We start from the raw sequence: 56,217 nt of genomic DNA, 5'->3' as shown, positions 1-56,217 counted from the left end.
TTGAGCAACGCCCAGAGCCTCCCGTCACGGCTCCATGCCGAGGACGATCCCGACGACGTCCATCACGAGAGTCAGCGCATCAGCGTGGAGGTCCCCGAAGGGCGCTCGCCGCGTCCGTTCCCCTGGTGGATCGCCGCTGTTGTCGCCGCGGTGGTTGTGGTGGGACGGTGATCGCGATTGTCGCCAGGGACGGCCCGCTGCCCGCAGATGACACGGGTACCCCCGGGCCGACGATCGCGGAGATCAGGCCGGCGGCGGAGGACAGCCCGTTCACGGCGAACGAGTCGGACGGCGACCAGGAGTTCCTGCGCACCACCCTTGAGGTCGACGTCGAAGACGACGACCCGACAGACGCCCTCGACATCGTCTGGATCGACCTCCGCGGCAACGAGCCGATCGGGACCGGCCCATCCGCCGAGGTGCGCTTGTCGGCAGGGTGTCCGCGCTTCGCCCGGCACGATATCGAGGTCATCGTCATAGACCGTGACGACAACGTGCCCCGAGGACGCACAACAGTGACGGTGCTGCGCCGCTTCCCGAAGGACAGCATCGCCGAATGCATCCGCATCGAGGTCCCGACCGAGGCCACCATCCGACCCGTCCAGCCGCTCGATCCCGGACAGGTCCGCCGCCTTCCCGCGGAGCAGCCCTCGTGAGCTTCCTCACCGTGGATCCGGGTACACGCGCCACGACGCCAGGTCCTCTCCGATCACGGCAGACCGGGGGTCACTGCGGATGAGCAGACCGGAGAAGCGATGCCTGGGAAGGTGACCGTCCTGATCGTGCTCGTCGTCCTCTTGTTCGTCGTGCTCGTCATCGTGGGCGCGAACCGTGAGCAGGCCAGCGTTGATCCCGATGACCACGGTTGGGTGGAACGTTTCCAACTCCGGCAGGCACCTGCCGTCGAAGCTGAGCACATCGCTTCCGGCTGCTTCGACCGGACGGCCCGACGGTTCCTGATCCCTGCGCTCACGAGCTGCCAGGTCGAGATCGCACGGGCAGGCGCCCCGACCCGTCTGCTGTCCCTGACGGCGGTGCGCCCGAGCGTTCCCGCGGTGGAGATCGACCTCGCCCCGAACAATCCCGACGACGTCGTGATCGACGACTGGCGACCGGAGTCCGGGGACTTCCCGCTGAAGATCCCCGTGGGGCAGGACGGGGCAACGGCGACCATCTTCTGCCGCACCGTCGGATCTGACTGCTCGCTTGCGCTCGCTGACTAGGTCGTCAGCGGGCCAGCGCCCGGTCCACCCGCACTGCCTTGACGATTCCCGGGATCGCCCCAACCAACATCAACGCAGCCCAGACCAGCCCCAGTATCACCACGATGATGGCGCCGATCTCGTCGGCGATGCTGGTCACCGGGTTGGGAATCAGCCCGTGGAGGAAGGCCAAGATCAGGTTGGCCACGAGCGACGTCGCCACCAGCGCGACCAGCGCCTTGACCTGGAGGAATTTCGGCTGTGCCAGCACCAGGAACACCACGAACGCGAGCTTCAGGAACAGCAGCAGGCTGAGCAGGGCGGCGGCATCGCCCCGCGGGAAGAACCCCCACAGGCCAAGGTAGACCAGCGTGCCGAACGGGGCGGCGGTGAACAGCCCGACCATGAGGCTCAACTCGGTCAACAGGAACAGCAGGCCGCCGATGCCGCCCAGTAGGAACAGGAGGCTCAGGACCGCCGTGGCGATCCCTTGCACGCGACCGAGGACGCGTGCAGGGATCACCAGCGCCATGCCCATCAGTGCGATGCGAAACGCGAGTACCCCGTCCAGCAGCGCCATCGCGAAGATCCCCCGGCCGGGTGGCTCCGCGACCCGCGCTAGTGATGCGGCTTCTGCGCCGCGAAGTTCCTCCAGACCGGGAACCTGCGCGACCCTCGCGACCGGAGCAGCCCCGCCGGATGCCCAGCGGCTGCCCACCTCGACCAGCACGACGAGGACGATCATCGCCACCGCCACGAGCAGGAACGGGCGGCGCAGTTGGTCCATGGGATGTGCTCGCTTCCCAACGCCAGAACAAGTCAGGAGGGCAACGCGGCAGCGATCGTCGCACAATCTCGCCCGGATCGAAACCACCTTGGCGGCGATGTCGTCGTGGAGGCTGGCGGTCGTTGTACCTCCGTCCCAGGAACGTGGAGTGTGGCGCAGACGATCTGTCGCGGTCGTTCAGTTCAGTCGCGTAGCGGCGCTGCGACCTCCTCGATGAACCGGTCGTAGAACTCGGCGCGCTCGCCGCCGTCGTCGAGGTGGAAATCGGGGACGATGAACTCGTCGATCCCGGCGGCGCGGTAGGCGCCCATCATGTCGGTCAGCTCACCGGCCGTTCCGACGATCGAGCGGCTCGCCGGGACGCTCGCGCGCAACCGATCGCTCTCGGCCTGGTCGTGGCGGACGTGGACGAACGCGTTGGCGCTCCGCTGGATGGTCGACGGATCACGCCCGAGGTCCTCACAGTGCCCTTCGAGCACCTCGACCTTGTGGCGCATCACATCCGGGTTGCCCCAGGTGTTCCACGCGTCGGCGTGTTCCGCGGCGATGCGCAACGTCACCTTCTCCCCGCCGCCACCGACCAGGAGCGGCAGCGGGTCCTGGAGGGGCTTGGGCTCCAGCGGGGCGCCGTCGAGTCCGTAGTAGCGGCCGGAGAAGTCCGCGCGCTCACGTGTGGTGAGCAACTTGATCACCTGGCACGCTTCATCGAGCCGCTCGAGCCGTTCACGCGTCGACGGGAACGAGATGCCGTACCGGTCGTGCTCGTTGCGCTGCCACCCCGCACCGATCCCGAGGGTGAAGCGCCCACCGCAGATGACGTCGACCGCGGCGGCCTGGTTCGCCAGCACCGCAGGGTGGCGGTAGGTGTTGCCGCACACCAGCGTGCCCAGCCGGACACGCGGAACCGCGGCGGCCAGCGCCGCGATCGTCGCCCAGCACTCGAGCGTGTCCCCACGCGGGTCGTCCCTGTTGGGCATGAAGTGGTCGGCGAACCACACCCCGTCCCAGCCGGTCTCATCCGCGCGCCGGGCGAGCGCGAGGACCAACTCCCAGGACTGCGTTGGCCCCGGCCACACGCTGAACCGCATCGACCCTCTCCTGTCTTTGGGACGCACTCGATGTCCCGTTCGCGATGTCTCCGCCCCGACCGTATCCACGGCCCGGGCTGCGTCCGTTGGTCTCCACAGGATCCGAGGACGACGGCGCGGTCCAGGCGTGGGCCCGGGGTTACGCTCGACAGGTGACCAGCGACGAACTCGACCGTCTCCTCCGCCTGCTGCGCGAACATCCGGAGCGCCAGACGGAGCTCCGCGAGTTGCTCGGCGTCACCGACTGGGGACGGGTGACGCGTTCTCTCGATGCGCTGGCGGCAGCGCAGGTGCGGACCGAGGAGCGGCTGGAGGCGTTGGCGGGGCGCGTGGACGCGCTGGCGGCAGCGCAGGTGCGGACCGAGGAGCGCCTCGAGGAGCTTGGTCGGTATGTGGACCGGCTTGCGCGGATCGTCGAGGGCCTGACCGAGCAGGTCTCGGCGCTGACCGGACACGTCGACTGGCTGCGTGGTGACGCGATCGAACGCCGTTACCGGGAGCGCCCACATACCTACCTGTCCACCATCGCTCGCGGTCTGCACACCCTGTCGCCGCGGGAGCTCGACGACCTGCTCGAGGCCGCTGTGGCCGACGGGCACCTCACCGAGGACGAGACCGACGAGCTCCGCCGGGCCGACGCCGTGCTCGTGGGCCGACGTCGGGAAGACAGGACGGAGGTCTTCGTGGTCGTCGAGGCGTCGGTCGGCGTGGGCCTGAAGGACGTCGACCGGGCGCGGAGGCGGGCCGACCTGCTCGCGCGGACGGGGCGTGATGCCGTCGCCGTCGTCGGCGGGACGTGGGTCGTCCCCGAGGCGCAGGCCGCAGCCAGGGCCTACCGCGTCTGGCAGGTCACCGACGGCAGGGCGGTCGCGCCGGCTTCCTGACCTCGATCACCACATGGGCGAGGACGCGGCAGGGGCCGTCCCCAGCCCTCCTCCCGTTTCCACAATCGTGTCCGGGTCCTACTCGCGCTGCCGACCTCGGACGAGGAGCATCGCGCTTGTCGCTGTGGTGACGTGGAGGCAGGATGTCGGCGGATGACTTCGGGCGCGCGCGGTTGTGGGCGCACCTAGAGGAGAGACTCGGCGTGGACGTGGCAGAGGTCCTGCTCGGCGAGTTCGGCGGGATCCGGTCGCGTCTGGATGGTGTCGAGTCGCGTCTGGTTGGGGTCGAGTCACGTCTGGATGGGGTCGAGTCACGTCTCAACGGGGTCGAGCGAACGCTGGGCCGGATGGACGAACGCTTCGACAGCATGCGTTACGAGTTGAAGTCCACGCTGCACGAGGAACTGCGAGGGATCCAGAAGGAGATGAAGTCCGACACCCGGCTGCTGTTCTTCAGCATTCTCGGATCGAATGCGACTCTCGCGAGCCTGGCGTTCGCTGCGGCGAGGTTCGCCTAGAGATCGCCACCTCCAACGTCGAGAAGGCGCACCGTCAGCACGCCGTCGGTGAGCTGCGCTTCGACCAGGCCAGCCCGCTGCTGGGACAGTGACGCCTACGGATCCTCGCGGGGGAGGGGGGGCGTCCTCGCGTTCTGCTGCATCACTCCTCTCTCGTTCCTGCTGACGTCGTGATGTCTTCGACGGCGTCGTCGTGGTCAAACGTCTTTCAGGCGGCGTGTGCAGGGGTGCCCGGTCGCTCCGAGGGGTCCTGGCGTTCCGAGCCGTGCTGGTCCGCGGGCTGCGGCTGCTGGCGAACAGCGAGCACCGCGGCACCGACGGCGAGTCCGCCGATGATGCCGGCTGCTGCCCACACCCCCGTCAGGTCCCAGCCGGTGATCGCGTCGAGCGCGAACGCGCCGGGACCAGTCAGAGCGATGCCGGCCGACAAGGCAGCCAACACGAGCGGGTACTCGTAGCCGCCTTGCTGGACCCACAGGCCGTTGCGGGCGTGCACCACGACGGCGGCGTTGAGCATCACCGCGAGGATCGCCGCGGCGGCCAAGGGGGTCAGCAACCCGACGGCCAGCAGCACACCACCGGCGGTCTCGGCCACGCCGTGCACCCACGACAGGGTGCGGGGACGTCGGTAGCCCAGCGACCGCAGCGCCTCCGCGTGGCCGTTCACGCCCGGGCCGCCGAACCAGCCGGCGACCTTCTGCAGCCCGTGACCTGCGATGAGCGCGCCGACCACGACCCGGACCACAAGCAGGCCGATGTTCGATCATCCGTTGTCACCTCCGATCAGGTTCCGTGGCGGGGTCCGCCCCGCTGAACTCGTCGCTTCACTCGATCCTCGGAACGTCCTGTCGTAAGGTTTGTTCCGATGCAATCAGGAAAGTATCCTCATCAGAGCTAGAGTTCGACTATAATCGATGACCGATGTCCTGGGCGTGGACGCCAGCGGACGCTTCAGGCGTCAGACAGCCAGCCGGAGCGGCTCGGGGAGCATGAGTCCGCTCCATGTGGGTCGGAATGGAGAAGATCGCGATGTCCGAGGCAGGGAACTCCGAGGAGGAGGAATGGGAGAAGGCCCTGGACGCCCCCGACGAGCCGTTGTACACGGTCGGTGTCGTCGCCGATCTGATGGGCGTGGATCCGCAGGTGGTGCGCGGCTACGACAAGCGCGGTCTCGTCGAGCCGGGACGGTCTGCCTCGGGCCAGCGCCGCTACTCCCGGGATGACATCGGGCGGCTCGCGCGCGCGATGCGCCTGGCTGACGAGGGCATCCCCGCCGCTGGCATCGAGCGGATCCTCGAACTGGAGGACGAGCTACACCGCCGGGAAAAAGAAGCCGTCGATAGCGACGGGGATAGCACCGATGGATAGACAGTCTTTGCAGGAATAGGGAACCTGGATCGCTCGTTACAATTCGGTTCCGGCCTCGACGACCCTGTCCACGAGTTCCCCTCCGTCGCCGAAGACGACGCTCACCTCGATGACGCCGCCTGGGGGAAGCGCAGGCCGCCGCGGAGCCCGGCCCTGCTCCACGCGCGTCGAGATCGCGGCGTGACATTCGCGGCACAAGCCCACCGCCAACGTCGCCTCACGGTCGCAGCCCAGCCCGGTCGTGCCCGAACCCCAGCACCGGTTGTCAGTGTCGACCTCCGCGAACGTCACCCGGTGCGCGTCGTCGGTCACGGACAGGGCCCTCCTCGAACGTCGTCCGGAGCATGCATCATCGCCTGCGCAGTGACTCCGCGCATGCCGAGAACCACGCCGTTCGGCGGGTCTGGAGGCGGGAGGCCGGCCTCGCGGCCGGTCTCGGTGGGGCTCGGCTCCGCGCCTCGTTGAACGCCCCGGCCGTACACTCCCGCGCGGATCGTGAGGGAGTCCAACCGGTGACCTTCGAGGCCGGGTTCACGTTGGCCACGCTGATGGTAACGGTGGCCGTCCTCACCCGGGAGCTGATGCCACCGGCCGTGGCTGTGCTCAGCGCGGTGGTGGTGCTGCTGCTGGTCGGGGTCGTGGACGCCGCCCAGGCCTTCGCCGGGTTCTCCAACCCCGCGACCTTGACCGTGGCCGCCCTGCTGGTCGTCTCCCGAGCGGCGCAGACGACCGGGACCGTGGAGCGACTGCTCGGCCACGTGCTCGGAGCGGACCGTTCCGACCGCCGAGTGCTGAGACGGCTCGTCCCTGCGGTGGCGACGTCATCCGCCGTCATCGCCAACACCCCGATCGTGGCGATGCTTGCCCCGACGCTACGAACCTGGGCGGAACGTGCTCGCCGGCCTCCGTCGCGTTTCCTGATGCCGCTGTCGTTCGCGGCCATCCTCGGCGGGCTGATCACCACGATCGGCACATCGGTCACGTTGCTGGTGTCCGGCTTGAGCGACGAGGCCGGCGTTGGCGCGTTCGGGCTGTTCGAGATCACCCCGCTGGGCCTGCCGATCGCCGTGGCCGGGTGTGCGGTGCTGGCGTTGCTCGCGCCGCGTGTCCTGCCCGACCGTCGCAGCCCCCACGAGCAGCTCGCCGAACACGGACGTGACTACACCTTCGCAATGCAGGTCGAGCCGGGCGGGGTGTTGGACGGGCGGGACGTGCGCTCCGCAGGGTTGCGGAGCCTCGCTGGGGTCTACCTCGTGAGGATCGAGCGTGACGGCCACGAGATCGCGCCTGTGGCCCCCGACGCGGTGCTGTACGGCGGGGACGTGCTCACCTTCGTGGGCCAGGTCGACCATGTCCGTGACCTGCGCGCGCTGCCGGGTCTGAAGTCTGCCGAGGAGGGCCACGTCGACCTCCTCGACGAACACGACCACCGGCTGTTCGAAGTGGTGGTGGGTGCCGCCTCGCGCGCTGCTGGCCGCACCCCCAAGGAGATCAGTTTCCGCGGGCGGTACGGCGCGGCGATCGTCGCCATCCACCGGGCGGGTGCACCGGTCCGCGGCAAGCTCGGCGAGGTCCGCATCCGACCCGGCGACGCGCTGCTGCTCCTGGCCGATCGCGACTTCGCCGACCGCTGGAGCGACCGGCGGGACTTCCTGCTGATCGTCCCCGTGGACGCGGAGCCGCCGAAAGTCGATCGGCGCGCATGGTTCGTGCTGATCGTGCTCGCTGCCATGGTGGTCGCTGCGGCCAGCGGCGCGCTCCCTCTGCTGCACGCGGCGCTCGCCGCGGTGGTGGCCCTCCTGGTGACGCGGGTCTTGAGCGTCCCCGAGGCCCGCCAGGCCCTCGACCTCGACCTCCTGCTTCTGATCGCCGGCGCGATCGGCCTCGGCGGGGCGGTTCAGGCCTCAGGGCTGGCCGGTGGCGCCGCGGAGGCGGTGACGGGTGTGGCCACCGCCGTGGGACCGGTCGGGGCGCTGGTCGCCGTGCTGATCGCAACGCTGATGTTGACCGAGCTGGTGACCAACGCGGCCGCCGCGGCGCTGATGGTCCCGGTGGCCCTGGGGGTGGCCGCCCGCATCGGTTCGGATCCGCAGGCGTTCGCGGTCGTGGTGGCCGTCGGTGCCTCGGCGTCGTTCCTGACCCCGATCGGGTACCAGACCAACACCATGGTGCACGGGCTCGGCGGGTACCGCTTCGGTGACTACTGGCGGCTGGGACTCCCGCTCACCGCCGTCGTGATCATCACCACCGTGCTGGTCACCCCCCTGATCTGGGCCCTTTGACCCGCAACTCGTCGGGCGCGCTGGTCGCGTGTTGGGCCTCGTCGATGACCAACCTGGATCCTGCGTCACCGAGGCCCAGAGCCGCGCGGGCCTTGCGTACGCGATCGACCTCGCGCATCAGGTGCTCGATGTCGAACGGTTTGGTGACGTAAGAGTCGGCTCCCGTGCGCCATCCGTCCCAGACGTGGTCGTCGGTGACGAGGGCGGACAGGAACACGATCGCGACGTGGTCGTAGGCGGGATCGGACCTGATCGCGCGCGCGACGGTTGCTCCGTCCATCGCGGGCATCATGATGTCGAGGATGACCAGGTCAGGCTCCGTGGTGCGGATAAGATCCAGCGCCGCCTGGCCATCGCAGGCGTCGTCGACGGCGTAGCCCTCCATCTCCAGGGTGAGGCGGACGAGGCTGCGGATGCTCGGGTCATCGTCCACGACGATGGCGCGTCCCATCTGTGCTCCTGGTCGTGGCTAGCAGCGTCCGGGTCCGTTGCCGTGGGACCCGAACCGCCAGTTCGTCCGTTCTGTGACTAGACATGTGTCGGCGGTCGCCGGCGGTGGCTGAAGCTCGTTGCGTGATCGCCGTGGCGCTCCCGGAGTCACCCCGCCCCGTACGCGACATCGAAGCCCGAACCGCCACAGAGCTTCGATCACGAGCCGCCCGCAGCCGAGACGACGGGTACGGGCCACTCTCAGGCCGGCGCCCCGTAGTACCCCTCGTGCTCCAGGTGCAGCAGGATGGCGTTGGCCGCTTCCTCCGGTGACAGCTCGGTGGTGTCGAGGACGACTTCGGCGTCGTCGGGTTCCTCGTAGGGGTCGTCGATCCCGGTGAAGCCGGTGATCACCCCGGCGCGGGCCTTGGCGTACAGGCCCTTGCGGTCACGGCTCTCGGCCACCTGCAGGGGGGTGGCCACGTGCACCAGCACGAACCCGCCCCCGGTGGATTCCACCATGGTGCGGACCTGCTTGCGGGTCGCATCGTAAGGAGCGATCGGAGCGCAGATCGCGATCCCGCCGTTCTTGGTGATCTCCGCTGCGACGAACCCGATCCTGCGGATGTTGATGTCGCGGTGCTCCTTGGAGAACCCCAGCTCCGATGACAGGTGGGTGCGGACGATGTCGCCATCCAGAAGCGTGACGGGCCGCCCACCGAGCTCCAGCAACTTGGTCAGGAGCACGTTGGCGATGGTGGACTTGCCCGCCCCCGACAGCCCGGTGAGGAACACGGTGAAGCCCTGCTCGTTCCGCGGCGGGTAGGTCCGGCGCAGTTCCGCGGCCACTTCCGGGAACGTGAACCACTCGGGCAGCTCGAGGCCCTTGTTCAGACGTTCGCGTAGCTGCGTGCCCGAGATCGACAGCGTCCGCGTCCCGTCGGGCACCTCATCGACCGGGACGTACTGGCCGATCTCCTCGACGTAGACGAGCATGCGGAAGGGGACCATCTCGACGCCGAGCTCGTCCTGGTGGCGGCGCAGAAGCTCCTGTGCGTCGTACGGTCCGTAGAAAGGCTGCCCTGCCTGATCGGTGCCTGGCCCGGCGTGGTCGCGTCCCACGATCAAGTGTGTGCAGCCATGGTTCTTCCGGATGATCGCGTGCCAGACCGCCTCTCGCGGCCCGCCCATCCGCATCGCCAGGGGGAGCAGCGACAGCGCCACCGTGTGCGGCGGGTACTTGTCCAGGACCGCTTGGTAGACCCGCACCCGGGTGTAGTGATCGACGTCGCCGGGCTTGGTCATCCCGACCACAGGGTGGATCAGCAGATTGGCTTCGACCCCCGCTGCGGCGCGCCGGGTGAGCTCCACGTGGGCGCGGTGCATGGGGTTGCGGGTCTGGAACGCCACCACCCGCCGCCAGCCCTGCTCGGTGAACAGCCGGCGAAGCTCAGCGGGTGCGTGGCGCAGGTGGCGGTAGTCGAAGTGCACCGGCAGCTGCACCGCCTCCACGGTCCCGCCGACGTCGTAGCGATGACTGCGTGAAAGCAGGTGGGCGACCCCCGGGTGGCTCGGGTCGGTGGTGGCGAACACGGCCTGGGCCTCCGCCTCGCGGTCGGGCTGCCAGACCTCGACCACGTTCAGCGCGCCGAGCAGCACCCCTTCGGGGTCGCGGAGTGCCAGCGGCGTGCCGGGTTCGATCGTGCGTGCGACGTCTTGCGGGACGTCGAGGGTGACCGGGATCGGCCACAGCACACCCGGGCGCCCGTCGACGCTCTCGGCGAGGCGCATCGAGGCACACACCGACTCGTAATCGGCGCGGGTGAGGAAACCGGTCAGCGGCGAGAACCCTCCGGTGGCCAGCAGCTCGAAGTCGCACAGCTGCCGTTCCGTCAGGTCCCAGCTGGGCCAATCCCGCGACTGCTTCTTGAGGTCGGCGGCCCGGTCGGCGTCCACCACGAGGTCGACGAGCTGCCCGCCGTGCGGTGCGATGAGATGGTCGGTCACTGCTGTCCCCCCGAGGCGAGCCCGGCGGCACCGTACCCGCGGAGTGGTCCCTCTTCGACGGCGACTCGGCGAGCAGCCTGGCGGCTGCCGCTAGCCTCGCTGGTGCCAAAGACGTCGCCGAGATCCGCGGATCGCACGCTCGCGGGGTTGGCTGCTTGTCGATCAGCGATCGAAGAGGCCGAAGATGGCAGAACGCGGCGGGTCCCGCACCGGCATGGTGCCCCGTCCGCGTTGAGCGAGGTCAGGCGATCCGCCTCCGAACCTCCTGACCTGCGTCAACGGTTGCTCGAGGTGGTCCGCGAGCGCGGTTACCGACGTCTTGCAGAGCCGATCCGACTGTCGTCGGGCCAGCTCAGCCACCACTTCGTCGACGTCAAGGAAGCCCTGTCCAAGGGCCGTGACCTGGCGCTGGCGTGCCGGGCACTCATCGCCATCACCGTCGCCGAGGGGATCAGGTTCGACGCCGTCGGTGGGCTCACGCTCGGAGCCGACCCGTTGGCCTACGGCGCGGCGATCCTGTCCGACACAGAATGGTTCGTCGTCCGCAAGGAACGCAAGGGTCGCGGCACCAACAAGCTGATCGAGGGGGCGGTGCTGACGCAAGACCACCGCGTCTTCCTCGTGGAGGACGTGGTGAGCCTCGGCGGTTCGATCCAGCAGGCCTACCACAGCGTCCGCGCAACCGGCGCCAACGTGGTTGTGGCCTCTGCGTTGCTCGACCGTGGCGACGCGGCGTCCTCGTTCTTCGAGCGGGAGGACGTGCCGTACCGCCCGGTGCTGACGTACCACGATCTCGGCATCGAGCCTGTGCGCCAACGGTCCGGCGGTCCGGCGGTCGGGGGCTGACAGTCAGTGCGGCGATCAACGGCTCAAGGTCGTGCCCGTCTTGACCGATCTCTAGAGGGAACCGCCCTCGGCGATCGGCGACTGCAGCACCGACCGTTCCTGGGCGGCGAGAGGACGGTGTGGTTTGTCCGATCACCTGTCGGACCAAGTTGGGACGGTGGGCGCCCCCGCCGAGGAGCGCGAGCTGGTCCTCGTGGTCGACGCACGGCCCGGCGTCCGTGAGCAGATCGTGCAGGCGCTCGCCGTTCACGGGATCGAGGCCCTCGACTCGGACGAGCCTCGAGGCGCGCTCCACCTCGCCGTCCGCTTCCGTCCCAGTCTGGCGTTGGTGGGCTCGCTCGGAGACGACCACGCTGCGGTCGAGTTGTGCCGGGCCTTGCGCAGCGACTGGCGCTGCAGCAACCCCGGCATCGTCGTCCTGGTGGCTCGCTCGTCCGCGGAACGCGACCGGCGCCTGACGGTCGAGGCCGACGAGGTCGTCTCGGTCGAGCCGTTCGACGCCGCGTTACTGTCTGCCCGTGTGGCCGGCCTGCTGGGCCGCACACGCGCGATCCGCGGCGCCTCGCCGCTGACGGGGTTGCCGGGGAACCGCGCGATCGACGCCGAGTTGCAGCGCAGGGCCGCTGCCGGGCAACCGACCGCGCTGCTGTACTGCGATCTGGATCACTTCAAGGTCTACAACGACCACTACGGCTTCCTTCGCGGCGACGCGGTGATCGCGGGACTGGCGGACATCCTCCGTGAGGTCACCGAGGACCAGGACGACATGTTCGTCGGCCACGTCGGCGGCGACGACTTCGTCGTCATCACCCATCCCGACGACGCGATCACCGTCGCCGAGGCGGTGGTGACCGCCTTCGACGCGCGGGCGGCCGGCTTCCACGATCCGGACGACGCCGCCCGGGGATGGATGGCGCTCGAGGACCGGCGCGGCGGGCGCCGACGGGGTCTGCTGTTGAGCCTGTCCATCGGGATCGCGCGCACAGCAGGGGAGGTCGCGGCAGACCACCGCGTACTCGTGGCCACCGCGACCGAGATGAAGGGGCGCGCCAAATCCCAACCCGGGAGCGCCGTGGCGGTTGATCGCCGTTCGGGTCGCGCCGACCGGCGGCGCGGCGGGCCCCGCGTGCACCGTGGGTTCCCGCGGCGACGCCGGCCTCGTTTCCGCATTCGCCGACTCGTCCCGGCCATGGTGGCCCTACTGCTGTTCACCGCTCCGGCGACGGGCGCGTTCGCCTGGGCCGCACAACCGGGCGATGCGTTGTGGCCGGCGCGGTTGTGGCTCGAAGAACGACGGCTGGATCTGGTGGACGACCCCCTGCGCCGGGCCGAGTTGCAGGTGGCGTTCGCGGCCCGGCGGTTGGGCGAGCTCGCCGCGCTGTCAGCGGACGGGGCGGACCCTGCCCTGATCGAGGCGGTGGCGGCCAACCTCGAGGCTCTCCTGGCCGCAGCCGCGGACGAGTTGCAGCGGCTCGACCCGCAAGGTGGCGATGCGGACGCCGCCCGGCTGCGGGGCGCGATGGCGTCCCAACTGCAGGTCCTCCGCGCGCTGGCGGCGGCCGAGTGCACCGACCCCGACGTGCGTGGCAGCCGGTGTGCTGCACTGGAGCAGGTCCTGGAACGCGTCGGCGGACAGCAGCCCGGCGGGCTTCATCCCGGCGCCCCGGCGGTCGAACCGGCCCCTCACCCGACAGGACCGGGGGACGGTGCGGGCCTTCCGCCGGCGGGACCGTCCGAGCCGGATCCTCCGCCGGGCACGGACCCCGGTGCGTCGACACCCTCCGGTGGCCAGCCTGCCTCCGGTGGTCAGCCTGCCTCCGGTGGCCAGCCTGCCTCCGGTGGTCAGCCTGCCTCCGGTGGCCAGCCCGCCTCCGGTGGTCAGCCTGCCTCCGGTGGCCAGCCCGCCTCCGGTGGCCAGCCCGCGAACGGCAACGACCAGCAAGGTGGTGCCAGCACAGGCGGCAACACCGGATCCGCCGATCGGCGGACGCACCAGCCACAGCCCGTTGCTCCCGACCGCGACCAGGGCGCGCCGCCCTCCCAGCCGGAACCGGGCGGTGGCGCGCCGGTTACGGGCAGGTCGGAGGCGCCCTCATCACAGCCATCAGGCCCGCCCCCGGCCGACCCGCGGGCGGAACCCGGTCGCGGTTCCCGACCCTCGGAGCCACCCGGCCGAACGAGGGCCGAGGCCCGCAGCCAACGGTCCGACGTGGAAGCGGTGCCGTCCGAGCCGCAGCGGTCTTAGCCGTCGTCGTTGTCGCGGGCCTCTTCCAGGGTCTCGAAGCCCTGCCAGATCACGACCGGCAGCATCGCCAGGGCCGCGACGGGGTCGGCCCACGCCCAGCCGAACGCGAAGTGCAGCCCGATGCCGACGAGCAGTGCCAGGGACAGGTAGGCGCACACCCAGGTCTCGACGGCGGCGGCGAGCACCGCGCGGCTGCCCAGACGTCGGCCGGTGCGGTGCTGGGCGAGCGCGGTGGCGGGCATGATCAGCAGCGACAGCACTGACAGGACGAGCCCGACGACCGAGGTCTCGGGCTCCTCGCCGTTGAGCAGGGTGCTGCCGGCTTCCACGGCGATGTAGACGGCCAGCGCGAAGAACGTGATGGCCACGACCCGCAGCGCCTGCCGTTCGGCACGTTCGCGGGCCTCGTCGCTGGCTTCGACGCCCGCCCGGCGCAGGCGCAACGCCACCGCGCCGTCGGCGATGACCTCGATGGCGGAGTCGACCCCGAACCCGATCAGGGCGACGCTGCCAGCGAGGATGCCGGCGGTGACCGCGACCGCTCCCTCGACCACGTTGTAGACGACGAGGAACCACTGCAGACGCGAGGCCCGCTGATGCAGTCGGCGCTGGTCATCGATGCCGAGCGAGGCGGCATCGCGCACGTCGGTCACGCTGCTCCTCGTCGTCGTTGGGCACGGTCTATCGCCCACCCGGTTCGGGCTAACAGTACGCCGGCCTTGACTGGCAGAGGTCTCATATTCCAACCGGGGTGAATCCGGGCGAGTCGAGGGGATGCAAGGCGTGGCTGACGGAGTGGACGATCGCGGTCGGGCTGCTGCTAGCAGCTACGCCGCTGCGGCCCTGGCCGCCAGCGCCGCAGCCTTGGTGGTGCTGGCCGTCCTCGGAGCGGAGCGGCTCGTGATCTCGGCCGGCGTCGGCGGGTCGGTCGCCAGCCTGACGGTCGTGGCGCTCGCCACCGCCTCGGAGTCCGTCGCGCTCATCCCCGCAGCGTTACGTCGCGGGATTCCCGAACTCGCCGCCGCGGGTATCCTGGGATCGGTGATCGACAACGCCACGGCAGCCCTCGGCGTCGCGGCACTCGCCCGACCGCTCGCCGCCGACGATGTCACCCTCGCTGCAGCCAGCACCGTGGGACTCGGCGCGATCGCATGGATCCGGGGACGCATCGCGCGGACGGCGCCGTCCTGCTGCTGTCGGGCTACGTGGCCGACGTCTGGCTGCTGCGTGACCCGCGTTCATGGGTGAACGACTCACGGTCTCGGTAGAGGTGTCATATCCCACCAGTGACGACGTGAAGAAGGAGTGCCCGTGACGTCGATCGCGGCAGCACCCAACCCCAGGACCCGCCGGGACCTTGCTCGTCCGCGGTGGCGAGCGGATCTTCGCCACGGGGATGTCCGGCATCGTCGTCGGCATGCTGACCGACGGCTTGGGCCTGCGGCTGGCGATGCGCATCTCCACGCTCGCGGCCGGCCCCACCGTCCGTGGCCGCCTCACCGAGAACGGCTACGTGATCGGAGCGCTGACGGTGGAGGGAACCGGCTTCCTGGTGTTGGCCGGAGGTGCCTTCGGCCTCGTCAGCGCGCTGGTGTACCTGCTTGTGGGCCACTGGCTGCCGCGGAGCGGCTGGCGACGAAGGCTGGCATTCGCGGGGTTGCTGGTGGCGCTGGTCGGCGGCCTGCTCATCGACCCCAACAACCGTGACTTCACCGAGCTGGAGCCTCGCCTGCTGAACGTCGCGATGTTCGCGATGCTGCCGGTGCCGTTCGCGCTGGTCCTCCCTGGCGCGGTGGAGTGGCTCGCACGACTGCGTTTGCCGAGGGTCCTGGCGGTCGGCGCGGCACTGGTGGGCTGGTCGGGGCTGGCGATGGTCACCGTGATGGTCGGTCTCGGCGGCCCTGGGCTCACGGTCGTGGCGGCCGTGGCCGTCCTCCTCGCGATCTTCGGCACGCTGGCGGCCGGGCGCCGCCCTGCCTGGCTCGGGGGCCAGGCCGTGATGATCAGCGGTCGAACCGTCATCGTCGCGGTCGCCGTGGCCGCGTTCGTCGGCCTCGTCCGTGACGCCGCGCGGATCGTGACCGCCTAGCGCTTCCGTCCGGCCACCCCACCGGTATAGGACGGACCCCGGACGAGTCGTCCGGGGTCCGGCCGACGGGACGGCTGGGATCCTGCCGCGCGTCGGTTACGGGCGGGCGGGGGGCTCCACGCTGTCGGGGCGCTTGCCCTGACCGGCATCCGCGCGGGGGTTGTCCGGGCGGTGGGCGTCGCTGGCCTCGTTGGCGGGGACGTCCGCCGGCGGGTTCTGCGGGCGGTGGGCGTCGCTGGCCTCGTTGGCGGGGACGTCCGCCGGCGGGTCCTGCGGGCGCGCGTCGCTGGCCTGGTTGGCCGCGGCGGGCCGCTCCTGGCGGCCCTTGTCGTCGGCGACCGTGGTGCCGCGGGTACCGGCGTCGCGGCCTGCCGACGCCCGACCGTCGGACGCGGTGTCGGACACCGCACGACCGAACTCGCTGGGGTCATCGGACTGCGACTGCGACTTGCCGAACTCGCCCGGCTCGCCGTGGTGCTCGTCGATCACCGAACGCACGGCCTCAGCGGTGCTGCTGCGCTCGCCCTCCTCGCGGACGCGCTCGCCGCTCACCTGCTGATCGCGGACGGGTTCCTTGCTGTCGAGCTCTTCGGTGCCGACCGTGTCAGGCTTGAGCTCTTCGGTGGTGGTGGTCACCGGCTCGTCCTGGCTGCCGGCGGGGACCGAGATCCCGATGCGCGCAGCGGCTTCGTTCAGTCCGTCCTGCACGGCGTCGGGGAGCTGTCCGGTGGCGCCTGCGACCAGGCCGGCTGCGGTCACGGCGCTGACCGCACCGGCAACGACCTTGGCGCTCAGCGCACTGAAGAGTGTCTCGAGCATTGTTGTGCGTCTCCCGTTGGGCTTCGGCCACGGTGCATGGTTGCCCGTGACTCACAGTCGTGTATGCGTCGAACGGGGCGCGGGAGTTACGGGGGGGCCCGAAGATGGCCTGCCGTGACTAGCCCGCCATGAACCGATAAGCGCGGTGTCGCGTCGACGACCCACGCACCTTCAACGCCGTGGTGCGGCCGTGTGGTCGGGCCCGGCGTCACCACGTCGTTGCGCCTCGGCGACCGGTGCGGGGCTGTGGGACGGGACCGCGGTGGGGGATGGGTGGCGGGGTCGGTAGCGGTAGCGCGTCGCGCTGGTTTCCACCAGGTACAGGTGGGTGCCGTCCCGGGTGGCTAGGTGTAGGACGGGCTGGTCGAGATGCTGCGCGAGCGCAGCCAGCGCGTCCATGGTGGTGACCTCAACCTGGGTTCGGCCCTGCGCTGGGGCGATCCCGGCCACGTCCAGCAGCTGGTGGCGGTAGCGGTCATGGATGCGGTCGGATTCTGTGTGCTGGCGGTCGCGTCTCGCCGCCCGGGCGGCCGCCGCCGCCGCTGTGAGCGCGGCCCCTGCCACGGCGACCGCGACGACGCGGGCGGCCCCCACCGCGATGCCGCGGCCGGCGATCTCGAGCCGAGTTGCACGTTGGTCGGGGACGGTGACCGAACCGGTGTCGGACAAGGTCAGCGTGGTGTCGTCGTCGCCGCCGGATGTTTGAGGGTCGTCGCCGGACGCCTTTGACGGTGTGGCGACCACCATCCGCAGGTCGTCGAGTTGGAAGGTGACGGTCGGAGCGAACCTGGTTGACAGCGGTGCCCCGGCGAGCGTGCCGTCGAGCTGCAGGTCGGCCGTCACATCCAGCAGTTGCCCGCCGCCCGCCATGCCCGTGGCGGCGTGGACCTCCCCGGCCAGGGCCCGCAGCGCAGCCAGGTCGAGCCGGCCCTCGAGGGTGGCGTGGGTGCCGGTGAACGATGTGCGCTTGCCGGCGGGCAACGTGCGGCGCCAGCCGCTGGCGTCGGTGATCTCGACCAGGAGCTGACCCGAGCCGGTGATGTCGGCGGCAGCGGGGCCGTCGAGCCGCCATGTGAACGCCAGGGCCACGTCGTCGATCAGGCGGAGGAAGATCGGGTCGCCGGTGTGGAGCTTGCCGTCGGGGTACACCGGCCCGGGATGGGTCACGGCGGTGTAGTCCAATGTCGCATGGTGGGTGAAGGCCACCGTCCCCGGCTGTCGGGTGGGGCGGGTGAAGGCCACCGCTCCGAGTGCTGCGGCCACCACCAGCCCTGCAGCTGCGATCGCCACAAGCTGACGGGGACGCCCGTCCCAGGCGCGGTGCGAAGCGTCCGTGCGGCTGGTCTTGTGAAGCGGCGCGGTGGTGGAGTGGTGTCGCTGCGGTCTGCGACCGGTGCGACGACCGGCTCGACGGCCGGCGACGCCGCCGGCGCCGACTGCGAGGACCAACGGCACGGCGAGACGGGCGGGAATGGGCAGGTTGAGCACACGCCCGGCCTGGGGCACCGACAGCCACGCCCTCCCGAGGATGTCGTCGCGGGTGGGGCGGTCGTGGTCGACCCAGTCGTTGTTGTCTCCTTGGGTGACGAACCGGCCGCCGTCGCGGTCGATGACGCGGTGCAGCACGACGGTGTCCAGCTCGCCGCTGCGGTAGGCGATCACGTCGCCGACGCGGTAGTTGCCGGCGCGGCGGATGATCACCAGGTCGTGTGCCTGGTAGGTGGGGGCCATGCTGTGGCCGTAGGTGGACACGACCGCGATCGGTCCACCCAGCTGTTGGGGGCCCACCAGCAGCCACGCCACAGCGGCCACGATCACGGCACCCACCGCGCCGGCGCCCATCCGCATGCCCATCATGTTCGCTCCTTGACCGGGCGGTGGCCCGATACTGGGCGGTGGCCCCGACCCGCATCGGGCCGGGCCACGGCTTGGTCAGCTGCTAGCTGGAGGTCACCTGGCGTCAGTCGACGATGACCAGGCTGACGTCCTGGGTCGAAGACACCGACGTCTTGGTTCCCGCGGTGGTACAGGTCAGCGGCGAGTACTCGTCGCCGCTGTTGGCCAGTCCGTCGGGGTTGACGAGCGCGCCGATGGTGCAGCCGTACCAGCTGCCTGCCGAGGCCAGCTGGACCTTGGCGTTGCTGGTGGTGGGCACGGTCCCGCTGACGTTGACGTCGACCTGCGACACCAGGCTGGGGTCGGTCGAGTCGAGCGTGTAGTCGATCTTGGTGGCGGTGTAGCCGGAAGCCGTCACGCTGCCAGTACCCGCCTTGGTGGACGCCGGCATGGTGTTGCTGGCCGTGAACGCGCTCCCGCCCAGGAGCGCCGTGATCGCCACTGCACCCAGCAGCACACGGCCGTTGAAACGTGTCTTGTTACGCATGTCGTTGCCTCTTCGTTCGTGGCCGGGCTGACCCGTGGGCTCCCTGGCTTTGCGTCCCCACCTCTGGCGGGTTTCCCGTATCGCGGACAGCTTCGTTGTCGACCGCCTGGCACGAAGCTCTTGATGGCCCACAGGACCCAATTTGAAGCTCATGTCCGGACTAGTGCCGGGTCGCATCCGCGTGGCCTCGAAATGCCTATCGTGATCAGCCGCCACGAGACGAAAAGCGGTCGCGGGTGGGCCGATCGGCCCACCCGCGACCTTCAGGTCCGTGCCCCTCAGCTAACGGACCTGGGCTGAGGCCCCGATGTGGACGGCGTCCGACACGGCGGCGTGGCCTCCCAGGATGTAGCCGCCGGTCGCCCTGTGGGCGAGGAAGCCAGCCACCCGCCCGTCGAGCTCGTGTGGTGGGGTGAGCAGCACTGGCCAGCCACGCGCTGCGCCGATCGCGGAACCCGAGATGGCGTCGGCCCACTTGTCCGTAGCGGCCACGGCCACGGCTGATCGCGGTGCGAAGGCGCCGGGGATGTCGGCGACCGCCAGGGCGGTGGTGATCCGGTCCTGACCGCCGTGGCGGGTGCTGGTGATGCCACGCCGGTTGAGCTCGTCGACCACCGACTGGGGCACGGCTTGCTCGCCACCGACGATGACCGCGCGCCGAACCAGCGGATGCCGGTTGAGGAAGGACGTGGTCTCGGACGCCAGCTGCCCACCGTTGGTGAACAGCACCGGTGCGCCGAGCCGTCCGGCGGCGGCCGCGGCCGTCAGACCGTCGGGCAGGTTGCCGTCACCCAACGGACCGCGGACGACGAAGAGGGTGTCGGACCGGCGGGCGGCGGCCAGCTGGTCAGCGACCGCCGCGACATCCCCGAGCACGACCGGCTTGTACCCCTGGGATCGCACGTCTGTCGAGCAGCCGGCCACGGCCGCACCGACCAGCGCGACAGTCGCTCCAGGCCGCGCCACGCGGCGCAGTTCCGTCCCGACGGAACCTGACGTGCAGCTGGCGTCGCCCAGCAGCAGCGGGGCGTCGATCGCGCCTGCGTACGCGGCTGCGGCGACCGGCAGGGCCGACCCACCGAAGCCGTCGGCCAAGACGACGGTCGCGACAGCGTTGGCACCCGGGCGGGTGGCGTACACGGTGCGGGCTGCCGTCTCGGTGCGGGTGGGTCCGGCCAGACGCGGCAGGGTCGAGTACAGGTAGCGGACAGCGTTGTGGTCGCCTGCGGTCATCGACTCGCACGAGTCGTGGCGGGCGGACATGATCCGGCAGGACGCGTCGATGTGGCCGAGTCCCAGCAGGTGACCCAGCTCGTGGCGGAGCGTCGACGCGGTCTTGTCCGGGCTGTTCAGCAGGCGTGAGCAGACCCCGATGTCGCCGTCGATCGTGTAGCTGCCGTTGGTCCCGTACCGACGTTCGGCGCGGATCCCGTTGAGGTAGCCCCAGGCCAACTCGTCGCCCTGGCAGCGGCCGTCGACGAACACCCGGTGCACGCCGTCGTTCTGGGCGCTGCGCGCGCCGGTGTTCACCACGCCGGCGACACGTGCGCCGAAGCGCGAGCCGGGGATGCCGTTCCAGCCTTCGATGCCCTGACGGATCCGGTCGAGGCCGAGGCGATCGGCGACCTCGCTCTCCACCACCATGCTCAGCGGCAGCTGTTCGGCCGGGATCACCGCTGAGGTGACGACCCCGTCGGACCAGGGCACGTCGGTGGTGACGAAGTCGGCGTTGTGCGTGCGCGCGGGCGGTGTCCAGCGGTCGATCGTCGGTGCCGCCAGCGCGGGCACAGCGGCGACCGCGATGGTGGTGGACGTCGCGGCCGCCACGATGGCGCTGCGGCCCAGGCGACGGATCAGTTTCGTGCGAGGGGTGACGTTGGTGGAGACGGTTGTGGGGGCGGTGGTGGTCTGCATCGATCTCTCCGGTTGTGGGCGTACGACCGGAGAGGTCGTCGTTGGCAGCGGGCCCTGGCAGACGCACGTTGCTCAACCCGGGACTAGGCAAGTTGGACTAGCCCGGGGTGGACCGACGGCGGGCGCTGTCCCGGGAGGGCCGTCGGGACACAGGGGTTCGCACGTGATCGGCCCGGCGGATGCCGTGGATCGGTACGATCCGGGCCGATGGGGATAATCCGGGTGATGATCGTCGAGGACCACGTGATGGTCGCCCAGGGCATGACCGAGGTCCTGGGGGCCGAGGACGACATCGAGGTCGTCGGACACGTCCGGACGGTGGCGGAGACGCGCATCGCGGCGATCCGTCACCGACCCGACGTCGTGCTGATGGACTACCGCCTGCCCGACGGGGACGGGGCCGAGGCCGCCGCCCACATCAGACGTGACCTGCCGGATACGTCGGTCGTCATGGTGACCGCCTCGGCCCACGACGCCGTGCTGGCCGCTGCGGTCGAGGCCGGCTGCTCCGGCTACGTCACCAAGGACATGGCGGCCGAGGATGTCGTGGCCGCCGTCCGGGCCGCCCACGCCGGACAGGCCACGATCCCCCCGTCACTGCTGGCGAGACTGCTTCCGCGGTTGCACACCACCCGCCGCGGTCCGGCGGCCTTGAGCCCACGTGAACTGGAGGTCCTGCGGCTCGTGGCGGCGGGGCGTTCGACACGGGACATCGCCGAACAGCTCTTCGTCAGCGTGAACACCGTCCGCAACCACATCCAGAGCATCCTCAGGAAGCTTGAGGCGCACTCGAAGCTCGAGGCGGTGACCCGGGCCGTCCGAGAGGGGATCATTCACCCCCCCGGCACCTGAGGCATGCTCGGGTGAGCGGCCAGAAGCTCATCGAGCACGGCAGGAGCGGCCAGCAGGTTGCCCTGGCCGTAGCCCACCCCCAGGTCGTGCAAGGTCCGCAGCTGGGCGCCCAGCTCGATCCCCTCCGCAACGATCGATGCGTCCGTCTCCGCCGCGAACGAGACGATCGCCCGAGCCAGCGCCCGACGGGCCCGGTCGCTGTGAACCTCCCGCGTCAGCGCGACGTCGAGCTTGATCATGTCGGGTCCCAGCTGGACCAGGTGGCGGAGGCTCGCGAACCCCGCTCCTGCGTCGTCGAGCGCGATCCGGACGCCCGCGGATCGCAGCGGCTCGAGGTTACGGTTGAGACGATCCTGGTCGAACACACGGGTCCGCTCGGTGATCTCCACCACCGTGCGCTGCGGCGTGGCGCCAAGGACAGCCGCGTGGAAGGCGTCGTTGGCGGCGGTACTCGGTGAGGCGTTGAGGGCAAGGAACGTCCCATCCGGCAGCCTCGGTTGGGCAGCGATAGCCACCCGGGCGGCGAGGAGCTCCAAGTCCAGTTGGAGCCCGACGGAGCGCGCCTCGGCGAACCAGGCGGCTGGTCCGCGTCGCGGTTCCTGAGGGAACCGGGCGAACGCCTCGTATCCGGCCACGGTCCGCGCTCTGAAGTCGAAGATCGGCTGGAGGGCCAGCTCCACCCTCCGGCTGAGCAGGACCTGCCGGATCCGCTGCTCCCTCTCCCGCCGTAGCCGGTTGGCACGGTGGTTCTGTTGCACGTGGGCGGTGAACTCGTCCATGAACTGCGCAGCGACCTCCTGCGGAAGGATCACCAGTCCTTCGGCCGCGCGGCGCAGGCCAGCGAGGATCTCATCGTTGGGTGTCCCCTTGACGAGGTAGCCCACCACGCCGGCACGGAGCATCTCCATGATCGAGAGGCGGTCCTGGTGCGCCGAGAACGCGACCATCCGTGTGTCAGGCGAGACGGCCCGGATCCCGCCGGCCGCTGCCACGCCTGAGCCAGGCATGCGGACGTCGAGGACCGCAATGTCGGGCTGCTCGTCGCGCGCGGCCGCAACCGCAGCGTCGGCGTCCCCGACGGCGGCCACCACCTCGAAGCCGCCGTCGTCGAACAGCACCTCGATCAGCGCCGCTCGGACCGAGACCTGGTCATCCGCGACGAGGATCCTGATGCGTGACGCCGTCACCCAGCTGTCCCCGGGATCCAGACATCGACGGTGGTCCCCGCCCCCGGACGGCTCTCGATGCGGCAGGTGCCGCCCGCCAGTTCGGCCCGGTGGCGGATCGACGAGAGACCGAGGTGCCCGGGACGCGACCGTCCCTGCGCTGCGACATCGAAGCCCACGCCGTCGTCCCGGATCCGGATCGCGTAGCCATCGTCGCGTTCGCTCAGCACGACATGCACCCGCGATGCGCCAGCGTGCTTGGCGACGTTGAACAGGGCCTCCTGAGCGACCCGGTACAGGGCGAGTCGGGTCTCGATCCTCGGTTCGCTCTCGAGGAGGTTCTCGAGTTCGTAGCGGTAGCCGACGTCATCGGCCACGTGGGAGAGGTAGCTGTCCAGCGCGGTGGCGAGCCCATGCTCGTCGAGCTCGGGCGGTCGCAGCTGGAACAGCAGGTGGCGCAGCCGTGCGATCGCTTCGCGGACGGTGCCTTCCACAGCCTTCAACCGCTCGCGGCCTTCGGGACCGTTCAGGTGCCGTTCGAGGACTCCCAGACGCATAGCGGCGGCTGTCATCGCCTGGATCGAGTCATCGTGGATGTCGCACGCGATCCGCTCGCGCTCCTCGTCCTGGACACGCAGGGTCGAGGTCAGCAGCGTCTCCTGGTGCAGGTTGGCGAGCTCGAGTTCGCGCACCCGCTCGAGCAGCCTCTCGCTCAGCAACCTGACCTGCTGGCGGTCGACCGACGGGTCGGACCGGCAGGCCGTCGGGCGTGGCTCGGCCAACGCTGCTTCGACGCTGGCCAGGACGGTGCGTTCCTCGGCTGGCTTGCTGATGAAGCTCGTGACGCCGTACGCCGCCACGAGGTCGCGCGTCTCTGCCCTGACGTAGTCGGCCGCGTAGACGACGATGGGGATCGCTGCGGTGACCTCGTCTGCGCGCAACTCCCGGATCAGCTCGTAGCCGTTGACCTTGGGCAGGATGACATCGGTCACGATCAGGTGCGGCCGCTCCACGCGAGCGAGGCCGAGTCCTTCCGCCCCGTTGGAGGCCTCCAGGACGAGATGGTCGCCGTGACGGCCCAGCAGCGTGGCCAGGGACGCACGGTCCCTGGCGCTGTCGTCGACGATCAAGACGGTGTTCATGCTGTGGTATCTGTACCCGGTGAACGTCCCGTCACGGGATCCTCCTCGAACTTGCGGACCACCTCGGCAGCTCCCGGCGTCGCCTTTACCGATAATGTCGGAAATCAGTGTAACTGGGCGTTGACGTGCGACCGCGTGCCGGGGGTCAGTACGGCTCCGGACGGATGACCGGAGCGGGTGGCCGGTGCGTGATGGGGTCGCAGCGTTACGGTGGAGTGTGCTCGAGGGACCGAACCTCCAGCGGAGCCTGCGACGACCGGAGGGACCAGTGGCGGGACTGCAGCGGATGATCCACAACGTCCGCGAGGTGGAGCTCGGGGACGCGACCAGCTACAGCGACGGGCGCCTGACCGTGTCCCGGGACGAAGCCCAAGACATCGTGGCCCACCCGGCGCTCGGTCAAGTGCGCGTGTCGGTGACATCGCCGGGCGACAGCGTCCGGATCGTCAAGCCCCTCGACGTCGTCGAACCGCGGAGCAAGGGACCCGGCGGTGGGGGGATCTACCCGGGGTGGCTCGCGGATGTCGACCAGCCCCGCGGCGAGGAGACCCACGTCCTTCGCGGCGCCGCCGTCCTGGCTGCCGGCTTCCTCCCGCGGCTCGAGGAGGGCCTGATCGACATGTCGGGCCCGGCGTCCGACCTGTCCCCGTTCGGTTCGACGCACAACATCGTCGTCGAGTTCGAGAAAGCCGACGACGCCAGCTGGGAGGCGGTCGATGACGCGATCCGCCGGGGGCTGCTCCGCCTGGCGGCCCATCTGGGAGACGCGGCGCTGGAGGCGGAACCCGACACGGTCGAGGAGCCGCCCGCTCCGGGACCGGTCGGTGACCTGCCGCGGGTCGGGGCGATCATCAACCTGCAGACCCAGGGCTCCTTCAAGGACGTCTTCGTCTACGGCAAGACGCTCGCGAACTGCCTGCCCACGCTGGTCGATCCCGACGAGCTCGACGACGGCATCGTGGTCAGCGGCCAGTACGGCCATCCGGCGCTGCGCAACCCGAGCTACATGCACGCCAACAACCCGGTGGTGGCGGCACTGCGCCGCCGCCACGGCGGCGACCTGGCGTTCGCGGGGCTGGTGCTGTCGCCCGAGCCCGTCCAGCAAGGCGCCAAGGAGCACATCTCGGCCCGCGCGGCTGACCTGTGCCGGGTCGCGGGGTTCGACGCCGTGGTGATCACCAAGGAGGGTGGCGGGAACGCCGATAACGACCTGTCGCTGAAGATCGACGCACTGGCCGACTACGGCATCCCCACCGCGGGCCTGTTCGCGGAGATGTCGGGGCCCGGGGGCACGGGCACGCCCGTGGTTTCCCCTCCGCGGAGCGACGCCACGATGGTGTCGCTGGGCAACTACGACGAGCAGGTGTCGCTGCCGGCGGTGGAGCGCGCGCTCGGTGGTGACCGGCTCCACGACGCCGACGCAGACGCCACCGCCGAGGTGGAGGTCCCCGTGGCCGTGATCCTGTGCGCCCTGAACCCGCTGGGGTGGGGGCACCTGACCTGCCGGGAGGCTGCGTGATGGCTGACGAACCGACCCGCATCGTCCACTACATCAACCAGTTCTACGCGGGCGTGGGGCGCGAAGAGGTCGCCGACACGCCCCCGGAGGCGCGTGAGGGGCCGGTCGGCCCGGGCAACCTTCTGGCCAAGCTGCTCGGCGATGACTTCGAGATCGTCGCGACGGTCGTCTGCGGCGACGACTACGCGACTCAGGAAGAGGACGCGATCGACGAGATCCTGGAGCTGGCCCAGGGAACCGACGGCGGCCTGCTCGTGGCCGGTCCGGCGTTCGGCAGCGGACGCTACGGCTTCGCCTGCGCCCGACTGGCCGCCGCCGCGACGGAGGCAGGCCTGCCGGCGATCGCCGCCATGCACGAGGACAACCCGGGTGTGGACGAAGCTGCACCAGCACCGGTGATCGCCAGCGGCAGCACGTCGCGCGACATGCGCGACTCGCTCGAGCGGCTGGCTCCGGCGGTGAAGAAGCTCGCCGCGGACGAGACGATCACGTCCGACGATGGCCGGGTCGGTCGGGTCGCGCGGGAGAACACGGTCGTCGAGGAGCGGGCCGCGGAACGCGCGCTCGACCTCCTGCTGCGCCGGCTGTCCGGCGAGGAGGACGCCACCGAGATCCCCGCTCCTAAGTTCGACATGGTGACTCCCGCCGGTCCCGTCGAGGATCTGTCCGAGGTGATCCTGGCGCTGGTCACCGAAGGAGCGGTCGTCCCCGCAGGCAACCCCGACGGCCTGCCGTCGTCGCGGGCGAACAAGTGGCTGCGCTACCCCCTCGACGGGACGGATTCGCTGGAGTCCGGCGAGTACGAGTCGGTCGACGGGGGCTTCTCGACGGTCGCAGCCGATGAGGACCCCAACCGGATCCTGCCGGTGGACATGGCCCGCGAGCTCGAACGCGACGGGGTGATCGGGAAGCTGCACGACCAGTACCTGGTGACGATCGGGAACGGCACGCCGGTTGCGACCGCGCGTAGCTTCGGGGTGGAGTGGGCCTCCGAGCTGCACCAGGCCAACGTGCAAGCCGCGATCCTCACCGCAACCTGAGGGACGGGCACGCGTTGCGGGACAACGCTTGCGAAGGAGCTGGAGCGGTCGGGGATCCCGACCGCGGTCATCACCAACCTGGTCTCGATCGCTGAGAAAGTGGGTGCTCCCAGGATCGTGCCGGGGCGTGCGATCCCTCACCCGGTCGGCGACCCGGAGCTGGAACCCGACGCGGAACGGGCGTACCGGCGGCGGGTGTTGGAGCGCGCACTGGAGGCCGTCTCGACGCCCGTGAAACGACCGACCGTGTTCTCCATGGACGGCGAGGAAGGCGACGACGATGAGTGATTCAGCCGTCATCTCTGCGGCTACCACCGTGCTGGCGCACACCCCCGGGCTGGTCCGCCACGGGTCGAAACCGCGGCGGGAGCTGCCCAAGGACGAGCAGCTGCGCGAGAAGTTCTTCGCCAGCCTGCGCACCTTCGAGGAGGCCGTTGCCTACCGGCCGCACCATGCCTACCTGGGTGCCCTTCACCCCCGCGAGCTCCCCGAGCGCCCGTGGGTGAGCAACCCCGATGAGGACGCGGGACGCTTCGCGCCCCGCGGTGAGCTGATGCCCGAGGACGAGTTCATCGGGCTGATGGCTGCCGTCGACGAGTTCGACCTGATCACCCTCGATCCGGACTTCGCCGAGCAGACCGCTGCGAAGCTGGGCGAGCACCCGCTGGCCAAGGGCATCGATCTGGACAAGATCACCGACGCCGCCGGGGACCTGGATGCCGCCGTCGACCAGTCCGGCGCCGTCGCCGTGCACGTCGAAGGTGACCGGGTCGTCGCCGCGATCCGCCGCGCGCATGACGTCGACGAGTCCCTGGCAGCGCCCGTCCTCCTGGAGAACCTCACGGTCAAGGCGACCGGGACCCTGGCCTTGCTGCACCTGCTCGACGACCACGACATCGACCCGTCCTCGATCCAGTACACGCTGACCTGCTCTGAGGAGGCGGTGGGGGACCGTTACCAGCGCGGCGGCGGGAACATGGCCAAGGCGATCGCCGGTGTCGCGGGACTGACCGATGCGTCGGGGTTCGACGTGAAGAACTTCTGCGCGGCGCCGATCCCGGCGCTGGTCGTGGCTGCCAGCCTGGTGGTGGCGGGGGTGTTCCGCCGCGTGGCGATCATCGCGGGCGGGTCGCAGGCCAAGCTCGGGATGAAGTTCCAGGGCGGGTTGAAGAACGACCTTCCGGTCCTGGAGGACGTCATCGGCGGCACCGCCGTCCTGGTCGAGGCCGACGACGGCGCGTCCCCGCGGATCCGCCTCGACGCCGTCGGTCGCCACCGCGTCAGCTCCGGGGGGTCCAACCCCCAGATCCTGCAGGACCTCGCGATCGGCCCCCTCGAGGTGGCCGGCCTGAAGATGCTCGACATCGACGACTACGGCACCGAGCTGCACAACCCCGAGATCATGGAGCCGCAAGGGTCGGGAGACGTCGCCACCCGCAACTACCGCACCCTGGGGGCGTTGGCCGCCCGCCGCGGCGAGATCGACCGCGACCAGATCGACGAGTTCGTGGCTGAGCGCGGCATGCCAGGCTTCGCCCCGAGCCAGGGTCACCTCGCCTCGGCCCTGTGCTACCTGCCACATGCGTTACCCCGGCTGACCGACGGTGACGCCGAGCGGGTACTTTTGATGGCCAAGGGCAGCTTGTTCCTCGGGCGGATGAGCCAGAGCTCGGACGGGATGAGCGTGCTTCTGGAACGCAACGCAGAAAGGAGCTAGACGTGGCTGAGGCAGTGATCGAGGCCAACAGCGACAACTTCGACGAGATCGTGTCCGATGGCCTGGTGCTGGTGGACGTGTGGGGTCCGGACTGTCAGCCGTGCTTGCAGCTCGAGCCCCACGTCGAGGAGATCGCCGAGGAGCGGGACGACCTGAAGGTCGCGAAGGTCAAGGCAGACGACAACCGGCGGTGGTGCATGGACCACCAGGTGATGGGCCTGCCGACCTTCCTCCTGTTCCAGGACGGCGAGGAGGTCTCGCGGATCTCCGACCCCGACCTCGGGCCGCCACGCTTCAAGGAGTGGCTGAACGAGGAGTTGGAGCAACTGACCTGAGGCCGGAGGGTGAACGACCGACGGGGAGCAACGGACGTCAAGGAGGGAACATGTTCGACGGGAAACAAGTGATCGTGATCGGTGAGCGCGACGGTGTCGCCGGCCCCGCCATCGAAGCCTGTGTGAAGGAGGCCGGAGGCGACGTGGCGTTCACCGCCACCGAGTGCTTCGTCTGAACGGCGGCGGGGGCCATGGACCTGGATAGCCAGGAAGCGATCAAGAACTTGGCGGACGAGCACGGCACCGACAACCTGCTCGTCATCCTCGGGGCGCCTGACCCCGAGAGCGCCGAGATCGCTGCCGAGACGGTCGTTCTCGGCGATCCCAGCTACGCCGGTCCTCTGGCCGAGGCCCAGTTGGGCCTCACCGTGTACCACGTCCTGGAGGACGAGGTGAAGGACGCCATCCCCGACGACGCGTGGGAGGAGCACATCGGCCTGATGGCCGAGGCGCTCGACCCGGAGGCGCTCAGCGAGGCGGTGGCGGCGATGCGTGAGAAGGCCGGCTGACCGGCTGACCGGTTCAGACGGCGAGCGGGGCGGGGATCTGATCCCCGCCCCGCTGCTCGTCCCCGCCGGATCCAGCCGGCGGTCGTGCGTCGCGGTGGAGGTTCAGCCGGCGTGGCGGCGCCGTCGCACGGCCACCCCGGCACCGCCCAGCGCCACCGCGACCAGCCCGGCCAGCAGCAACTGCCAGATCGCGGGCCCGCGGGGAGCGGGGGTGACGGCAACCGCCTCCTCGACCGCCAGGACCGTCGTCTCGGTCTGGTGCTGACCGTCGGCGTCGGTCCCGGTTGCCACGACCTCCACGTCCCCTACCGCGTCGTCAGGCACGGTGATGATCGCCTCGTAGGTCCCGTCGGGTTCCACGGTGGTGGCGCCCAGGACCTCCTGATCGGACGGGGCGTCAGACGACGCCGTCGGCGCCGACAGGGACCCGCCCGCGCCCGTCGTGGTTGCTGCCGCGTTCGCCTGCGTCCGCGCCGGAGGCGGGCGCTTGATGAACGTCACCGTCGTGCCCGGCCCCCAGTTCGACCCCGTGATCGTGATCGTGGCACCCGGTGTGGTGACGATGATCGCCACCGGCCGGGACGGCCCCGGCGGGTACACCGCCTGCGCCGCCGCAAGACCGGGCATCACCAGCAGCAGGGCCGCTGCCAGTGCTGCGATGATCGACGTGCGCCTCATCCCTACCCCGTTCGTCGTCGGCGTCATCACGCTGCCTTCGCCGCGTCCAGGACCGCTTCGCACACGGCTCGCACGCCGCCGAGCGCGACCACCCTGCTCGGCGACAGTCGGCTGATCTCCGCCCGCACGTCACCCGGGAACGGCTGATCCGGCGGCGCGACGCAGTTGGGCACCAGCAGGATCGGACCGTCGATCAGGATCCCGCCCACCACGGCGTCAGCGAAGAGGTCGGCTCGGCTGAGGTAGGCGGTGGCGGCGGTGCCGGGGAACTGGTACCGGCTGATCTGGATCGCGGTCTGGGCCCGGCCGGTGCCGCCCAGGCGCAGCGTGGGCCGCTCACCGGCGGCCTCCCGCAACACCTGTTCGCACACCGCCGCCGTCCCGCCGAGCGCCGCGACCTGCTGCGGTTGGGTCCGGGCGATCTCGTTGCGGACCACGGTGGGGACCGCTTCGCACGAGCCGACCAGCAGGATCGGTCCGCGGGTGAGGATGCCGCCCACCACCGCGTCGACGAACAGGTCAGCGCGGGCCAGGTACACGTCGGTGACGTCGGCGGCGTCGGGGAACTGGAACTTCGAGATCTCGACGGCGGTCTCGACCCGGCCGGTCCCGGCGATCCTGGCGGTGGGCCGCCCGCCGGCGGCCTGCTGGAGCGTCGCGTCGCAGATCGCCTGCCTGCCGCCCAGCGCGTACACGATGGTGGGGTTCACCCGGCTGATCTCGTCGCGGGTGACCTGCAGCACGTCGCCGCAGTTGGGCACCAGCAGGATCGGGCCACGGGTGAGCACTCCTCCGGCCACCGCGTCGGCGAACAGGTCCTGGCGGGCGAGGTAGACGTGGCTGACGTCCGCCGGGTTGGGGAACCGCGCCTGCGAGATCCTGACCGACGTCTCCATACGCTCCAGCCCGCCGTGACGGCCCTTGTCGCGGGGCTGCGTGGCGACGGACTGGCTGAACGCCCCGCCGTCGGGCGCGACGTCGCTGTGCGCGATGTCGTCGTCGATGTTCTCGTCGTAGAACACCGCGACGCTGGCCCGGACCGACTCAGCGTCGCCGATGCAGCTGCGGCGCACGTCGCTCACCGAGTGGCGGTCGGTGAACGCCGCGGTGGCGGCGCAGCTCTCGACCGGCTGGCCACCCCGCACGTCGTACACGATCGCCGTCAGCTGCGCGTCGGCGTCGAGGCTGTAGTCGACGAAGAAGTCGCCGTCACCGTCATCGTCGATGTCGAGGAACCAGCCGATGAACGTGGCGTTCCCCCAGTTGGGGTCGGCCAGCGGGTTGGTCAGCTGCCTGGTGGTGACCGTGAGGCCCAGCGACTGGCCGAAGTTGACGCAGAAGCGCGTGATGTCGGCTTGCGGCTTGTCCTCCGGCGTCGCGGCCGGGTCGGTGGGTGACCCGCCGGTCGTCATCCGCTTGGTGTCACCGGCGGCGTCACCCAAGCAGACGGAGGTCCCCGGCTGCTGCGGCGGGGGCTGAAGCTGCTGGGCCTGCATCGCCGCGATCCCGCTACCGGTGGCGGCCCGCGCCGCTCGGGTGAGCGCGAGACGATCAGCGACAAGGTCGGCCTCCGCCGCGCCGGCGGGCGCGGCGGCGAGCCCGGAGACCGCCAGTGCCAGCGCCGCGACCAGCGCAGCGACCCGTCTCGAGCCGTGCCGAACTGCGATCATGCCCCACCCCTCGTTCGATGCGTTCCGCGACGCGTGAGGCGCGGAACATAGACCTGGCGTCGACACAAGTAAAGGCTCCGCAGCTCGCACGGTTCGTCGCGTTCGCCCGGCGTGCCCACCGGCGACCGACCGGGGCGCGTCGGCGCGCACGTCTCGCCCCACATGGCGACTGGCGGGTACGATCGGCCGCCGTCGTAAGCACCGCGGGGGATCGATGCCTGTCCACGAGCTGGAACCTGACACCCTGGATCTGCGCGACTACCTCGCTGTCGTGCGCCGCCAGAAGGTGCTGATCGCCGCCACCGTGGGGATCGTGGTGGTCGCCGCCATGGCCGTGACGTTGCTGCAGACCCCGGTGTACGAGTCCACCGTGGAGCTGGTGGTCGAGCCGCTGGGCTCGGCCGAGCAGTCCGCCCTGGAGCAGGCCCTGTTCGGTAAGACGGAGCTGGAGACCCAGCGCAAGCTCGTCAGCAGCACCCCGGTGGCCGGGCGCGTCGTCGAACAGCTCGGCCTGGACGCCACGCCAGAGGAGCTGCTGGAGCACCTGCGGGTCAACCTGCTCACCGAGACGCAGATCCTGGAGATCACCGCCAGCCACACCGATCCGGAGACGGCCGCCGGGATCGCGCAGGCGTTCGCCGACGCCTACCTCGAGGATCGCCGTGAGAACGGCCTGCAGCGGGTCCTGGCCGCGACCGCTGCCCTCGAGGAACGGGCCGAGGGTCTGCGCGAGCGCATCGACGAGCTCGGCGACCGGATCGCCGCTGCCGAGGCGAGCCCGACCCGCGAGGCGCGTGGCGACGCGAGATCGGAGCCGACCGCTGCTGCGACCGACGCCAGCGACGTCGAGGTGCTGCGCCGGGAGCGCGACAGCCTGCTCACTCAGCTGGGACAGGTGACCGCCCAGGCCACGACGTTCGAAGCCACCGACGAGTTCGTCCGCGGCGGTGGTCGCGTCATCGTCCCGGCGGCCGTCCCGCAGTCGCCGAGCTCCCCGAAGCCGGTCCGCACCGGGATCCTGGCGGTAGTGCTCGGGTTGATGCTGGGCACGGGGGCGGCGTTCCTCCGCGATCACCTCGATGACGCGATCCGCTCCGAGGAGGATGCCGTCCGCGCTTCCGGTCGGCCCGTACTGGGGCGTATCCCGCACGTGCCCGAGGCGGAGCAGCGTGGTCGGTTGATCTCGCTCCTGGATCCGTGGTCGGCAGCAGCCGAGGCGTACCGCACATTGCGCACCAACGTCCGGTTCGTCCTGGGCGGGGCGTCGTCAGGCGCCGACCGAGCGGCGGTCGGGCGGTCGCTCGCGGTGACCAGCCCAGCCGCTCAGGAAGGCAAGACCACCACCGCGGCCAACCTCGCGGTCGCCGCCGCCCGGGCTGGCGCGCGCGTCCTGCTCGTCGACGCCGACCTGCGGCGGCCGAACGTGCACAAGACCCTCGGCGTCGACGGTGTCCCGGGACTGTCCGACCTGCTGGTCGGCGAGGTGGAGCTGCGCGACGTGATCGTCGACGTCGGGGTGCCCAACCTGCGGCTGATCCCGGCGGGGAACATCCCACCCAACCCCGCCGAGCTGCTGGCGTCCCCGGCGATGGTCGCGCTGCGCCACCAGCTGACGGAGCTGGCCGAGCTGGTGATCTACGACACGCCGCCGGTGCTGGCCATCGCCGACGCGTTGGAACTCACCCCCGGGATGACCCAGACGCTGCTCGTGGTCAACGCTCGCCGCTCGCACCAACGGGCCGTCCGCGCCGCCGTGGAGCGCCTCGAGAGCATCGGCACGCCCGTCGCCGGGACCGTCCTGAACGACATCGACACCACCCAGCCCGGGTACTACTACGGCTACGGCTACGGCTACGGGGACTACCGTCCGGCCCAGGACGAATTCACCACCGCCCGTCCGCCGGCGCGGCCACGGCCGGGCGGTGCCTCCGAACCGGCCAGCCCCCCGTCCGCGCCGCATCCCCGGCCGGCACCGCCAGCGCAGGACGATCCTGCTTTCCCCCTCGACCCCGACCGCGACGAGACGTCACCCGCACGGCCGGGGCCGGCGGTGACGCCGCCACAGCCGGACGGGGAACGACGTGAGGCGGGAGGCCGACCCGCTGCGGTGCCCGATGCGCAGCCGGATGCGGAGCATGCGGTGACGGCCGTGGTGGGGCGTGGCGACGACGAGGCCCAGACCTCGGCGACGGCTCGACGTCTCGACTGGGCAAGCCGGTTGCCCGGACCGCCGGACCCAGGTCGGTCCTCCGCGGTGGCGGACGCCGCGGATGCCCACCACGGCGTCGACCGGCCGGCCGGGCCTGGTGCGGCTGGCGTCAAGCCGCCCGCCGGGAACGGTCAGCCGCCAGGTCCCGCCTGGCACGCCAACGATGCCAACGGCCCGGTTTCGCCGCCCGCACGGCACGGCCGCGAGCCTCGGCGGCGAGAGCCCACGAGCGACCGTGCCACCGACACCTCGACGCTGTTCGACCGTCCGGGCGGAGACGAAAGCCACCTCGGACACCCGCCGGGAGCCAACACCGACTAACGGCCGGGTCGTTGCGGTGAACGATGGGCTGGACCCGTGTGACTGCTGATGTGTAGAGTGGTCGCGACCGCGTGGGGCGCGACCGCGACTTGTCGGCCGTAGGGGACAGACATGCGACGTATCTGGGGCATCTTCGTAACCGCTTTCGCACTGCTGCTGGTGCTGCCGGGCGCAGCCTTGGCGCAGGCGCAGTACCCGCCCGGGGCGGCGGCCACGTGCCCGACCGGCACGGTCGTGGCTGGGGGGACGATCACGTGTTCGGCCGCCGGCTTCGCGCCTGCCTCGACCGTCACGGCCGAGGTGGCCGGCACCAACTTCACCCGCACGAGGACGGTGACGGCCGACCAGCAAGGCGTTGCCACCGCCACGATCGACATCCCCGCTGACGCGGCCCTGGGCGGCGCGACCGTCACGTTCACCGGCACGGACGTTTCCGGCCGCTTCCTCCGGGTCGCAGCCGCACAGTTCACGGTCGTCGCAGCGGCGGCGGGGCTGCCCACCACCGGCACGGGCGTGACCAACGGCCTGCTGGGCGCCCTGGCCGTCCTGATCCTCGGTGGCCTGTCCCTGACCGCGGCGCGGCGGCGCAGCCAGAAGGACACTGCCGCCCACAGCTGAGGTCTGCGGAACCACGACACACGGCGCGGAGACCCCGCGCCGTGTGTCGTCGCGCTACCGTCGCGGCCATGCCCCCAGGGTCGCGCGCACCGACGATCGGTGCGGTCGTCGTCGCCTACGAGTCCCATGCGGTGCTGCCTCCCCTGCTCGCATCGTTCGCCGTCCACGAACCCGATGTCCCCGTCGTCGTGGTCGACAACGACTCACCGTCAGGTACCCCGCCGGTCCCCGACGACGTCGAGCTGATCCGCCTCGGTGACAACCGCGGGTACGGCGCCGCCGCCAACGTCGGGGCGGCCAGGCTCCTGGAACTCGAGGCCCGCCACCTGGCCTTCCTCAACCCCGACATCCGCCTCGACGGCCGATCGCTGAGCGAGATCGCCGCCAAACTCACCAACCTCCCGAAGGTGGGTGTGGCATCGGGTCCGGTCCGAGACAGCGAGGGTCACGTCGTTCACTCGGCGTTGGGTCCCAACGCCACCATGCGGGCCTTGTGGTTCACGAGCGGCTGGCAGTCGCGTCGGACCCGGATGCTGATCAAGCGCCTGCTCAGTCGCGGGGTGCGCCACACGACCCACCTGGAGGACGCTCTACGCATCGAGGGCCATGTGCTGGGCGGTGTGATGGTGATCACCGCGGACTGCTTCGAAGACGTCGGCGGCTTCGACGAGGACTACTTCCTCTACTGGGAGGACGCCGACATCTGCGAGCGGGTCAGGCGTGCCGGTGCCGAGATCCGCATCGTGGACTGCCGACCGTTCGTGCACGCGCCGACGACCTCCACCCCCGGTGTGGCAGACGAACAGCGTTGGACGTGGTACGTCGAAGGGGCGCGGACCTTCGCGCAGAAGCACCTCCCCGCCGGGCAGGCCAGCCAGCTGGACGCCGCGCTTGCGCTGGGCCGCCGCCTGCGCGACCTGCGCGCACATGCGCGCGAGTAGGAGCCGCGCGCGCCCGGTCACGACCGCTGGCTCCACCGCGACGTCGCGCCGGGCGACTCGTGCCCGGCGGCCCTAGAGGTCACTCACGTAGCGAAGCGGTCGTGACCGGGACTCCTAGGTCACTCACGTAGCGAAGCGGTCGTGACCGGGACTCCTAGGTCACTCACGTAGCGAAGCGGTCGTGACCGGGACTCCTAGATGGCCGGGCTGTGCTCCGTCAGCCACGAACGCACGATGTCGCGCATCGACAGCACGCCGACCACGCCGGTCGCGTTCGCGACGATGACGTGGCGGAACCCGCCCCGCATCATGATCGAGGCCGCGTCCTCCAGCGCGGTATCGGGCCCGCAGACCGTGGCGCTGTCCGTCAGGTGGTCGTCCACGACCTCCTCATCGGGGTCCTGACCGGCCGCCAGCGACCGCAAGATGTCGCGCTCGGTGATGATGCCGGGGCCGGCTCCGTCGGGGTCGAGGATCACCGCCGAGCCGACCTTGCGCTCCATCATCATCTCCGACGCCTGGCGCAGGGTGTGCTCCGGACCGACCATCAGCACGACGGGCGTCATCGCGTCGGCAACCTTCATCTGACCCTCCCTTACCGTGCTTGGTCCAGCGTAACTCCGGTGCCGGCGAGCCGGTAGGACCGGCGGGGGAGCCTTCGGGGGGAGCTGAGCGCCACACGGACGGGGGACGGCGGGAATGCCGTCTCATGCGCTGGTCTCTGACCGTTCGTCCATCGCATCGCACGGATCGTGAGCGACCATGGATGCGGTGCCCTGTTCAGGAGGAGACATGTCAGATCAGCAAGAACGCCCACCAGAACGCGAGCGTGAGGTCATCGTCACCCAGGGTGGCGGCGGTGGTGGCCCGGGCGCGATCATCGCGGTGATCGTCGGCATCATCGTCTTGCTGCTGGTCGCGTGGTTCCTGTTCGGGACCGTGTTCGGCGGCGGTGGCGGCGACGCCGGCGACACCGAGATCGACGTCCCCGAGCAGGTCGACGTCAACGTCAACGACGGCGGTGGCGGCGGTGACGGCGGTGGCGGAACGCAGTAGCCCCAGGTCCGTCCGCTCCGGGGGTTGCGTTCGTGGACACGGCGGCTGGATAGCCGCCCGGCAGCACGACCACGAAGCAACCGCCGGTCGGGTGCCGGCCGGCAACCTGTGGCCGACTGCCCGGTGGCTCGTACCGCGCCGTTCCGTTGTTCAGTTCCGCCAGGCCACGGACGATCGCCAGACCCAGCCCGACGCCTGACGCCTCCCGTTGGATGCCGGTGCTGGCCTGTGAGAACCGCTCGAACAGGTGCGGGACGAACTCGTCGGGGACGCCCGCACCCTCGTCGCCGACTCGCAGCTCGACGATCCCGTCCACCCGGCGGGCGTCCACGGTGATCGGCGGGGCGCCGTACGTGACGGCGTTGGAGACCAGCTGCGCCACCATGCGGCAGGCGTGCTCCCGGTCGACGCGGACCGTGATGTGGGCCGGGATCTCGACGTGGACGTCGGCGCGGACGTCTGCGGGGGTCGGGACCTGATCGAGGGCGTCGCGCACCACCTCGGCCAGTGACGCCGTCTCGGAAGTCGGCTGCAACGTGCGGCTGGCGATCCTCGACTCGATCAGTAGGTCGTCCACCAGCCGGTACAGGCGCCGGCCGTGGCGGTCGATCGCCTCGATCGCGTTGCGCCGCGTCCGCTCGTCGAGCGTGCACCAGTCGCTCACGAGCATCTCGCTGTAGCCGAGGATGCTCGCGATCGGCGTCCGCAGCTCATGGGAGGTCATCGACAGGAAGTCGGCCTTCACGGTGTCGGCGCGACGCAGCCGCTCGTTGGCGCGCTGCAGCTCGGCGGCGTGACGGCGCAGCTGGTCGGCAGCGCGCGACAGCGCCCGCTGTGCGACGCGCCGCTCCAGGGCGTTGGTGAGGATCTCCGCGACCAGCCGCAGCAAGGCGATCGCGTCCGGGCTCCACACCCTCCCGTCACGGACCGCGTCGAACCCCACGAACCCGATCAGACGTCCCCGTCTCACCATCGGCACGACTGCCATCGACCGCACAGCGTGTCGGGCCAGGTCCGCCCGTTCTGCCACCGCCTCGGATGGCAGGTCGGTCACGTGCGGATGTGGATCGCCTCGTGCCGCTCCAGCTTCCGCAGCAACCACGGCAGCGTCTCGCGCGGCACCCGCTGCCGGACATCCTTCCGGCTGCGGATCCCGGGGGCGGTCCACTCGTGGACGTTGCTGACTGCCTTGTTGTCCTCGTCGACGAGGTAGAGGTAGCAGCGATCGACCTGTGCGAACTCGCCGACCTCGGCCAGGGCACGGTCGATCTCGGTCGCGGTTTGCTCGGGCCGGGTGGACAGGAACTGCCCGGACAGCCGTGTGACCAGTTCGTCGAACTCGGCCCGCCACCGCAGCGCCGCCTCAGCGCGGAGACGGTCGGTGACGTCGGTGAACGACAGCACCAGGCCGCGTTGCGGGCTCTCCTCCGTGGCCGGCATCAGGCGGGTGTTCGCCGACACCCACCGGGGATCACCGATCGGCGGACGCAGCCCCATCACCATCCCGGTCACCTCCACGCCGTTTCTGAGCGTGTGCACCACAGGGTGCTCGTGGGCGGGCATGGCGGTCCCGTCGCCACGTAGAGGGGTGTGAGCGAGGTCGGTGACCGGCCGTCCCCGCATCGCCTCGAGGTCCATGTCGAGCATGCGGACCGCACTGGGGTTGGCCGCGATCAGCCGCCCGAGGGCGTCGAAGGCGATGACACCCTCGTCGAGGGCGTCGAGGACCGCGACCAGGAACTCCTCGGTGAAGCGTGGCCGAGGCCGGTTCACGTCCTGCCTCCCCGCAGGATGCCGCATGTGAAGCCAGATCGTAGGCGTGACCGTTCCGGGTTGTCTCGCCGGCGTTACAGGCGGGTTGTGTCGGCCTCGCCGTCGGGCGGTGGGCCCAGCGGGTGTTCAGGACACCGCGGGGAGTCCCAGGTTGGCGTAGATCTCCCGCGTCGCGGTCGAACGGTTGAGCGTGTAGAAGTGCAAGCCCGGCGCCCCGGCCGCCAGCAGCTCGTCGCACACCTCCGTCGCCACCTCGACCCCGATGCGACGCACCTCCTCGGGATCGTCGGCGACGGCGTGCAGCCGTGCGGCGAGGTCGGCGGGGAACTCGGCCCCGGACAGCTCGGCGAACCGCTGCACCTGACCGACGTTGGTCACCGGCATGATCCCGGGGATCACCGGCCGGTCCACCCCCAGACGGTCCAGATCGTCGATCATCCCCAGGTAGTCGTCGGCGCGGAAGAAGAACTGGGTGATGCCGAAGTCGGCCTCCTGCAGCTTCGCTGCGAGGTGCCGGCGGTCGCTTTCCAGGTCGCCGTCGGACTCGGGGTGGCCCTCGGGATGGGCGGCCACCCCCACCGAGAAGTCCCCGACGTCGCGCGCCAGTCGGACGAGGTCGACGGCGTGGCGCAGTTCGCTGGGGGCAACGTCGTCGGGGTCGACGTTGCGGGGCTGGTCGCCGCGCAGGGCGAGGACGTTCTCGACGTTCGCGTCGTGGTAGCTGCGCAGGATGTCGCTGAGTTCGGCGCGGGTGTGCGCCACCGTCGTCAGGTGCGCCATCGGCGTCATCGAGGTGCGCTCGAGGATGTCGACCACGATGCGGTGGGTGCGGTCGCGGGTCGAGCCTCCCGCCCCGTAGGTCACGGACACGAACGACGGGCGCAGCGGCTCGAGCTCGTCGAGGGTCGCTCGGAGGTTGCGCTCACCCTCATCCGTCTTCGGCGGGAAGAACTCGAACGAGAACGTCCGCCCGCGCGCCAGCATGTCCACGACCCGCGGCACCGAACTCCTTCACGACGACGGAAGGGGTGAGGCTATCGCGGTTCGAACGACCGACGCCGCCCTGTCCGAGTGGACGTACTCGCGTTGGCCGCCCGTGTCGATGACCAGGGTGAACGCCCCCGGGAGACGCCCCAGGAGACGCCCATGACGGTGCAGGATCGTGCGACCGAGGACCTGCCACCCGAGCCTGCCGACGAGCCGACCGGCCCGTCGGTCGCCGGGCTGGACACCGGGATCCTCCTTCTGCTGCTGATGCTGATCGTCTTCGCCGCCCAACTCGCGTGGGTGGTGACCAACCGGTCGCAGGACCTGCCGGCGGAAACCGTGCCCCCGCCGGTCGCGGAGACCGAAGCTGCTGACTCGTCCTAGCTCAGGGACCGGCCGGTCCGCCTCTTGCGGTCCGGCGCCGCACCGTCCACCATGGGCATGACAGGCGGGGAGGCGGATGTGGCCGACCGGAGGGCCGCCGCAGGGCACGACCTCGACACGCTCGCGGACGTCGCGAACAGGATCGACCTCGACCCTGTCGACCGCCAGGCCCTCCACCTCGAGACGGACCCCACCAGGATCGACGACAGCGACTCGGACCGGGAGCACCTGGCCCGGTACGGCCGTCTCGAGGATCTGATCGACGCTTTCGTCGAGGCGTACAACGCCCACGACGTCGACCGGGTCGTCGAACTCCTCTCCGACGACGCGGAACTGCCGGGCCTGGGCGATGACGTCGCGGGCTTCATCCGCGCCTGCGGCACGCTATGGGACCAGCGGCCACACGCGATCCTGACCCGCGGCCTCCTCGACGACGAGCCGGTCGCGGTGCTGTGGGACATCGGTGAGCGGTCGGAGCCGGCCGTCGCGAGCGACATCTGGACGCGGATGGCGCTGCTGTGCTTCGACCGTGCCGGCGACGGGGACGAGGACACCCTGGGACTGATCGAGGGGGTCGACGACCCTGCGTCGTTGGAGGCTGTCGACACCGACAGTCCCGACCCCGACCTGGTCGAGGGCGCCCGCTGGCGTGAGTGGGACGAGGGCGCCGACGGGTAGCTGCCAGGCCGCAGGAGATCACCGTGCCGAGAAGTACTTCGCCTGCGGATGGTGGACGACGATCGCAGACGTCGACTGTTCCGGGTCGAGCATGTACTCGTCGGTCAGCGTGACGCCGATGCGGGTGGGATCCACCAGCCGGAACAGCTTCTCCTGGTCCTCGAGGTTCGGGCACGCGGCGTAACCGAACGAGTAGCGTGACCCGCGGTACTCCTGGCGGAACAGCCCCTGTTTGGTGTCCGCATCCTCGTCAGCGATGCCCAGCTCGTTGCGGACCCGCGCGTGCCAGAACTCGGCCAGGGCTTCGGCCATCTCCACCCCGAACCCGTGCGCGAACAGGTAGTCCTGGTAGCGGTCCTCGGCGAACAGTTCGGCGGCGACCTGGCTGATACGGCGCCCCACCGTCACCACCTGGATGCCGATCACGTCCGGTTCTGACGTGGCCACGTCGCGGAAGAAATCCGCCAGGCACAGAAACCGGCCGCGGGACTGGCGTGGGAACGTGAACCGTTCCAGCTCACGCTCCAGCGGGGCGTCGGGGTGCCACACGACCACGTCGTTGCCGTCACCGTTGGCGGGATAGTAGCCGTACGCCACCTCGGGGATCAGGAGCTTTTCGGCCTTGGCGCGGGCCACCCATCCGCGCAGCACCGGCCACGCCTCCTCCTCCAGGAACCGCTTGTACTCCTTGGGACTGCGCTCGCCGGGGGTGAAGCCCCACTGGTTGCGGAACAGCGCGATCTCGTTCACCAGCGGCCAGAACTCGTCGATCGCGATGCCCCGCGCGACCCGCTCCCCCCAGAACGGCGGCTGCGGGATATCCACGTCTGAAGCGACCTCGGACCTGGGCCGGCCCTTGGCGTCGACCCTCGGCGGGGCCTGGGCCTTCGGCTGGCGGCGGCGCAGGTGGTCCTTCTTCACCGGGGCCACCAGCTGGGGTGGTAGCGCGGCACCGGCGCGCTTTGACTCCATCAGCACGTCGAGGGTCTTCAAGCCCTCGAACGCGTCACGGCAGTAGAACACCTGCCCGCGGTACAGCTCGCGGAGTTCGTCCTCGACGTAGCTGCGGGTCAGCGCCGCCCCGCCCAACAGCACCGGGTAGCGGTCCGCGACCTGCCGCTTGTTCATCTCTTCGAGGTTGTCGCGCATCACCACCGTGGACTTCACCAGCAGCCCCGACATCCCGATCGCGTCGGCGTGTCCGCCCTCCGCCGCGGCCAGGATCGCGTCGATCGACTGCTTGATGCCGAGATTGACCGTGTCGTACCCGTTGTTGCGCAGGATGATGTCGACCAGGTTCTTACCGATGTCGTGCACGTCGCCCTTGACGGTCGCCAGGATCACCCGGCCCTTGTTGGTCGCCTCGCCTTTCTCCAAGCGCGGTTCGAGCCAGGCCACGGCCGACTTCATCACCTCCGCGCTCTGCAGGACGAACGGCAGCTGCATCTGCCCCGAGCCGAACAGGTCGCCGACGACCTTCATGCCGTCCAGGAGGAACCGGTTGATGATCTCCAACGGTGCCCACCGTCCGAGGGCCTCGCGCAGGTCGTCGTCCAGGCCGTCGCGTTCGCCGTCGATGATGCGCCGCTTCAACCGTTCCTCGACCGGGAGCGCGGCGAGATCCTCGCGGCTGGTTCGCGTCTCGGAGGCGCCTTCGAACAGCTGCATCAGCCGGTGCAGCGGGTCGTAGGCGCCGCTCTCGCCGTCCGCCCGGCGACGGTCGAGGATCAGGTCCTCGGCGACCGTCGCCTGCTCGTCGGGGATGCGGTGCAGGGGCAGGATCTTGCCCGGGTGCACGATCGCAGCGTCCAGGCCGCGTTCGATCGCCAGGTGCAGGAAGACCGAGTTCAGCACCTGTCGCGCTGCCGGGGACAGGCCGAACGACACGTTCGAGACGCCCAGGACCGTGTGGCAGCCGGGCAGTTCCGCCTTGATCCGCTCGATCGCGTCCAGGGTGGCGATGCCGTCGCGGCGCAGGTCCTCCTGCCCCGATCCCAACGGGAACGTCAGCGTGTCGAAGATCAGGTCGGACGGTTCCAGGCCGTACTCGCTGATCGCGATGTCGGCGACCCGCTTGCAGACGTCGACCTTCCACTCGGCTGTGCGCGCTTGGCCCTCCTCGTCGATGGCCAGGACGATCACCGCGGCGCCGTACCGGCGCGCCAACGGCAGCAGCCGGTCGGCCTTGACCCGGCCGTCCTCGAGGTTGACGGAGTTGATCACGGCTCGCCCGCCGATGCGGGTCAGCGCCGCCTCGATCACCTCCGGCTCGGTCGAGTCGATCACCAGCGGCAGGGTCGACTGCGTCGCGAGGCGGTCGACCGCCGCGACGACGTCCGGGACGCCGTCGCGGCCGACGTAGTCGACGCACAGGTCCAGGACGTGAGCACCCTCGCGGGTCTGTGACCGCGCCATCTGGACGAGGCCGTCCCAGTCCTCGCTCAGCAGCAGGTCGCGGAAGGCCTTCGAGCCGTTGGCGTTGAGCCGCTCCCCGACGACCAGGAAGGAGGTCTCCTGCTCGATCGGGACGGCGGCGTACAGCGACGCGAGCGACGGTTCGAAGGTCACGTCCCGTGCAGCGGCGGCCCGCCCCACAGGTCCGCTCGCGTTGGCAGCGGGGCTGTCAGCGTCCGGGTCAGCGAGCCGCTCGATCACCTGTCGCAGGTGGTCGGGGGTGGTCCCGCAGCAGCCGCCGACCACCGTGACGCCGTACTCGGCGGTGAACTCGTCCAGCGCCCTGGCGAGCGCCTCGGGCGTCAACGAGTACACGGCCTGCCCACCCTCCATGTGCGGGATCCCGGCGTTGGGGACAACGCTGATCGGCAGGCGCGACTGGCGGGACAACGTCCGCACGTGCTCGCGCATGTCGTCGGGACCGGTGGCGCAGTTCATGCCGAGCACGTCGATCGGGAGGGGATCCAGCGCGGCGATCGCCGCCAGCGGCTCGGTCCCGAGCAGCATCGTGTTGATGTCCTTCTCGACCGTGAACTGCACCATCAGCGGGAGACGCACGCCGCGTTCGTCGAACACGTCGTGACAGGCAGCGACCGCGGCTTTGGCCTGTAGTGGGTCGAAGCAGGTCTCGACCAGCAGGACGTCCACGCCGCCGTCGAGCAGGCCACGGACCTGCCGGCGGTAGCCGTCCTCCATGGCGGCCAGGTCGATGAAGTCCTTGGTGGTGGCCGGGTCCTTCCCCAGCGACAGGGTGGGGGAGCGCGTGCCCGGGCCGATCGACCCGATCACCCAGCGCGGCTTGTCGACGGTGGCGTACCGGGCGCACGCTCGGCGCGCGATCTCCGCGGCGAGCCGGTTGAGCTCCTCGCAGTCGTCGGCGAGGCCGTACTCGCCCAGGACCCACGGGGCGCCGCCGAACGTGTCGGTCTCCACCGCGTCGCAGCCGACCTCGAGGAAGGACGTGTGGATGGCTTCGATCACGTCGGGGCGGGTACGGACCAGCACTTCGTTGCAGCCCTCGAGCGCGGGCCCGCCGAAGTCGTCAGCGGTCAGCCCCAGCTCCTGGATCGAGGTGCCCATCGCCCCGTCCAGGACGACCACCCGCGATCGCATCGCGGCGAGGAACGGGTGATCGTCGAGTCGACGTGGACCAGAGGACATCGCCGGGAAGGGTACGCGCTGCTCCAGCGCGGACACGTCGCCGGTGTCCGCTGACCGCCTGCCCGACCCGGCAGCTGCGACCCCGATGGTCGGGGGCGTCACGTGCCCAGCTGACGTCGGCCTGCTTGAGTGACGTGCCACGCCGACCGGCGGTCGGTTTCCTGCGTGTGGCGGAGGTGGTCGTGTCCGAACCTGCTGTGCTGCTCGACCTCGACGGGACGCTGATCGACTCGGTCTACCAGCACGTCGTGACGTGGGACGCCGCCTTCCGCGAGCACGGCCACCGGGTGCCGCTGTGGCAACTGCACGCCGGGATCGGCATGGGCAGCCTCAGGTTGGTCACCTGGGTCCTGGGAGGCCACGTCGACGAGGCCGAGGCCATCTCGGAGGGTCACCGCAGCCGCTTCCTCGATATGGCTGACGATCTGCGTCCGACCCGCGGGGCGCGGGAGCTGTTGGAGGACCTGCAGATCCGCGAGGTCCCGTTCCTGATCGCCACCTCGGCGGGCGAGACCGTCCGAACCGCGCTGATGGAGGTGCTGGGCCGCCCGGACCTGCCCACCACCGACGCCGACGACGTCCACGCGTCCAAACCCGCTCCGGACTTGCTCGTGACGTCGTTGGAGGAGCTGGACGCCGTCACCGATCGGGCGACCCTGGTCGGCGACTCCCCGTGGGACGCCGAAGCGGGGTACCGCTTGGGCGTGCGCACGATCGCGGTGCGCACCGGGGGCTTCGGGGACTCTGAACTGATGCGAGCGGGTGCGAGCGCCGTCGTCGACGACCCGCTGGGGCTGGTCGGGCGCCTGTAAGGCCGCAAGCCGCGCTTCAGCGACGTGCCCCCCGCGACGTGCCATGCTGTACGCGGGCGAACCGGAGGCGGGGGGACGGGCACCGGGCACCGACCGCTGCTGCGGCCCACCCTGCGGCGGGGGCTTCAATCGGCGGCGCTGTCGACACTGTTGCCCGGGGCCGGCCAGTTGTGGGCGGGGCGGTGGCACCGCGGCGTCGTACTGGTCGCCGTTTGGGCGGCTCTGATCGCCTCGGTGCTGGCACTGCCAATCCACGACCTGGTCGGTATCGCTTCGCTCCTGGCGCGCCCTGGGGTCCTCGACGCTGTCCTCGTCGGGAACGCCCTGGTGTTGGCGTTCCGGGCGTACGCGGTCGTCGACGCGTTCCGGTGCGCGCGCCGGCCGCTCCGCATGCCCGTCCCCCTCTTGCCGGCCACCGCCGGTGAACACGTCATGGTCCGCGCGACCGGTGTCGCGCTGGCCATGGTCACCGTGCTGCCGCACGCAGCGGTCGCCCACTACGGCCTCGAGGCGCGGGCCGTGCTCACCGACGTCTTCCCGGTCGCGGCCGAACCCGCCCACGCCGCGGAAGCCGTCGACGCGGACGGTCGGGAGTCGACGGGGCGCGCCGAGCCCTCCCCGCTCATGGGGACAGACCGTTTCACCATCCTCCTGCTGGGCAGTGACGCTGGCCCCCTACGCCGCAGCCTGCGGACCGACACGATCATGGTCGCGACGATCGAGCCGTCGTCCGGCCGCGCCGGGCTGATCAGCGTCCCGCGGAACCTCGTCCGCGTGCCGTTGCCTGGCTGGCTGCGCGCCCCGTGGCGGTGCCGTTGCTTCCCGGGGCCCATCAACGGTCTGTTGGACTACTTCAAGGACCGCGACGATCTGGTCCCCGACGGCGTCGACGATCCGGGCATGGCCGTGCTCATCGGCGCCCTCGAGGAGCTGTTGCGGCTGTCGATCGACCACTACGCGATGGTGGACCTGCGTGGGTTCGTCGACGTGGTCGACGCGCTGGGAGGCGTCACCATCCACGTCGACCGACGCATCTACGATCAGCTCGACTCGCCGCACGAGGGCGAGTGGGACGCGATCGACCTGCGTCCCGGTCGCCACCACCTCAACGGCCGCCAGGCGCTGGTCTACGTGCGCACCCGCCGTGGCAGCGACGACTACGGCCGGATGCAGCGCCAGCGCTGCTTCCTCGGTGCGCTCCTGGAACAGGCCGACGCTCCCACGGTCCTGCGCAGGTTCGGGCGTCTCGCCGCGATCGCCCGCGCGTCGCTCACGACCGACGTGCCGCGGGACCTCCTATCCGGCGTCGTGGACCTCGCCGTGATGGTCGATCCCGCCGACGTGCGCGTGCTGAGCATCACCCCACCGGACTTCGTCGCCGGCCGCGATCGGGACGGCTACCCGATTCCCGACCTGGCCCTGGTCCGCACTGCCGTCAGGAGCCTGCTGGATGCCGAGCCCGCGCCGGCAACCCCGGCGCCGGTCGTGGAGTCCGCCACCGCTCGTGCGACGCGGACCACGACGCCAACGCCGGCGACCGAGCCGCTGTCCCGCGCGTGCCGGTAACGACCCGACCCGAGCAGTCGAACCCGGACCCACCGGTGCCGTCGTCGGTAGGGTCGGTGCATGTTGTCGCGACGTCCTGCCCTCCCCGAGGATCTGCACGCGGCTTGGTGGGCGTTCGTGCACTGCGCGGAGGTGATCGAGGGCGGCCGTCGGCGCCTGCTGGCCACCCTCCCCGCGGGGAGGGTCGATCCCGCGCCGGTCGACGTGGGCCTCGACGCGGCCGCGGCCGCGATCACCGATGCTCGTGCCCGGATGCAGCGGTGGCGGGGCGTGCCCGGACTCGGGGACGAGTGGGACAGTTGCGCCGCCGCCCTCGACGAGGCGGAGGCGGCCCTCCCCGACGCCCGCGAGCGCGCCGCCAGCACCGGTGAGCTCGAGGACCTGCTCGGGGGGGTGCATGACGTCATCGAACCCCTCGATGCCTTCGCCGATGCCGAGCGGGCCTGGCGACGCCGCTGGCGACCCCCCGCCGAGCGCGACACCCATCGGTAGGGCGCTCGGGCAGGCTGCGCACCACGCCGGCCGATCATCCACAGGGCCGAGTCGGCCGTGGGGCGCGGGGCGTAGCGTGCATTCGGACTGCCAGAGCGCATGTCGGCGAACGGAGGGGCACGGTTCCTCCATCGACACGCCCACGAGCGGACTCACCGACGACGACCTGCGGCGCTTCCCCGACGACCACCTCCGCCGCGAGATCATCGACGGGGATCTTCACGTGAGCGCCGCACCGAGCACGCGCCACCAGCGTGTGGTCTTGGCGGTGGTCCGTCTTGCTTCGGGCTCGTCACCCGCAGCCGTTCGATGCGGCCTCGCTCAGCAGCGCCCCTGCTTCTTCCAGCCCGGCGGGCACGGCTGTTCGTCACCTCCCACATCGCTCGACGTGCAGCCGATGCAGTCGATTATCAGCCCGTACCGCCGGTCGGACTGGAACACGTAGACGTGGGTGGCCTGGCCAACGGTGATCTGCGCCAGGCGTACCCCCCAGGCACCGTCGTAGGCGTCGTCGGCCGCCTCCGTCTGCGCCTGGTGGTAGACGGTCGCGGTGAACGGCACCGAGCGGGTGGTCCGCTGGAACCCTTCTGCGTCGAAGTCCCATCCCTGCAGCCCGAGCTTGTACCAACCGACGTACAGCCGGTCGAAGTCGAGGTCGAAGCGGATCTCGAGGTTGTGGGCGGGGTTGGCCGGGACGTCCGCCCCAAGGACCAGGCTGTCGATCTTCTCAGGTCCCTTGAGGCCGTCGACTGCCCACATCTGCACGGGCTCGTCGCCGGGCTGCTCGAGGAACTCGTCCTGGGTGAACACGAGGCTGCCGTCGCGTGAGGCCCAGGCGTGGTGGGCCAGGAAGCCCCGTTCGTCGATCACGTCGGGGCCGACGAGCGGCTGCCAGCCAGATGTCGCCACCTCATCGGCGTCGAGGATCACCACCCCGGAATCCCAGTAGGCGAGGTACACGCGCCGTCCGACCGTGCTGCCGTGGTCCAGGACGGTTACGTCGTGGACGTAGTTGTTGTTGTCGGCAGTCGGGGCGGTGTAGATCCCAACCTCGCGGTCGCAGCCGGCCGCGACGTCACAGGCGTTCGGCATCTGTTCCACGTCGGAGATGTCGACCACCCGCAGGTCGTTGCGGGCGTCTGCGGTGAGGTACAGCAGGTCCGCGTCCCCGTCGCCGTCGGCGTCCTCGACGAAGCTGTTGTGCACGTCACACCAGAAGTCGTCGCGGTCGTCCTTGTAGATCTGGCTCTCCACCTGAGGGTTGGAGGGCTGGGTGACGTCGACGAGGACCACGCCGCAGTAGGCGTTGAGCGAGAACCGCTCGAGGCTCAGCGCCAGGTAGCGACGGCCTGCCTGATGGAAGGCCTTCACGTCGGGCGTGTAGGTGTTCTTCCCGGCTCCTCCGCTCCACGTGAACTGGCCGACCATCTGCGGGTCCGAGGGGCTGCCGACGTCGGTGTGCGTCCAGGCGGCTTCCTCCCCGCCGGCCTGTACCACGTACGTGGTTAACGTCGTCTGGTAGGTGTCGATGTCGGCGGTCGTGCAGATGCCGTTGTTCTGAGCCGCGACCGTGACCACCCCGTCCAGGGTGGTTGTCAGGTCCACGTCCTTGTCGCACCCGCCGCCCTTCCCAGCGGTCTGGCGTGGGTGGTCGGGGACCGCTCGGCGCTGGCCGACCGTGCGCACGGGGATGTCCGGGGTCTGCCGGAGGCCGGGCACCTCACGCGGTGGCGACGACGGGCCCGCAGCAAGCACCCCGCTCGCGGTTGGGCCCACCATGCCGGTCGCCAGCACCAGCACCACGAGCATCGAACCGCGTCCCCACCTGTTGATGGCCGCGCTCGGCGCTGCGTTGACACCCATGGAAGTCCCCCTGGTCACGGCTTCAGCGCGCCTCGCAGATCCACGCTGTGCGCCGATCGCGCAACCTACACCTTCCGGACGTGGCCGGGCTCGTTCGCGACCACACGGCCACGCCACTCCTGGACGGACCACACGATGGCGGACACAGGAGCGCCTACAGGATCTGCGACATGAACAGCCTGGTGCGTTCCTCCTGCGGTTCCTCGAAGAAGTGGCGGGGCGTGCCGACCTCGACGATCTGACCCTCGGCCATGAACACGATGCGGTCGGCGACCTCCCGGGCGAAGCCCATCTCGTGGGTGACCACCACCATGGTCATCCCCTGCCGGGCGAGGTCGATCATCGCGTCGAGGACCTCCTTGATCATCTCCGGGTCCAGCGCGGACGTGGGCTCGTCGAAGAGCATGACCTTGGGGTCCATGGCCAGCGCCCGAGCGATCGCCACCCGCTGCTGCTGCCCACCGGACAGCTGCGCGGGGTACTTGTTGGCCTGCTCCGGGATCTTGACGCGTTCGAGGATCTCCATGGCGCGTTCCTCTGCTTCCTTCTTCGACCTCCCGCGGACGTGCCTGGGAGCCAGCGTCACGTTCTCCAGCACGGTCAGGTGCGGGAAGAGGTTGAAGGACTGGAACACCATCCCGACGTCGCGGCGGACCTCCTGGATGTTGCGGATGTCGTCGGACAGCTCCACCCCGTCCACCACGATGCGACCGCGGCCGTGTTTCTCGAGGCGGTTGATGCAGCGGATCAGCGTCGATTTGCCCGAGCCCGAGGGGCCGACGACCACCACGACCTCCTGGCGGCCGACCACCAGGTCGATGTCCTTGAGCGCCTGGAAATCGCCGAACCACTTCTCGACGTCCTCCATCACGATCATCGGGTCCCCGGTGCCACCCGGCTGGGTGGCTGCGCTGGTCAAGGCGTCGGTGCTCATATCCGCTCCTCGTCACGCGTCGCGTGGTGGCCCATGCCGCCCTGTCACCGTTCGCCGAGTCCCAGCCGGCGCTCGAGCCGTTGGCTCTCCTTGGACATCGCGTACGCGAGCACCCAGTAGATGAACGCGGCGAAGGCCAACGTCTCCGCCTGCAGGCCCTGCGCCCGGAACGCCGGTTGGTCGGTCACGACCTGAGCGACGCGTAGCAGCTCCAGTATGCCGATGATCGCCAGCAGTGACGTGTCCTTGAACAGGCTGATGAACTGCCCGACGAGCGCCGGGATCACGTTGCGCAGCGCCTGTGGGAGCACCACCCGGCGCGTGACCTTCCACGGTGACAGGCCGATCGCCTGGGCCGCCTCGACCTGTCCCTTGGGGACCGACTGCAGCCCTCCGCGGACGATCTCGGCCACGTACGCGGCCGTGAACGCCACCAACACCACCAGTGCGCGGGCGACCAGGCTGGGCCGCCCGGCATCTGGCGGCACCAGGAAGCCCACCACGAAGAAGGCCATCAGGAGCAGGGTGACGAGCGGCACTCCGCGTATCAACTCAATGTAGGCCACGCACAGCGCCCGGATCCCCGGCAGGTCGGACCGGCGACCCAGCGCCAAGGCGATCCCGATCGGGAACGACACCCCGATCCCCACGGCGGCGGCGAACAGGGTCATCAGCACACCGCCCCAGTTGGACCACCCGAACCCGCCGGTGAACAGCGGGACGTAGAAGGACGCGACGATCCCCACGAGCGCCGCGAGATCGACCGCCCCACCGGCGCGGATCGCCAGCCGGTCACCGCTCCAGTACGCCACGACGCCGACACCCACCGCGGCCGCCACCAGCAGCGTCGGCGTGATCGTCCGCGTGAAGCTGAGCACGCCACCGACCAGGACCAGGAACGGCCACATCCGGCTCCACGTCACCTGCCAGTCGCGTTGGGCCTCGCCCACCGCCAGTTCCTGGACGGTGCGCGCGGTCCGACCGAGCCACAGCGGAACGAACGTCGCCAGGCCCAGGGCGGTCGCCACTGGACGCCACAGCTCGGCCCGCGGGAACCGGCCCAGCATGAACGTGGTGAGGTTGACCTCGATGACCCGCCACCGCCCGGTGATGAACACGAAGCGGAACGTCTTGTACGCCACCCACGCCAGCAGCAGCCCGAACACCACGGTCAGCACGGTCTGCCCGGCGCTGGCGAACAGGTTCTGGCCGACCCACTCGCGTGCGCCGACCTCGCGCAGCGGAGGACGTGGCTCCTCCTGTGGCCCCACCGCTATGCCCTCGTGGGTCTCGGCGACCGCCCGGACGATGCCCTGCTCCTCCGAGGGCGTCGACGCGTCCGGCCGCGCACGTTGGTTGGTGCGGGGCTGGTCGGCCATCAGCGGGTCGGGAGCATCAGACGGCGGTTGATGAGGTTCGACACAGCGGAGATCGACAGGGAGAACGCCAGGTACACGGCCATCAGGAACGCGAACACCTGCGGGGCGGGGAAGCCCTGACTGGTGGCGATGAACGAGATGCGGGTCACCTCGTAGTACCCGATCGCCACCGCCAGCGACGAGTTCTTGGTGAGGTTGAGGTACTGGTTGGCCAGCGGTGGCATCATGATGCGCAAGGCTTGTGGCAGGATCACCAGCCGCATCCGCTGGAACTCGGTCAGGCCGACCGCCCGGGCCGCCTCGGTCTGTCCCTTGGGCACCGCCAGGATGCTGCCCCGGACGATCTCGGCGATGTGGCTCGCGGTGTAGATCGTCAAGGCGATCAGCAACGCCGTGTACGCCGTGTTCAGCTTGATCCCACCCGACGCCCCGAACAGGGTCTTGGCTGGCAGGCTCAGCCCGAACGGCGCCCCGAGCGCCGCGTAGCCGACCACCAGGACGGCGACGAACGCCGCCGTGCCCCACCGGAAGCGGTGGTGGGGGATGCCGGTCGCGGCGAAGCGGCGGGTCCGCCACCACGCGATCGCCACCGTCGCGACGATCGCCGCCGCCACGACCATCCAGTACGACCCGGCGCCGTCGCGCCCCTCCAGCCACGGCAGCCAGATCCCCCGGTTGGAGATCACCGTGATGCCACCCCACTCGGGGGCCGTGGCGATGTCGCCGGGCAGGCGGAGGACCACGGCCAAGAACAGGATCAGGATGATCACGAGGACCGGGGTATTGCGCAGCGCCTCGACGTAGATGCTCGCCGCCCGACGCGCCAGCCAGTTCTGCGACAGGCGCAGGACCCCGACGAGGATCCCCAGCAACGTCGCCAGAGCGATCCCCACGAACGCGACCACGGCCGTGTTCTTGATACCGACCAGCATCGCGCGCCAGAACGGCAGGCTCGCGGAGTTGGCGACGTCAGGGATCGCGAACCGGATCGGCTGGTCGATGAAGCCCCAGTCGGTGCGGATGCCCTGCCGGGTGAGGTTGGTGGTGAGGTTGCCCCACAGGTACCACAGGACCACGATCGTCGCGGCGATCACGACGGCCTGCGCGACCACGCGGAGCACACGCACGTCGCGCCACGGTGGGGGCCGGCTCCCCGTCCGCGCCGGCAGTGTGGCCTCGCTCACCGGCTCCCTTCACGCGCGCGACCCGGCCCGGCCGGGGCGGGTCGCGCCGCCCCGGCCAGGGGGTCTCGAACATCAGCGGTACGGCGGCGGGTAGTGCAGACCGCCCTCGTTCCACAGCTCGTTGAGGCAGGCTTCCGGCGACGGGCAGCGTTCGAGGCCGATCCCCTCCGATCCGACGTTGCGTTCGTAGATCTCACCGTAGTTCCCGACCTGGCTGACGACCTGGTACGCGAAGTCGCTCGGCAGACCGAGCCCCGCGTCGAGGTCACCGAGGAAGTTCCTGACGTCCGGGTCGTCCGCCTGGTCGCGCCGCTGATCGACGTTGGTCGAGTCGATGCCGAACTCCTCGGCCTGCATCGTGGCGATCATGGCCCAGTTGACCGCGTCGAACCAGTCGGGGTCGCCGTCGCGCACCGCCGGTCCCAGGGGCTCCTTCGACATCGTGACATCGAGGATGCGCAGCGCCTCCGGCCCCTCGGGCCAGTCCGATCGCACGCCGGCCAGCTGCGACTTGTCCGACGTCCACGCGTCACACTGGCCCTGCTCGAACGCCTGCTGCAGCGTCTCGTTGTCCTCGAACGACGCCGGCGTGTAGTCCAGGCCGCGGGCAGCGAAATTCGTCTCGAGGTTGAGTTCGGTGGTGGTTCCCGACAGCACGCAGACGGTCGCTCCGTCGAGGTCCTCGAGGGTCTGCGCGGGGCTGTCAGCGCGCACCATCATGCCCTGGCCGTCGTAGTACGTGGTGACGGCGAACGCGCCCCCCTCGGACCCGTCGCGCGTCGCGGTCCAGGTGGTGTTGCGCACGAGCACGTCGATCTCACCCGTCTGTAGCGCCGTGAACCGCTGCTGGGCGGTGAGCGGCGTGAAGCTCACCGCCTCGGCGTCGCCGAGCACCGCGGCGGCGATCACCCGACAGAAGTCGATGTCGAAGCCGGAGAAGTTGCCCTCCTCGTCCACGAAGCCGAAACCGGGGACGCTGTCGTTCACACCGCAGTTCAGCGTCCCGCGTTCCTGCACGGTCTGCAGCACGCGGCCGGGTTGCTGCTCACCTTGGGCCTGGGTCTCGCCGACCTGCACCTGATCACCGTTCTGGCCGCACGCCGCCGCCAGCAACGTGAGGACCAGCACCACCATGGGGACTCGCGACCCTCGAAGCACGATCAGTTCTCCTCGTCGTCGACTCGTCGGGCGACCCCCGTGCCGGGTGAGCCGCGCCGCCCGGCCATCAGCCCACCGTCAGCCAAACCGTCAGCCAAACCGTCAGCCAAACCGTCAGCCAAACCGTCAGCCCGGCCATCAGCCCGGCCATCAGCCCGGCCATCAGCCCGGCCATCAGCCCGGTCATCAGCCCGGCTACGACCAGCCTAGTACGGGTCACCTGGCGGACGTCCCGTACCGATCGCGACCCAGCCGCCTTCGGTGGCGACCGCTGCGACCCCCGCCCCGAGCGCCGCCAGGCACGCCGCGACCTCGTTCGCCCGCTCGACGCTGATCCCGCTGACGACCAGCGTCCCGCCGGGGGCGGCGGCGGCCAGCAGGTCGCCGGCCAGCCCGATCACCACGTCGGTGAGCAGGTTGGCGACCACCACGTCGAACGGACCCGGCGTCGCAGCCTCGACGGTCCCCCAGCGCACGTCGACGTCAACCCGGTTGCAGGCCGCGTTGGCGCGGGCGGCGGCGACCGCGTCCGGGTCGGTGTCCACCGCCACGACGTGCGCCGCGCCGAGGCGCGCGGCGGCGATCGCCAGGACCCCGGTCCCGGTCCCGACGTCCAGTACCCGGGCGCCGGACAGGTCCAGCTGCTGCAGCGCCGCGAGGCACAGCCGGGTCGTGGCGTGGTGGCCGGTCCCGAACGCCATGCCGGGATCGATCAGGATGGCGTCGGACGGCCGCGGGTCGGTCCACGACGGGGCGACCACCAACCGGCCGACCTCGACCGGTTCGAGTCCCGCCTTCCACACTTGCGACCAGTCGTGGTCGGGCTCGGCCTCCCAGCGCCCGCCGCCAGGGACGTCGGGGACCGGTTCGGGGAACCAGGCGGCCAGCTCGTCGTCGCGTTCCCACACCCCGACGGCACCCGCCGTCCACAGCGCCGCGAGGAGGACCTCGCGATCAGCGTCGCCGGGGCGGACCGTGTAGCGGTGGGTCACGCCGTGCCGCCTCAACGTGGTGGTGCGGCCGCGGCGGCGGGGAGCACACCGGACCGCAGGTGGTGGGATGGTGCGGCCCCGCGCGACGGGGGACACGCAGGGCCGCTTGCGGCGGGACGCGCCCGCCACTCGCGACAGCATCCCAGGGCGCCCATGCTGTTGTCCACTCATGTGGGCCGCGAACGTGGCGGCGACTCCGGCCTCCCCACCGGGTGGTGGGATAGCGTCGCGGGCACCCGCCCGCCGGAGCGTCGGGACACCCACCGCCGGAACGTGATGAGCCGCGACCCAACGTGCGTGTTCGACGTGGACGCCGATCTCCTGCGGGCGCTCGAGGCTGCGTTGGGCCCCCCGATCGATTCCTACCTCAACGGCTGGCAGGTGTGGCTCGAGCCGGCGCAGTTGCCGGGTCACGCGGAGCCGGTCGAACTGGAGTACCGCCTGCACCCTCCGCACGGCTTTTCACAGCCGGCCGGCTTGTCGCACCACGACCTGTGGGACACGGTGATCCAACAGGTGACCGAGGACGCGGTCGACGTCGAGGTGGGCCGCGAGACCCGCCGCCTGCATCAGCTGTGGGTCCTGCTCGAGGTCTACCCCACCTACAGGGAGCCGGTCACAGCCGAGCATCTGCGCGCAGCGGTCGAGGAGGTCCTGGGTCGGTCATCGTTGGCGGCCGGCTACGTCGATCACGACGCGCTCGGCGCCCGCTGGAAGCGGACCAAAGGCGGCTTCGACCTGCCGGGGGCGATCCGCGCCGAGCTCGAGGTCGTGGCCGGGTGAGCGGGTTCGTCAGGCGGTCGGGGCGGGGGCTGACGGCCTGGGCGGGTGTGACTCCCGGCGTCGCGTTGCGCAGAACCCCGCGGGCGGCCGAACGGGCGCGCGCCTTGCGGTCGGCGACGTCATGCTCGTCGTGGGCAACCGGGTCCACCATCCTCGCAACGGAGTCGACGTCGTCACAGACGCCGGGCTCCGGCGCCGGGTCCGCGAGCGCGTTCGCCGTCAGCCCGGACCGCGTCGTGCCGCAGCGACGTTGATGGCTCGATGTGGGGAAACCTTGCTTGACAGGCCGGCGCACCCGAAGTAGTGTATCGAACGTACGTTCGGAGTCGTCCGGGGGGCACCGGCGACAGGCAACACCGATGACCCAGGGCAACACCCCGCTGGACGCGGCCACACCGCGCCATCAGCTGACGCTGACCTCCGCCCCGACCGCGCCAACGTCCACGTCAACGACCACGCCAACGACCGCGCACACGTCCGACCGTCAGGTGCCGGCAACGTCCGACGCCGCCGCTGGCCGCCCCGGTGCGCCTCCGGTCGGCGACGTGGCCGTGGCCGTGGACGTGGCGGGGGCGCTGGCCGGCCTCGACCACGCCGTGGCCGTGGACGTGGCGGGGGCGCTGGCCGGGCTCGACGATGCCGTGGGCGTGGACGTGCGGGGGCGCTGGCCGGCCTCGACGTGGCCGTGAGCGTGGACGTGGCGGGGGTGCTGGCCGGCCTCGACGCCGCCGTGGCCGGCGTGGCCGCCATCGACCCGGAGACGATCCATCCCGGCGACCTGCCCGGGGCGGTCAAGCAGCTGCGTCGTGCCCGCAACCGGCTGGAGGCGGTCGAGACGTCGTGGCTGGCCACCGTGCAACGGCGCCAAGCCCACAAGACCGACGGTGCCCGTGACGCGGCGACCTGGGCACGCGACCAGCTGGGCTCGTCGTGGCGTGACGCGGCCGGCCAGCTGAACACCGCCGACAAGCTCGACGCTTTGG

At 70.5% G+C, this 56,217-nt stretch carries 56 protein-coding genes; 30 read left to right on the top strand and 26 right to left on the bottom strand.

Annotated features, from left to right (window positions below):
* The first annotated feature begins 167 nt into the window (after window positions 1-167).
* Both KY462_08940 and KY462_08935 read left to right on the top strand, forming a co-directional pair.
* Window positions 168-656 (top strand): hypothetical protein, encoded by a 489-nt coding sequence (locus KY462_08940; GenBank protein ID MBW3577847.1) that lies wholly within the window; start codon window positions 168-170, stop codon window positions 654-656.
* 99 nt (window positions 657-755) lie between these two features.
* Window positions 756-1,223, top strand: a complete 468-nt coding sequence (locus KY462_08935) for a hypothetical protein (protein ID MBW3577846.1) — start codon at window positions 756-758, stop codon at window positions 1,221-1,223.
* A gap of 4 nt (window positions 1,224-1,227) precedes the next feature.
* Here KY462_08935 and KY462_08930 read toward each other — a convergent pair whose 3' ends face one another.
* Window positions 1,228-1,989: a hypothetical protein gene (locus tag KY462_08930; protein ID MBW3577845.1), complete on the bottom strand. Its 762-nt coding sequence runs from the start codon at window positions 1,987-1,989 to the stop codon at window positions 1,228-1,230.
* Between the two features lie 182 nt (window positions 1,990-2,171).
* Complete coding sequence (locus KY462_08925; GenBank protein ID MBW3577844.1) at window positions 2,172-3,077, bottom strand: TIGR03560 family F420-dependent LLM class oxidoreductase; 906 nt, start codon at window positions 3,075-3,077, stop codon at window positions 2,172-2,174.
* A gap of 152 nt (window positions 3,078-3,229) precedes the next feature.
* Between KY462_08925 and KY462_08920 the strand changes: the two genes are divergently transcribed.
* Entirely contained in the window at window positions 3,230-3,961 is a 732-nt protein-coding gene (locus KY462_08920; protein ID MBW3577843.1) for a hypothetical protein, read from the top strand.
* A 143-nt stretch (window positions 3,962-4,104) separates the two neighbouring features.
* Window positions 4,105-4,479 (top strand): hypothetical protein, encoded by a 375-nt coding sequence (locus KY462_08915; protein MBW3577842.1) that lies wholly within the window; start codon window positions 4,105-4,107, stop codon window positions 4,477-4,479.
* Between the two features lie 208 nt (window positions 4,480-4,687).
* Here KY462_08915 and KY462_08910 read toward each other — a convergent pair whose 3' ends face one another.
* On the bottom strand, window positions 4,688-5,236 hold the full coding sequence (locus KY462_08910; GenBank protein MBW3577841.1) for a DoxX family protein: 549 nt from the start codon (window positions 5,234-5,236) through the stop codon (window positions 4,688-4,690).
* Window positions 5,237-5,508: 272 nt separating this feature from the next.
* On the opposite strand from KY462_08910, the gene KY462_08905 reads away from it, so the two are divergent.
* A complete protein-coding gene (locus KY462_08905; protein ID MBW3577840.1) occupies window positions 5,509-5,847 on the top strand; it encodes a MerR family transcriptional regulator in 339 nt (112 codons plus the stop codon).
* Window positions 5,848-5,883: 36 nt separating this feature from the next.
* On the opposite strand, the gene KY462_08900 is transcribed toward KY462_08905, so the two are convergent.
* Entirely contained in the window at window positions 5,884-6,159 is a 276-nt protein-coding gene (locus tag KY462_08900; protein ID MBW3577839.1) for a hypothetical protein, read from the bottom strand.
* Between the two features lie 200 nt (window positions 6,160-6,359).
* On the opposite strand from KY462_08900, the gene KY462_08895 reads away from it, so the two are divergent.
* On the top strand, window positions 6,360-8,129 hold the full coding sequence (locus KY462_08895) for an SLC13 family permease (GenBank protein MBW3577838.1): 1,770 nt from the start codon (window positions 6,360-6,362) through the stop codon (window positions 8,127-8,129).
* On the opposite strand, the gene KY462_08890 is transcribed toward KY462_08895, so the two are convergent.
* Together KY462_08890 and KY462_08885 are read right to left on the bottom strand one after the other, a co-directional pair.
* Window positions 8,104-8,580 (bottom strand): response regulator, encoded by a 477-nt coding sequence (locus KY462_08890; GenBank protein ID MBW3577837.1) that lies wholly within the window; start codon window positions 8,578-8,580, stop codon window positions 8,104-8,106. The genes KY462_08895 and KY462_08890 overlap by 26 nt on opposite strands.
* A gap of 239 nt (window positions 8,581-8,819) precedes the next feature.
* On the bottom strand, window positions 8,820-10,565 hold the full coding sequence (locus KY462_08885) for a bifunctional sulfate adenylyltransferase/adenylylsulfate kinase (protein ID MBW3577836.1): 1,746 nt from the start codon (window positions 10,563-10,565) through the stop codon (window positions 8,820-8,822).
* On the opposite strand from KY462_08885, the gene KY462_08880 reads away from it, so the two are divergent.
* Window positions 10,554-11,411, top strand: a complete 858-nt coding sequence (locus KY462_08880; GenBank protein MBW3577835.1) for a hypothetical protein — start codon at window positions 10,554-10,556, stop codon at window positions 11,409-11,411. The two genes, KY462_08885 and KY462_08880, sit on opposite strands and share 12 nt — an antisense overlap.
* 157 nt (window positions 11,412-11,568) lie before the next feature.
* Window positions 11,569-13,656 carry a diguanylate cyclase gene (locus KY462_08875; GenBank protein MBW3577834.1) on the top strand — a complete coding sequence of 696 codons (2,088 nt, stop codon included), beginning with the start codon at window positions 11,569-11,571 and terminating at the stop codon, window positions 13,654-13,656.
* On the opposite strand, the gene KY462_08870 is transcribed toward KY462_08875, so the two are convergent.
* Entirely contained in the window at window positions 13,653-14,309 is a 657-nt protein-coding gene (locus KY462_08870) for a cation diffusion facilitator family transporter (protein ID MBW3577833.1), read from the bottom strand. The two genes, KY462_08875 and KY462_08870, sit on opposite strands and share 4 nt — an antisense overlap.
* Window positions 14,310-14,439: 130 nt before the next feature.
* Here KY462_08870 and KY462_08865 point away from each other — a divergent pair, with 130 nt between their 5' ends.
* Both KY462_08865 and KY462_08860 read left to right on the top strand, forming a co-directional pair.
* Window positions 14,440-14,904 (top strand): hypothetical protein, encoded by a 465-nt coding sequence (locus KY462_08865; protein ID MBW3577832.1) that lies wholly within the window; start codon window positions 14,440-14,442, stop codon window positions 14,902-14,904.
* A gap of 109 nt (window positions 14,905-15,013) precedes the next feature.
* Window positions 15,014-15,745, top strand: coding sequence for a hypothetical protein (locus tag KY462_08860; protein ID MBW3577831.1), 732 nt, complete (start codon window positions 15,014-15,016; stop codon window positions 15,743-15,745).
* 96 nt (window positions 15,746-15,841) lie between these two features.
* Here KY462_08860 and KY462_08855 read toward each other — a convergent pair whose 3' ends face one another.
* From KY462_08855 to KY462_08840, 4 genes are all read right to left on the bottom strand, one after another.
* A complete protein-coding gene (locus tag KY462_08855) occupies window positions 15,842-16,564 on the bottom strand; it encodes a hypothetical protein (protein ID MBW3577830.1) in 723 nt (240 codons plus the stop codon).
* Window positions 16,565-16,735: 171 nt separating this feature from the next.
* Window positions 16,736-18,421: a signal peptidase I gene (locus KY462_08850; protein MBW3577829.1), complete on the bottom strand. Its 1,686-nt coding sequence runs from the start codon at window positions 18,419-18,421 to the stop codon at window positions 16,736-16,738.
* Window positions 18,422-18,524: 103 nt separating this feature from the next.
* Complete coding sequence (locus KY462_08845; GenBank protein MBW3577828.1) at window positions 18,525-18,947, bottom strand: hypothetical protein; 423 nt, start codon at window positions 18,945-18,947, stop codon at window positions 18,525-18,527.
* Between the two features lie 282 nt (window positions 18,948-19,229).
* Window positions 19,230-20,861 carry a cell wall-binding repeat-containing protein gene (locus KY462_08840; protein ID MBW3577827.1) on the bottom strand — a complete coding sequence of 544 codons (1,632 nt, stop codon included), beginning with the start codon at window positions 20,859-20,861 and terminating at the stop codon, window positions 19,230-19,232.
* Between the two features lie 207 nt (window positions 20,862-21,068).
* On the opposite strand from KY462_08840, the gene KY462_08835 reads away from it, so the two are divergent.
* Window positions 21,069-21,713 carry a response regulator transcription factor gene (locus tag KY462_08835; protein MBW3577826.1) on the top strand — a complete coding sequence of 215 codons (645 nt, stop codon included), beginning with the start codon at window positions 21,069-21,071 and terminating at the stop codon, window positions 21,711-21,713.
* On the opposite strand, the gene KY462_08830 is transcribed toward KY462_08835, so the two are convergent.
* Together KY462_08830 and KY462_08825 are read right to left on the bottom strand one after the other, a co-directional pair.
* Window positions 21,695-22,900 carry an EAL domain-containing protein gene (locus KY462_08830; GenBank protein MBW3577825.1) on the bottom strand — a complete coding sequence of 402 codons (1,206 nt, stop codon included), beginning with the start codon at window positions 22,898-22,900 and terminating at the stop codon, window positions 21,695-21,697. The genes KY462_08835 and KY462_08830 overlap by 19 nt on opposite strands.
* A complete protein-coding gene (locus KY462_08825) occupies window positions 22,897-24,021 on the bottom strand; it encodes a response regulator (protein MBW3577824.1) in 1,125 nt (374 codons plus the stop codon). The genes KY462_08830 and KY462_08825 overlap by 4 nt, the downstream gene beginning before the upstream one ends.
* 268 nt (window positions 24,022-24,289) lie before the next feature.
* Between KY462_08825 and KY462_08820 the strand changes: the two genes are divergently transcribed.
* From KY462_08820 to KY462_08795, 6 genes are read left to right on the top strand one after another with little or no spacing between them, the layout of a single operon-like run.
* Complete coding sequence (locus tag KY462_08820; GenBank protein MBW3577823.1) at window positions 24,290-25,540, top strand: glycine/sarcosine/betaine reductase component B subunit; 1,251 nt, start codon at window positions 24,290-24,292, stop codon at window positions 25,538-25,540.
* Window positions 25,540-26,580, top strand: a complete 1,041-nt coding sequence (locus KY462_08815) for a glycine/betaine/sarcosine/D-proline family reductase selenoprotein B (GenBank protein ID MBW3577822.1) — start codon at window positions 25,540-25,542, stop codon at window positions 26,578-26,580. The genes KY462_08820 and KY462_08815 overlap by 1 nt, the downstream gene beginning before the upstream one ends.
* A gap of 39 nt (window positions 26,581-26,619) precedes the next feature.
* Window positions 26,620-26,868 (top strand): hypothetical protein, encoded by a 249-nt coding sequence (locus KY462_08810; protein ID MBW3577821.1) that lies wholly within the window; start codon window positions 26,620-26,622, stop codon window positions 26,866-26,868.
* Window positions 26,861-28,297, top strand: a complete 1,437-nt coding sequence (locus tag KY462_08805) for a glycine reductase (GenBank protein ID MBW3577820.1) — start codon at window positions 26,861-26,863, stop codon at window positions 28,295-28,297. Before KY462_08810 ends, KY462_08805 begins: the two co-directional genes overlap by 8 nt.
* Window positions 28,298-28,311: 14 nt before the next feature.
* Complete coding sequence (locus tag KY462_08800) at window positions 28,312-28,632, top strand: thioredoxin family protein (GenBank protein MBW3577819.1); 321 nt, start codon at window positions 28,312-28,314, stop codon at window positions 28,630-28,632.
* 50 nt (window positions 28,633-28,682) lie between these two features.
* Entirely contained in the window at window positions 28,683-29,141 is a 459-nt protein-coding gene (locus tag KY462_08795) for a glycine/sarcosine/betaine reductase complex selenoprotein A (protein MBW3577818.1), read from the top strand.
* A 102-nt stretch (window positions 29,142-29,243) separates the two neighbouring features.
* Here KY462_08795 and KY462_08790 read toward each other — a convergent pair whose 3' ends face one another.
* Window positions 29,244-29,819, bottom strand: coding sequence for a hypothetical protein (locus tag KY462_08790; GenBank protein ID MBW3577817.1), 576 nt, complete (start codon window positions 29,817-29,819; stop codon window positions 29,244-29,246).
* Between the two features lie 26 nt (window positions 29,820-29,845).
* Window positions 29,846-31,489, bottom strand: a complete 1,644-nt coding sequence (locus KY462_08785) for a cell wall-binding repeat-containing protein (protein MBW3577816.1) — start codon at window positions 31,487-31,489, stop codon at window positions 29,846-29,848.
* A gap of 214 nt (window positions 31,490-31,703) precedes the next feature.
* Between KY462_08785 and KY462_08780 the strand changes: the two genes are divergently transcribed.
* The 3 genes from KY462_08780 (at window position 31,704) to KY462_08770 (ending at window position 35,578) form a co-directional block, all read left to right on the top strand.
* Window positions 31,704-34,019 (top strand): polysaccharide biosynthesis tyrosine autokinase, encoded by a 2,316-nt coding sequence (locus tag KY462_08780; protein MBW3577815.1) that lies wholly within the window; start codon window positions 31,704-31,706, stop codon window positions 34,017-34,019.
* Between the two features lie 111 nt (window positions 34,020-34,130).
* Window positions 34,131-34,637, top strand: coding sequence for a hypothetical protein (locus KY462_08775; GenBank protein ID MBW3577814.1), 507 nt, complete (start codon window positions 34,131-34,133; stop codon window positions 34,635-34,637).
* Between the two features lie 68 nt (window positions 34,638-34,705).
* On the top strand, window positions 34,706-35,578 hold the full coding sequence (locus KY462_08770; protein MBW3577813.1) for a glycosyltransferase family 2 protein: 873 nt from the start codon (window positions 34,706-34,708) through the stop codon (window positions 35,576-35,578).
* 194 nt (window positions 35,579-35,772) lie between these two features.
* Here KY462_08770 and KY462_08765 read toward each other — a convergent pair whose 3' ends face one another.
* Window positions 35,773-36,162: a CBS domain-containing protein gene (locus KY462_08765; GenBank protein MBW3577812.1), complete on the bottom strand. Its 390-nt coding sequence runs from the start codon at window positions 36,160-36,162 to the stop codon at window positions 35,773-35,775.
* A 208-nt stretch (window positions 36,163-36,370) separates the two neighbouring features.
* Here KY462_08765 and KY462_08760 point away from each other — a divergent pair, with 208 nt between their 5' ends.
* Window positions 36,371-36,634, top strand: coding sequence for a hypothetical protein (locus KY462_08760; GenBank protein ID MBW3577811.1), 264 nt, complete (start codon window positions 36,371-36,373; stop codon window positions 36,632-36,634).
* Here KY462_08760 and KY462_08755 read toward each other — a convergent pair.
* The 3 genes from KY462_08755 to metF all read right to left on the bottom strand — a co-directional run bounded on the left by KY462_08755 (window position 36,588) and on the right by metF (window position 39,391).
* Window positions 36,588-37,802, bottom strand: coding sequence for a HAMP domain-containing histidine kinase (locus KY462_08755; GenBank protein ID MBW3577810.1), 1,215 nt, complete (start codon window positions 37,800-37,802; stop codon window positions 36,588-36,590). The genes KY462_08760 and KY462_08755 overlap by 47 nt on opposite strands.
* On the bottom strand, window positions 37,685-38,407 hold the full coding sequence (locus tag KY462_08750) for a PAS domain-containing protein (GenBank protein ID MBW3577809.1): 723 nt from the start codon (window positions 38,405-38,407) through the stop codon (window positions 37,685-37,687). Before KY462_08750 ends, KY462_08755 begins: the two co-directional genes overlap by 118 nt.
* Window positions 38,408-38,533: 126 nt before the next feature.
* Window positions 38,534-39,391: a methylenetetrahydrofolate reductase [NAD(P)H] gene (metF, locus tag KY462_08745; GenBank protein MBW3577808.1), complete on the bottom strand. Its 858-nt coding sequence runs from the start codon at window positions 39,389-39,391 to the stop codon at window positions 38,534-38,536.
* A gap of 162 nt (window positions 39,392-39,553) precedes the next feature.
* On the opposite strand from metF, the gene KY462_08740 reads away from it, so the two are divergent.
* Complete coding sequence (locus KY462_08740) at window positions 39,554-39,778, top strand: hypothetical protein (GenBank protein MBW3577807.1); 225 nt, start codon at window positions 39,554-39,556, stop codon at window positions 39,776-39,778.
* A 78-nt stretch (window positions 39,779-39,856) separates the two neighbouring features.
* The gene (locus KY462_08735; protein ID MBW3577806.1) at window positions 39,857-40,456 is read left to right on the top strand and encodes a hypothetical protein; all 600 of its coding nucleotides are present in this window, start codon (window positions 39,857-39,859) and stop codon (window positions 40,454-40,456) included.
* Window positions 40,457-40,474: 18 nt separating this feature from the next.
* On the opposite strand, the gene metH is transcribed toward KY462_08735, so the two are convergent.
* Window positions 40,475-44,071, bottom strand: coding sequence for a methionine synthase (gene metH, locus KY462_08730; GenBank protein MBW3577805.1), 3,597 nt, complete (start codon window positions 44,069-44,071; stop codon window positions 40,475-40,477).
* A gap of 125 nt (window positions 44,072-44,196) precedes the next feature.
* Here metH and KY462_08725 point away from each other — a divergent pair, with 125 nt between their 5' ends.
* The 3 genes from KY462_08725 (at window position 44,197) to KY462_08715 (ending at window position 46,941) form a co-directional block, all read left to right on the top strand.
* Window positions 44,197-44,883 (top strand): HAD family hydrolase, encoded by a 687-nt coding sequence (locus KY462_08725; GenBank protein ID MBW3577804.1) that lies wholly within the window; start codon window positions 44,197-44,199, stop codon window positions 44,881-44,883.
* A 234-nt stretch (window positions 44,884-45,117) separates the two neighbouring features.
* A complete protein-coding gene (locus KY462_08720) occupies window positions 45,118-46,449 on the top strand; it encodes an LCP family protein (GenBank protein MBW3577803.1) in 1,332 nt (443 codons plus the stop codon).
* A gap of 60 nt (window positions 46,450-46,509) precedes the next feature.
* Window positions 46,510-46,941 carry a hypothetical protein gene (locus KY462_08715; GenBank protein ID MBW3577802.1) on the top strand — a complete coding sequence of 144 codons (432 nt, stop codon included), beginning with the start codon at window positions 46,510-46,512 and terminating at the stop codon, window positions 46,939-46,941.
* Window positions 46,942-47,262: 321 nt separating this feature from the next.
* On the opposite strand, the gene KY462_08710 is transcribed toward KY462_08715, so the two are convergent.
* The 5 genes from KY462_08710 to KY462_08690 all read right to left on the bottom strand — a co-directional run bounded on the left by KY462_08710 (window position 47,263) and on the right by KY462_08690 (window position 53,435).
* Window positions 47,263-48,750 (bottom strand): hypothetical protein, encoded by a 1,488-nt coding sequence (locus KY462_08710; protein ID MBW3577801.1) that lies wholly within the window; start codon window positions 48,748-48,750, stop codon window positions 47,263-47,265.
* 208 nt (window positions 48,751-48,958) lie between these two features.
* Window positions 48,959-49,681 carry an amino acid ABC transporter ATP-binding protein gene (locus KY462_08705; protein ID MBW3577800.1) on the bottom strand — a complete coding sequence of 241 codons (723 nt, stop codon included), beginning with the start codon at window positions 49,679-49,681 and terminating at the stop codon, window positions 48,959-48,961.
* Between the two features lie 101 nt (window positions 49,682-49,782).
* A complete protein-coding gene (locus KY462_08700) occupies window positions 49,783-51,117 on the bottom strand; it encodes an amino acid ABC transporter permease (protein ID MBW3577799.1) in 1,335 nt (444 codons plus the stop codon).
* The gene (locus tag KY462_08695; protein ID MBW3577798.1) at window positions 51,117-52,301 is read right to left on the bottom strand and encodes an ABC transporter permease subunit; all 1,185 of its coding nucleotides are present in this window, start codon (window positions 52,299-52,301) and stop codon (window positions 51,117-51,119) included. Before KY462_08695 ends, KY462_08700 begins: the two co-directional genes overlap by 1 nt.
* Window positions 52,302-52,373: 72 nt before the next feature.
* Window positions 52,374-53,435, bottom strand: coding sequence for an amino acid ABC transporter substrate-binding protein (locus KY462_08690; GenBank protein ID MBW3577797.1), 1,062 nt, complete (start codon window positions 53,433-53,435; stop codon window positions 52,374-52,376).
* Window positions 53,436-53,498: 63 nt separating this feature from the next.
* Here KY462_08690 and KY462_08685 point away from each other — a divergent pair, with 63 nt between their 5' ends.
* Window positions 53,499-53,669: a PT domain-containing protein gene (locus tag KY462_08685; protein MBW3577796.1), complete on the top strand. Its 171-nt coding sequence runs from the start codon at window positions 53,499-53,501 to the stop codon at window positions 53,667-53,669.
* Here KY462_08685 and KY462_08680 read toward each other — a convergent pair.
* Window positions 53,666-54,451: a 50S ribosomal protein L11 methyltransferase gene (locus KY462_08680; protein ID MBW3577795.1), complete on the bottom strand. Its 786-nt coding sequence runs from the start codon at window positions 54,449-54,451 to the stop codon at window positions 53,666-53,668. The genes KY462_08685 and KY462_08680 overlap by 4 nt on opposite strands.
* 276 nt (window positions 54,452-54,727) lie before the next feature.
* Between KY462_08680 and KY462_08675 the strand changes: the two genes are divergently transcribed.
* From KY462_08675 to KY462_08665, 3 genes are all read left to right on the top strand, one after another.
* On the top strand, window positions 54,728-55,234 hold the full coding sequence (locus KY462_08675) for a hypothetical protein (GenBank protein MBW3577794.1): 507 nt from the start codon (window positions 54,728-54,730) through the stop codon (window positions 55,232-55,234).
* Window positions 55,235-55,593: 359 nt separating this feature from the next.
* Window positions 55,594-55,923 (top strand): hypothetical protein, encoded by a 330-nt coding sequence (locus KY462_08670; protein ID MBW3577793.1) that lies wholly within the window; start codon window positions 55,594-55,596, stop codon window positions 55,921-55,923.
* A partial coding sequence (locus KY462_08665; protein ID MBW3577792.1) for a hypothetical protein occupies window positions 55,920-56,217 on the top strand: 298 nt, incomplete at its 3' end. The genes KY462_08670 and KY462_08665, both read left to right, overlap by 4 nt.

The organism is Actinomycetota bacterium, assembly GCA_019347675.1.
In the GTDB taxonomy this organism is placed as follows: Bacteria; Actinomycetota; Nitriliruptoria; order Nitriliruptorales; family JAHWKO01; genus JAHWKW01.
This window is presented reverse-complemented; position numbering and strand designations above follow the sequence as displayed.

What these genes read in the sequence shown, in the direction of transcription:
- KY462_08850 (MBW3577829.1), bottom strand. Translation starts at nt 18,421, where the DNA reads ATGATGGGCATGCGGATGGGCGCCGGCGCGGTGGGTGCCGTGATCGTG.
- KY462_08770 (MBW3577813.1), top strand. Translation starts at nt 34,706, where the DNA reads ATGCCCCCAGGGTCGCGCGCACCGACGATCGGTGCGGTCGTCGTCGCC.
- KY462_08845 (MBW3577828.1), bottom strand. Translation starts at nt 18,947, where the DNA reads ATGCGTAACAAGACACGTTTCAACGGCCGTGTGCTGCTGGGTGCAGTG.
- KY462_08675 (MBW3577794.1), top strand. Translation starts at nt 54,728, where the DNA reads ATGAGCCGCGACCCAACGTGCGTGTTCGACGTGGACGCCGATCTCCTG.
- KY462_08880 (MBW3577835.1), top strand. Translation starts at nt 10,554, where the DNA reads ATGGTCGGTCACTGCTGTCCCCCCGAGGCGAGCCCGGCGGCACCGTAC.
- KY462_08930 (MBW3577845.1), bottom strand. Translation starts at nt 1,989, where the DNA reads ATGGACCAACTGCGCCGCCCGTTCCTGCTCGTGGCGGTGGCGATGATC.
- metH (MBW3577805.1), bottom strand. Translation starts at nt 44,071, where the DNA reads ATGTCCTCTGGTCCACGTCGACTCGACGATCACCCGTTCCTCGCCGCG.
- KY462_08840 (MBW3577827.1), bottom strand. Translation starts at nt 20,861, where the DNA reads ATGCAGACCACCACCGCCCCCACAACCGTCTCCACCAACGTCACCCCT.
- KY462_08835 (MBW3577826.1), top strand. Translation starts at nt 21,069, where the DNA reads ATGGGGATAATCCGGGTGATGATCGTCGAGGACCACGTGATGGTCGCC.
- KY462_08760 (MBW3577811.1), top strand. Translation starts at nt 36,371, where the DNA reads ATGTCAGATCAGCAAGAACGCCCACCAGAACGCGAGCGTGAGGTCATC.
- KY462_08925 (MBW3577844.1), bottom strand. Translation starts at nt 3,077, where the DNA reads ATGCGGTTCAGCGTGTGGCCGGGGCCAACGCAGTCCTGGGAGTTGGTC.
- KY462_08765 (MBW3577812.1), bottom strand. Translation starts at nt 36,162, where the DNA reads ATGAAGGTTGCCGACGCGATGACGCCCGTCGTGCTGATGGTCGGTCCG.
- KY462_08780 (MBW3577815.1), top strand. Translation starts at nt 31,704, where the DNA reads ATGCCTGTCCACGAGCTGGAACCTGACACCCTGGATCTGCGCGACTAC.
- KY462_08815 (MBW3577822.1), top strand. Translation starts at nt 25,540, where the DNA reads ATGGCTGACGAACCGACCCGCATCGTCCACTACATCAACCAGTTCTAC.
- KY462_08855 (MBW3577830.1), bottom strand. Translation starts at nt 16,564, where the DNA reads ATGCTCGAGACACTCTTCAGTGCGCTGAGCGCCAAGGTCGTTGCCGGT.
- metF (MBW3577808.1), bottom strand. Translation starts at nt 39,391, where the DNA reads ATGCTGGCGCGCGGGCGGACGTTCTCGTTCGAGTTCTTCCCGCCGAAG.
- KY462_08710 (MBW3577801.1), bottom strand. Translation starts at nt 48,750, where the DNA reads ATGCTCGTGGTGCTGGTGCTGGCGACCGGCATGGTGGGCCCAACCGCG.
- KY462_08715 (MBW3577802.1), top strand. Translation starts at nt 46,510, where the DNA reads ATGTTGTCGCGACGTCCTGCCCTCCCCGAGGATCTGCACGCGGCTTGG.
- KY462_08915 (MBW3577842.1), top strand. Translation starts at nt 4,105, where the DNA reads ATGTCGGCGGATGACTTCGGGCGCGCGCGGTTGTGGGCGCACCTAGAG.
- KY462_08890 (MBW3577837.1), bottom strand. Translation starts at nt 8,580, where the DNA reads ATGGGACGCGCCATCGTCGTGGACGATGACCCGAGCATCCGCAGCCTC.
- KY462_08825 (MBW3577824.1), bottom strand. Translation starts at nt 24,021, where the DNA reads ATGAACACCGTCTTGATCGTCGACGACAGCGCCAGGGACCGTGCGTCC.
- KY462_08935 (MBW3577846.1), top strand. Translation starts at nt 756, where the DNA reads ATGCCTGGGAAGGTGACCGTCCTGATCGTGCTCGTCGTCCTCTTGTTC.
- KY462_08705 (MBW3577800.1), bottom strand. Translation starts at nt 49,681, where the DNA reads ATGATCGTGATGGAGGACGTCGAGAAGTGGTTCGGCGATTTCCAGGCG.
- KY462_08790 (MBW3577817.1), bottom strand. Translation starts at nt 29,819, where the DNA reads ATGAGGCGCACGTCGATCATCGCAGCACTGGCAGCGGCCCTGCTGCTG.
- KY462_08785 (MBW3577816.1), bottom strand. Translation starts at nt 31,489, where the DNA reads ATGATCGCAGTTCGGCACGGCTCGAGACGGGTCGCTGCGCTGGTCGCG.
- KY462_08670 (MBW3577793.1), top strand. Translation starts at nt 55,594, where the DNA reads ATGACCCAGGGCAACACCCCGCTGGACGCGGCCACACCGCGCCATCAG.
- KY462_08700 (MBW3577799.1), bottom strand. Translation starts at nt 51,117, where the DNA reads ATGGCCGACCAGCCCCGCACCAACCAACGTGCGCGGCCGGACGCGTCG.
- KY462_08805 (MBW3577820.1), top strand. Translation starts at nt 26,861, where the DNA reads ATGAGTGATTCAGCCGTCATCTCTGCGGCTACCACCGTGCTGGCGCAC.
- KY462_08905 (MBW3577840.1), top strand. Translation starts at nt 5,509, where the DNA reads ATGTCCGAGGCAGGGAACTCCGAGGAGGAGGAATGGGAGAAGGCCCTG.
- KY462_08690 (MBW3577797.1), bottom strand. Translation starts at nt 53,435, where the DNA reads ATGGTGGTGCTGGTCCTCACGTTGCTGGCGGCGGCGTGCGGCCAGAAC.
- KY462_08740 (MBW3577807.1), top strand. Translation starts at nt 39,554, where the DNA reads ATGACGGTGCAGGATCGTGCGACCGAGGACCTGCCACCCGAGCCTGCC.
- KY462_08775 (MBW3577814.1), top strand. Translation starts at nt 34,131, where the DNA reads ATGCGACGTATCTGGGGCATCTTCGTAACCGCTTTCGCACTGCTGCTG.